General features: G+C 71.6%; 45 protein-coding genes and 6 pseudogenes (2 of these 51 cut by a window edge). 13 read left to right on the top strand and 38 right to left on the bottom strand.

Going from position 1 to position 56,613, the window contains the following annotated elements:
* The 19 genes and pseudogenes from ACQEV8_RS37590 to ACQEV8_RS37500 all read right to left on the bottom strand — a co-directional run.
* Positions 1-531 carry the 5' portion of a helix-turn-helix domain-containing protein gene (locus tag ACQEV8_RS37590; protein WP_432969844.1) on the bottom strand. It extends 75 nt beyond the left edge of the window, so the window shows 531 of its 606 coding nt (coding positions 1-531); its start codon is at positions 529-531; its stop codon lies off the left edge, out of view.
* Positions 532-619: 88 nt separating this feature from the next.
* Positions 620-2,035 carry an aspartate aminotransferase family protein gene (locus ACQEV8_RS37585; protein WP_432969841.1) on the bottom strand — a complete coding sequence of 472 codons (1,416 nt, stop codon included), beginning with the start codon at positions 2,033-2,035 and terminating at the stop codon, positions 620-622.
* On the bottom strand, positions 2,032-3,927 hold the full coding sequence (dxs, locus tag ACQEV8_RS37580) for a 1-deoxy-D-xylulose-5-phosphate synthase (RefSeq protein ID WP_432969838.1): 1,896 nt from the start codon (positions 3,925-3,927) through the stop codon (positions 2,032-2,034). Before dxs ends, ACQEV8_RS37585 begins: the two co-directional genes overlap by 4 nt.
* Positions 3,928-3,955: 28 nt before the next feature.
* Positions 3,956-5,113 carry a flavodoxin-dependent (E)-4-hydroxy-3-methylbut-2-enyl-diphosphate synthase gene (gene ispG / locus ACQEV8_RS37575; RefSeq protein ID WP_432969835.1) on the bottom strand — a complete coding sequence of 386 codons (1,158 nt, stop codon included), beginning with the start codon at positions 5,111-5,113 and terminating at the stop codon, positions 3,956-3,958.
* Positions 5,114-5,117: 4 nt separating this feature from the next.
* Positions 5,118-6,140, bottom strand: a complete 1,023-nt coding sequence (hpnH, locus tag ACQEV8_RS37570) for an adenosyl-hopene transferase HpnH (RefSeq protein ID WP_432969832.1) — start codon at positions 6,138-6,140, stop codon at positions 5,118-5,120.
* Between the two features lie 5 nt (positions 6,141-6,145).
* A complete protein-coding gene (locus ACQEV8_RS37565; protein ID WP_432969829.1) occupies positions 6,146-6,787 on the bottom strand; it encodes a 1-hydroxy-2-methyl-2-butenyl 4-diphosphate reductase in 642 nt (213 codons plus the stop codon).
* Positions 6,787-8,819 (bottom strand): annotated as a pseudogene (shc, locus tag ACQEV8_RS37560) (squalene--hopene cyclase). Before shc ends, ACQEV8_RS37565 begins: the two are co-directional and overlap by 1 nt.
* 122 nt (positions 8,820-8,941) lie before the next feature.
* Positions 8,942-10,006 carry a polyprenyl synthetase family protein gene (locus ACQEV8_RS37555; protein WP_432973282.1) on the bottom strand — a complete coding sequence of 355 codons (1,065 nt, stop codon included), beginning with the start codon at positions 10,004-10,006 and terminating at the stop codon, positions 8,942-8,944.
* Positions 10,007-10,080: 74 nt separating this feature from the next.
* Positions 10,081-11,535 (bottom strand): annotated as a pseudogene (hpnE, locus tag ACQEV8_RS37550) (hydroxysqualene dehydroxylase HpnE); the annotation flags it as partial.
* Positions 11,490-12,020 carry a DUF6380 family protein gene (locus ACQEV8_RS37545; protein WP_432969826.1) on the bottom strand — a complete coding sequence of 177 codons (531 nt, stop codon included), beginning with the start codon at positions 12,018-12,020 and terminating at the stop codon, positions 11,490-11,492. The gene ACQEV8_RS37545 and the pseudogene hpnE, both read right to left, overlap by 46 nt.
* Positions 12,017-12,967: a presqualene diphosphate synthase HpnD gene (hpnD, locus tag ACQEV8_RS37540; RefSeq protein ID WP_432969823.1), complete on the bottom strand. Its 951-nt coding sequence runs from the start codon at positions 12,965-12,967 to the stop codon at positions 12,017-12,019. The genes ACQEV8_RS37545 and hpnD overlap by 4 nt, the downstream gene beginning before the upstream one ends.
* Positions 12,964-13,866, bottom strand: a complete 903-nt coding sequence (gene hpnC / locus ACQEV8_RS37535; protein ID WP_432969820.1) for a squalene synthase HpnC — start codon at positions 13,864-13,866, stop codon at positions 12,964-12,966. Before hpnC ends, hpnD begins: the two co-directional genes overlap by 4 nt.
* A gap of 359 nt (positions 13,867-14,225) precedes the next feature.
* Positions 14,226-15,005, bottom strand: a complete 780-nt coding sequence (locus ACQEV8_RS37530) for an ABC transporter ATP-binding protein (RefSeq protein WP_432969817.1) — start codon at positions 15,003-15,005, stop codon at positions 14,226-14,228.
* Positions 14,998-15,927 (bottom strand): ABC transporter permease, encoded by a 930-nt coding sequence (locus tag ACQEV8_RS37525; RefSeq protein WP_432969814.1) that lies wholly within the window; start codon positions 15,925-15,927, stop codon positions 14,998-15,000. The genes ACQEV8_RS37530 and ACQEV8_RS37525 overlap by 8 nt, the downstream gene beginning before the upstream one ends.
* A gap of 103 nt (positions 15,928-16,030) precedes the next feature.
* Entirely contained in the window at positions 16,031-16,903 is an 873-nt protein-coding gene (locus ACQEV8_RS37520) for a glycosyltransferase family 2 protein (protein ID WP_432969810.1), read from the bottom strand.
* A gap of 5 nt (positions 16,904-16,908) precedes the next feature.
* On the bottom strand, positions 16,909-17,688 hold the full coding sequence (locus ACQEV8_RS37515; protein WP_432969807.1) for a CDP-alcohol phosphatidyltransferase family protein: 780 nt from the start codon (positions 17,686-17,688) through the stop codon (positions 16,909-16,911).
* Positions 17,666-18,727, bottom strand: coding sequence for an iron-containing alcohol dehydrogenase family protein (locus ACQEV8_RS37510; RefSeq protein ID WP_432969803.1), 1,062 nt, complete (start codon positions 18,725-18,727; stop codon positions 17,666-17,668). Before ACQEV8_RS37510 ends, ACQEV8_RS37515 begins: the two co-directional genes overlap by 23 nt.
* Positions 18,715-19,467, bottom strand: coding sequence for a sugar phosphate nucleotidyltransferase (locus ACQEV8_RS37505; RefSeq protein ID WP_432969800.1), 753 nt, complete (start codon positions 19,465-19,467; stop codon positions 18,715-18,717). The genes ACQEV8_RS37510 and ACQEV8_RS37505 overlap by 13 nt, the downstream gene beginning before the upstream one ends.
* Positions 19,464-21,268, bottom strand: a pseudogene (locus tag ACQEV8_RS37500) (DUF5941 domain-containing protein). The gene ACQEV8_RS37505 and the pseudogene ACQEV8_RS37500 overlap by 4 nt, the downstream one beginning before the upstream one ends.
* A 278-nt stretch (positions 21,269-21,546) precedes the next feature.
* On the opposite strand from ACQEV8_RS37500, the gene galE reads away from it, so the two are divergent.
* The 3 genes from galE (at position 21,547) to idi (ending at position 24,542) form a co-directional block, all read left to right on the top strand.
* Positions 21,547-22,518, top strand: coding sequence for a UDP-glucose 4-epimerase GalE (galE, locus tag ACQEV8_RS37495; RefSeq protein WP_432969797.1), 972 nt, complete (start codon positions 21,547-21,549; stop codon positions 22,516-22,518).
* A 156-nt stretch (positions 22,519-22,674) separates the two neighbouring features.
* Complete coding sequence (locus tag ACQEV8_RS37490; RefSeq protein ID WP_432969794.1) at positions 22,675-23,613, top strand: cation diffusion facilitator family transporter; 939 nt, start codon at positions 22,675-22,677, stop codon at positions 23,611-23,613.
* Between the two features lie 335 nt (positions 23,614-23,948).
* Positions 23,949-24,542: an isopentenyl-diphosphate Delta-isomerase gene (gene idi, locus ACQEV8_RS37485; RefSeq protein WP_215117303.1), complete on the top strand. Its 594-nt coding sequence runs from the start codon at positions 23,949-23,951 to the stop codon at positions 24,540-24,542.
* A 45-nt stretch (positions 24,543-24,587) separates the two neighbouring features.
* Here the strand turns inward: idi and ACQEV8_RS37480 are convergent.
* Positions 24,588-25,087 (bottom strand): annotated as a pseudogene (locus ACQEV8_RS37480) (ATP-binding protein).
* A 218-nt stretch (positions 25,088-25,305) separates the two neighbouring features.
* Here ACQEV8_RS37480 and ACQEV8_RS37475 point away from each other — a divergent pair.
* On the top strand, positions 25,306-26,061 hold the full coding sequence (locus tag ACQEV8_RS37475; protein WP_432969791.1) for an enoyl-CoA hydratase/isomerase family protein: 756 nt from the start codon (positions 25,306-25,308) through the stop codon (positions 26,059-26,061).
* On the opposite strand, the gene ACQEV8_RS37470 is transcribed toward ACQEV8_RS37475, so the two are convergent.
* The gene (locus ACQEV8_RS37470; protein ID WP_432969788.1) at positions 26,048-26,683 is read right to left on the bottom strand and encodes a DJ-1/PfpI family protein; all 636 of its coding nucleotides are present in this window, start codon (positions 26,681-26,683) and stop codon (positions 26,048-26,050) included. The two genes, ACQEV8_RS37475 and ACQEV8_RS37470, sit on opposite strands and share 14 nt — an antisense overlap.
* A gap of 30 nt (positions 26,684-26,713) precedes the next feature.
* The gene (locus tag ACQEV8_RS37465; protein ID WP_432969785.1) at positions 26,714-27,676 is read right to left on the bottom strand and encodes a GlxA family transcriptional regulator; all 963 of its coding nucleotides are present in this window, start codon (positions 27,674-27,676) and stop codon (positions 26,714-26,716) included.
* 114 nt (positions 27,677-27,790) lie between these two features.
* Here ACQEV8_RS37465 and ACQEV8_RS37460 point away from each other — a divergent pair, with 114 nt between their 5' ends.
* The 3 genes from ACQEV8_RS37460 to ACQEV8_RS37450 all read left to right on the top strand — a co-directional run bounded on the left by ACQEV8_RS37460 (position 27,791) and on the right by ACQEV8_RS37450 (position 31,437).
* Positions 27,791-28,660: an SCO6745 family protein gene (locus tag ACQEV8_RS37460; protein ID WP_432969782.1), complete on the top strand. Its 870-nt coding sequence runs from the start codon at positions 27,791-27,793 to the stop codon at positions 28,658-28,660.
* A gap of 127 nt (positions 28,661-28,787) precedes the next feature.
* A complete protein-coding gene (locus ACQEV8_RS37455; RefSeq protein WP_252100478.1) occupies positions 28,788-28,919 on the top strand; it encodes an LPFR motif small protein in 132 nt (43 codons plus the stop codon).
* Positions 28,920-29,025: 106 nt separating this feature from the next.
* Complete coding sequence (locus ACQEV8_RS37450) at positions 29,026-31,437, top strand: Tex family protein (RefSeq protein ID WP_432969779.1); 2,412 nt, start codon at positions 29,026-29,028, stop codon at positions 31,435-31,437.
* Between the two features lie 177 nt (positions 31,438-31,614).
* On the opposite strand, the gene ACQEV8_RS37445 is transcribed toward ACQEV8_RS37450, so the two are convergent.
* Positions 31,615-33,255: an ABC-F family ATP-binding cassette domain-containing protein gene (locus ACQEV8_RS37445; RefSeq protein WP_432969776.1), complete on the bottom strand. Its 1,641-nt coding sequence runs from the start codon at positions 33,253-33,255 to the stop codon at positions 31,615-31,617.
* Positions 33,256-33,280: 25 nt separating this feature from the next.
* The gene (locus ACQEV8_RS37440) at positions 33,281-34,303 is read right to left on the bottom strand and encodes an oxidoreductase (RefSeq protein WP_432969773.1); all 1,023 of its coding nucleotides are present in this window, start codon (positions 34,301-34,303) and stop codon (positions 33,281-33,283) included.
* Between the two features lie 66 nt (positions 34,304-34,369).
* Between ACQEV8_RS37440 and ACQEV8_RS37435 the strand changes: the two genes are divergently transcribed.
* The gene (locus ACQEV8_RS37435; protein ID WP_432969770.1) at positions 34,370-35,344 is read left to right on the top strand and encodes an FAD-dependent oxidoreductase; all 975 of its coding nucleotides are present in this window, start codon (positions 34,370-34,372) and stop codon (positions 35,342-35,344) included.
* 268 nt (positions 35,345-35,612) lie between these two features.
* Here the strand turns inward: ACQEV8_RS37435 and ACQEV8_RS37430 are convergent, their stop codons facing one another.
* The 3 genes from ACQEV8_RS37430 to ACQEV8_RS37420 all read right to left on the bottom strand — a co-directional run bounded on the left by ACQEV8_RS37430 (position 35,613) and on the right by ACQEV8_RS37420 (position 40,648).
* Positions 35,613-37,337, bottom strand: coding sequence for a BCCT family transporter (locus tag ACQEV8_RS37430; protein WP_432969767.1), 1,725 nt, complete (start codon positions 37,335-37,337; stop codon positions 35,613-35,615).
* 81 nt (positions 37,338-37,418) lie between these two features.
* Positions 37,419-38,696, bottom strand: a complete 1,278-nt coding sequence (locus ACQEV8_RS37425) for a M14 family metallopeptidase (RefSeq protein WP_432969764.1) — start codon at positions 38,694-38,696, stop codon at positions 37,419-37,421.
* Positions 38,693-40,648: a Xaa-Pro dipeptidyl-peptidase gene (locus ACQEV8_RS37420; RefSeq protein WP_432969761.1), complete on the bottom strand. Its 1,956-nt coding sequence runs from the start codon at positions 40,646-40,648 to the stop codon at positions 38,693-38,695. The genes ACQEV8_RS37425 and ACQEV8_RS37420 overlap by 4 nt, the downstream gene beginning before the upstream one ends.
* Before the next feature lie 200 nt (positions 40,649-40,848).
* On the opposite strand from ACQEV8_RS37420, the gene ACQEV8_RS37415 reads away from it, so the two are divergent.
* Together ACQEV8_RS37415 and ACQEV8_RS37410 are read left to right on the top strand one after the other, a co-directional pair.
* Entirely contained in the window at positions 40,849-42,372 is a 1,524-nt protein-coding gene (locus tag ACQEV8_RS37415) for a M1 family metallopeptidase (protein WP_432969758.1), read from the top strand.
* 96 nt (positions 42,373-42,468) lie between these two features.
* Entirely contained in the window at positions 42,469-43,353 is an 885-nt protein-coding gene (locus tag ACQEV8_RS37410; RefSeq protein WP_432969755.1) for an arginase family protein, read from the top strand.
* 63 nt (positions 43,354-43,416) lie between these two features.
* Here the strand turns inward: ACQEV8_RS37410 and ACQEV8_RS37405 are convergent.
* Positions 43,417-43,628: pseudogene (locus tag ACQEV8_RS37405) on the bottom strand (Appr-1-p processing protein); the annotation flags it as partial.
* A gap of 42 nt (positions 43,629-43,670) precedes the next feature.
* Positions 43,671-45,137, bottom strand: coding sequence for an amino acid permease (locus tag ACQEV8_RS37400; protein ID WP_432969751.1), 1,467 nt, complete (start codon positions 45,135-45,137; stop codon positions 43,671-43,673).
* 220 nt (positions 45,138-45,357) lie between these two features.
* On the opposite strand from ACQEV8_RS37400, the gene ACQEV8_RS37395 reads away from it, so the two are divergent.
* Positions 45,358-46,086 carry a MerR family transcriptional regulator gene (locus tag ACQEV8_RS37395; RefSeq protein WP_432969748.1) on the top strand — a complete coding sequence of 243 codons (729 nt, stop codon included), beginning with the start codon at positions 45,358-45,360 and terminating at the stop codon, positions 46,084-46,086.
* Here ACQEV8_RS37395 and ACQEV8_RS37390 read toward each other — a convergent pair.
* The 4 genes from ACQEV8_RS37390 to ACQEV8_RS37375 form a co-directional block, all read right to left on the bottom strand.
* Positions 46,072-48,258 carry a 3-hydroxyacyl-CoA dehydrogenase NAD-binding domain-containing protein gene (locus ACQEV8_RS37390; RefSeq protein WP_432969745.1) on the bottom strand — a complete coding sequence of 729 codons (2,187 nt, stop codon included), beginning with the start codon at positions 48,256-48,258 and terminating at the stop codon, positions 46,072-46,074. The two genes, ACQEV8_RS37395 and ACQEV8_RS37390, sit on opposite strands and share 15 nt — an antisense overlap.
* 34 nt (positions 48,259-48,292) lie before the next feature.
* Positions 48,293-49,507, bottom strand: a complete 1,215-nt coding sequence (locus ACQEV8_RS37385; protein ID WP_432969742.1) for an acetyl-CoA C-acetyltransferase — start codon at positions 49,505-49,507, stop codon at positions 48,293-48,295.
* An 11-nt stretch (positions 49,508-49,518) separates the two neighbouring features.
* Positions 49,519-50,664, bottom strand: coding sequence for a CaiB/BaiF CoA transferase family protein (locus tag ACQEV8_RS37380; protein ID WP_432969739.1), 1,146 nt, complete (start codon positions 50,662-50,664; stop codon positions 49,519-49,521).
* A gap of 114 nt (positions 50,665-50,778) precedes the next feature.
* Positions 50,779-51,156 carry an MmcQ/YjbR family DNA-binding protein gene (locus ACQEV8_RS37375; protein WP_432969736.1) on the bottom strand — a complete coding sequence of 126 codons (378 nt, stop codon included), beginning with the start codon at positions 51,154-51,156 and terminating at the stop codon, positions 50,779-50,781.
* Positions 51,157-51,248: 92 nt separating this feature from the next.
* Between ACQEV8_RS37375 and ACQEV8_RS37370 the strand changes: the two genes are divergently transcribed.
* The gene (locus ACQEV8_RS37370) at positions 51,249-52,427 is read left to right on the top strand and encodes a saccharopine dehydrogenase family protein (protein ID WP_432969733.1); all 1,179 of its coding nucleotides are present in this window, start codon (positions 51,249-51,251) and stop codon (positions 52,425-52,427) included.
* Positions 52,428-52,449: 22 nt separating this feature from the next.
* On the opposite strand, the gene mmpA is transcribed toward ACQEV8_RS37370, so the two are convergent.
* The 4 genes from mmpA to ACQEV8_RS37350 all read right to left on the bottom strand — a co-directional run bounded on the left by mmpA (position 52,450) and on the right by ACQEV8_RS37350 (position 54,962).
* The gene (gene mmpA / locus ACQEV8_RS37365) at positions 52,450-52,596 is read right to left on the bottom strand and encodes a morphogenic membrane protein MmpA (RefSeq protein ID WP_382588851.1); all 147 of its coding nucleotides are present in this window, start codon (positions 52,594-52,596) and stop codon (positions 52,450-52,452) included.
* A gap of 102 nt (positions 52,597-52,698) precedes the next feature.
* Positions 52,699-53,391, bottom strand: coding sequence for an endonuclease V (locus tag ACQEV8_RS37360; protein WP_432969730.1), 693 nt, complete (start codon positions 53,389-53,391; stop codon positions 52,699-52,701).
* A gap of 73 nt (positions 53,392-53,464) precedes the next feature.
* Complete coding sequence (locus tag ACQEV8_RS37355) at positions 53,465-53,788, bottom strand: plasmid stabilization protein (protein ID WP_432969727.1); 324 nt, start codon at positions 53,786-53,788, stop codon at positions 53,465-53,467.
* A 70-nt stretch (positions 53,789-53,858) separates the two neighbouring features.
* The gene (locus tag ACQEV8_RS37350) at positions 53,859-54,962 is read right to left on the bottom strand and encodes a WD40/YVTN/BNR-like repeat-containing protein (protein WP_432969724.1); all 1,104 of its coding nucleotides are present in this window, start codon (positions 54,960-54,962) and stop codon (positions 53,859-53,861) included.
* Between the two features lie 246 nt (positions 54,963-55,208).
* Between ACQEV8_RS37350 and ACQEV8_RS37345 the strand changes: the two genes are divergently transcribed.
* Positions 55,209-55,625 carry an SsgA family sporulation/cell division regulator gene (locus tag ACQEV8_RS37345; RefSeq protein WP_184588159.1) on the top strand — a complete coding sequence of 139 codons (417 nt, stop codon included), beginning with the start codon at positions 55,209-55,211 and terminating at the stop codon, positions 55,623-55,625.
* 377 nt (positions 55,626-56,002) lie between these two features.
* Here ACQEV8_RS37345 and ACQEV8_RS37340 read toward each other — a convergent pair.
* Positions 56,003-56,613 (bottom strand): annotated as a pseudogene (locus ACQEV8_RS37340) (GOLPH3/VPS74 family protein); it runs 42 nt beyond the window's last position.

The raw sequence follows: 56,613 nt of genomic DNA, 5'->3' as shown, positions 1-56,613 counted from the left end.
CAGTTCGACACCGTCGTGGTCCTCGGCGGCGATCCGGTGCGGGGTCAGCGAGTCGAAGTGGGCGCTGTCGCCGGGCGCCAGCCGGTGGGTGGCGTCCCCGAGGCGCAGCCGCAGCCGGCCCCGCAGCACATGGAGCCATTCCTCGCCCGGGTGGACGCGCACGATGTCGCCCTGGGAGCCGTGCGGGACATGGACGCGCAGGGCCTGCATCCCGCGCCCGGAGGCGCCGGCCGGCCAGTACGTCCAGCCGCCCGCCGTGGTCGGCTCCATGTCGGCCGCGCGGACGACGGCGTCCCGGTCGACGGCCGTCTCACCGAGCAGTTCGGAAACGGTCGTACCGTAGACGCGGGCGAGCGCCAGCAGCATCGGCAGTGAGGGCTGACGCTGCCCGGTCTCCAGACGGGAGAGGTGGGCGGGCGACAGCCCGGCGGCACGGGCCGCGGCCTCCAGCGTCAGGGCGGCCTGGCGCCGCAGCGCGCGCAGCTGCGGGGCCACGGCGGGCAGCGCACCGGGCTGTTCGGAGGAGCTCATGCCTCCATTCAGCCGGAGCCTTGCCCCTGCGGCAACTTTCTTGCCTCAGAGGCAAAGACCCAGACAAAGACCCGACCCCGGCCGGCTTCTACCGGTTGGCCACCGCCTGCTTGACCAGGGTCTTCCCGAAGTCCCACACCAGACCGCCGTGGTGCGCGTCGTCCATCACGGCGGTGAAGGCGTCGACGAACCGGTCCACCTCCCGCTCGCCGATGATCAGCGGCGGGATCAGCTTGATCACCTCCATGTGGTCGCCGGAGACCTGGGTGAGGATCCGGTGCCGCTGGAGCAGCGGTACGACCACCATCTGCGCGAACAGCCCCTTGCGCGCGGCCTGGAGCATGGCCCAGCGGCTGCGCAGCTTCAGCGACGTCGGCCGGCCGAACTCGATGCCGATCATCAGCCCCCGGCCGCGGACGTCGGCGAGCATCTCGTACCGGTCCGTCAGTGCCGCCAGTCGGGACCTCAGCCGCTCGCCCGTGGCCCGGACGTTGGCCACGACCTGCTCGTTCTCCATCACCGACAACACCGCCAGGCCCGCCGCCATGGCCTGGGCGTTGGAGCCGAAACTCGCCGAGTGGACCAGGACGCGGTCCATGGACGAGTAGACCTTCTTGAAGATCCAGTCCTTGCCGAGCGTGGCGCCGACCGGCACATAGCCGCCGGAGAGCGCCTTGGCCACGCACACCAGGTCGGGTTCCACACCGTCCTCGTGCTGGTAGCCGTAGAAGTCGCCGGTGCGGCCGAGGCCGGTCTGCACCTCGTCGGCGATGAGCAGCGCCTTGTTCCGGTGCAGCAGTTCCTGGGCGGCGAGCAGATAGCCGGGTGGGGGCGTCAGCACGCCCTTGCCCTGGATCGGCTCGACGATCAGGGCGGCGACGTCGCCCTTCTTCAGCTCCCGGGCCAGCGCGTCGAGGTCGCCGAGCGGTACGGCCGTGTCGGGCAGCAGCGGTGCGAAGCCGTCGCGGAAGCCGGACTCGCCGTTCACGGAGAGGGAGCCGGTGGTCAGGCCGTGGAAGGCGTGCGCGCAGTACAGGATCCTGGGCCTGCCGGTGACGAACCGGGCGAACTTCAGCGCTCCCTCGACCGCCTCCGTGCCGCTGTTGCCGAAGAACACCCGGTCCAGATGCGGGCTGTGCGCGAGCAGCTTCTCCGCCAGCAGACCGGGCAGCGGCTGGCAGTCGAACCGGGTGAGGTCGGCGAGCTGCGCGTCCAGGACGTCGTGCAGGGCCTTGCGTACGACGGGGTGGTGGCGGCCGATGCCCATCACTCCGAACCCGGCGAGCATGTCGAGGTAGTCGTTGCCGTCCGCGTCGTAGAAGTAGGCGCCCTCGGCGCGCTCGTAGACCTTGTCGAAGCCGATGGTGTGCAGCATGCGCGGGAGCTGGTGGTTGAGGTACCGCGTGTGCAGCGCGTAGCGCTCGGCCGCGCGCTCGGCCAGCAGCTTGCCGAGGTCGAAATCCCCGGCCTGCGACGACTCCGACGCGGACTCGGCGGTTGTCATTCCAGTGGCTCCTTGGACAGCTCTTGCTTGACGGCCAGGCTTCCGCTGATCCGTCCGGCGATCTCGACGGGGGTCAGGCCGATGTCGGCGAGCACCTCGCCCCGCTTGGCGTGCGCGAGGAACTGCTCCGGGATGCCGAAACGCCTTACCGGTACGTCGACGTCGGCGTCACCCAGGGCCAGCGCCACGGCCGAGCCCACCCCGGCCGCGCGGCTGTTGTCCTCGACGACGGCGACCAGGCGGTGTCCGGCGACGAGGCCCGGGAGCGCCGGGTCGACGGGCTTGACCCAGCGGGGGTCGACGACGGTGCAGCCGATGCCGCGGGCTTCGAGCAGCTCGGCTGCCTGGAGGCAGACCGGCGCCATGACGCCGACGGCGACGAGAAGCACCTCCGGCCGGTCGGCCCGGTGCAGCACGTCCAGTCCGCCCACCCGGTCGAGGGCCGGGACCGACGGCCCGACGGCCTCCTTCGGGAAGCGCAGCAGGGTCGGGGCGTCGTCGACGGCGACGGCCTCGCGCAACTGGAGCCGTAGCTGGTCGGCGTCTCGGGGCGCGGCGATCCGCAGGCCGGGCACGACCTGGAGGACGGACATGTCCCACATGCCGTTGTGGGAGGCCCCGTCGACGCCGGTGACCCCGGCCCGGTCCAGGACGAAGGTGACCCCGCAGCGGTGCAGGGCCACGTCCATCAGGAGCTGGTCGAAGGCACGGTTGAGGAAGGTGGCGTAGACGGCGACGACCGGGTGCAGTCCGCCCGTCGCCATGCCCGCCGCGGACACGGCCGCGTGCTGCTCGGCGATGCCGACGTCCCACACCCGGTCCGGGAACCGCTCGGCGAAGGCGCCGAGGCCGACCGGATGCAGCATGGCGGCGGTGATCGCCACCACGTCGTCCCGCTCCTCGCCGATCCTGACGATCTCGTCGCCGAACACGGAGGTCCAGGAGGGGCCGCCCGCCGGTGAGAGCGGCGCGCAGGTCAGCGGGTCCATGACGCCGACCGTGTGGAAGTGGTCCTCCTCGTGGGCGAGGGCGGGCTCGTAGCCGCGGCCCTTCTCGGTGAGGCAGTGGACGAGGACCGGCCCGTGGAAGCGTTTCGCGCGCCGCAGCGCTGACTCCACGGCCCCGATGTCGTGCCCGTCGATCGGGCCGACGTACTTCAGGCCCAGGTCCTCGAAGAGGCCCTGCGGGGCGAAGGCGTCCTTGAAGCCCTTCTTCGCGCCGTGCAGGGCCTCGTAGAGGGTGTGGCCGACCAGAGGCGTGCCCTGGAGCACGTCCTTACCCCAGGCCAGGACCCGTTCGTAGCCGTCGGTCGTGCGCAGGGTGGCGAGGTGGTTGGCGAGGCCGCCGATGGTGGGGGCGTAGGAACGTTCGTTGTCGTTGACGACGATGATCAGCGGCCGGTTCTTGGCGGCCGCGATGTTGTTCAGGGCCTCCCAGGCCATGCCGCCGGTCAGGGCGCCGTCGCCGATGACCGCGACGACATGGCCGTTCTCCCCCTGCACCTGGCGGGCCTTGGCGAGCCCGTCGGCCCAGCCGAGGGCCGTGGAGGCGTGGCTGTTCTCGATGACGTCGTGCTCGGACTCCTCGCGCGAGGGGTAGCCGGACAGGCCTCCCTTGCCGCGCAGTTTGGAGAAGTCCTGGCGTCCCGTCAGAAGCTTGTGGACATAGCTCTGATGGCCGGTGTCCCACAGGATGCGGTCGACCGGTGACTCGAAGACCCGGTGCAGGGCCACGGTGAGCTCCACCACGCCCAGGTTGGGTCCCAGATGGCCGCCGGTCCTGGCGACCGCGTGCACCAGGAACTCCCTGATCTCCTCGGACAGTTCACCGAGTTCCGCCTCGGACAGCGCCTTCAGATCGCGCGGTCCCCGGATGCTCTCCAGAATCGTCACGTCGGGCCCCCTTCGAATTCCGTGGTGCTCAGCTCACGGTGACGGCCGGCTCCCCCGGCCCTGTGCCGTCCTGCTCCATCTGCTCGGCGATCTTCATCGCCTCTTCGATCAGTGTCTCGACGATCTTCGACTCGGGGACGGTCTTGATGACCTCGCCCTTCACGAAGATCTGCCCCTTGCCGTTGCCGGAGGCCACCCCCAGATCGGCCTCCCGCGCCTCGCCGGGTCCGTTGACCACGCAGCCCATGACGGCGACGCGCAACGGCACCTCCATGCCCTCGAGTCCGGCCGTGACCTCGTCGGCGAGCTTGTAGACGTCGACCTGGGCGCGTCCGCAGGAGGGACAGGAGACGATCTCCAGCCTGCGCTCCCTGAGGCCCAGGGACTGCAGGATCTGGATGCCGACCTTGACCTCCTCGGCCGGCGGGGCCGACAGCGACACCCGGATCGTGTCGCCGATGCCGCGCGACAGCAGCGCGCCGAACGCCACCGCCGACTTGATCGTGCCCTGGAACGCCGGTCCCGCCTCCGTCACTCCCAGGTGCAGCGGGTAGTCGCACTGCTCGGCGAGCTGCCGGTACGCCTCGATCATCACGACCGGGTCGTTGTGCTTGACGGAGATCTTGATGTCCCGGAAGCCGTGCTCCTCGAACAGCGACGCCTCCCACAGCGCGCTCTCCACCAGCGCCTCGGGCGTCGCCCTGCCGTACTTCTGGAGCAGCCGCCGGTCCAGCGACCCGGCGTTGACGCCGATCCGGATCGGGGTGCCGTGGTCCTTCGCGGCCTGCGCGATCTCCTTGATCCGGTCGTCGAACTGCTTGATGTTGCCCGGGTTGACGCGGACGGCCGCACAACCGGCCTCGATGGCCGCGAACACGTACTTCGGCTGGAAGTGGATGTCCGCGATCACCGGGATCTGCGACTTGCGCGCGATGGTCGCGAGCGCGTCCGCGTCGTCCTGGGTCGGGCAGGCGACCCGGACGATCTGACAGCCGGACGCGGTGAGTTCGGCGATCTGCTGCAGGGTGGCGCCGATGTCCGACGTACGGGTCGTCGTCATCGACTGCACCGACACCGGGGCCCCGCCCCCGACCGCCACCGGACCGACCTCGATCCGGCGCGAGGCGCGCCGCTCGGCGATCGGCCGGGCCGGCACCTCGGGGACACCCAGCGAAATGGCGGTCATGACATCACTCCCGGTTTCCGGAGACCGTCTCACGCATGGCGCGCAGGGACTCCTTCAGCGATCCCATGGTGGCGAGCACGGCGGTGGGCTCGTAGCCGCAGTGCGCCATGCAGTTGGCGCATCGCGGGTCCTTGCCGCGTCCGTACTTGTCCCAGTCGGTGTCCTCGACCAGCTCCCGGTACGTCGGCACATACCCGTCGCTCATCAGGTAGCAGGGCCGCTGCCAGCCGAAGAGCGAGTAGTTCGGGATCGCCCACGCGGTGCACGGGAAGTCGACCTTGCCCTCCAGGAAGTCCAGGAAGAGCGGGGAGTGGTTGAGCCGCCAGCGCCGCCGGTTGCCGCCCGCGAAGGCCTTCTTGAACAGCTCGCGGGTCTGCTCCACGCCGAGGAAGTGCTCCTGGTCGGGGGCCTTCTCGTAGGCGTACGCGGGCGAGATCATCATCTCGTCGACCTGGAGGTCGTCGTTGAGGAAGTTCAGCACCTCGATGATGGTCTGCGGGGTGTCGGTGTTGAAGAAGGTCGAGTTGGTGGTGACCCGGAAGCCGCGCCGCTTGGCCTCCTTGATGGCCTCCACGGCCTCGTCGAAGACGCCCTCCTTCGCCACCGACTCGTCGTGCCGCTCGCGCAGCCCGTCGATGTGCACCGCGAAGGCGAAATAGGGGGAGGGCTTGAACTTCTCCATCTTCTTGCGCATGAGCAGCGCGTTGGTGCAGAGGAAAACGTACTTCCGCCTGGCCACCAGCTGACGCACGATCTCGTCGATCTGCGGGTGCATCAGCGGCTCGCCACCGGCGATGGACACCATGGGGGCCCCGGACTCCAGCACCGCTCCGACCGCCTGCGCGACCGGCATCCGCTGCTTGAGCACCCCGGCCGGGTGCTGGATCTTGCCGCACCCCTCGCACTTGAGGTTGCAGGCGAACAGCGGCTCCAGCTCGACGATCAGCGGGAACTTGTCCCGCCGGCGGAGCTTTTGTTCAGCCAAATATGTAGCGACCTTGATGGACTGTCGAAGCGGCATGGCCATCTGGCTCACCTCCTGGGGAGCAGCAAGGAACGGTGCCATTCGAAGAAAGCGGGAAGGACGGAACGAAGGACACGGAAAGCCGATATTCCACCGCGCACCGTGCCGATCCGGACGAGTTCATGTTCTGGAGCGTCCACGACCACCCGGACGGCCGCAACCGGGCGCTCGCCCACGCGCACGGCGCTCAGGAGCGTGACGGCGGACTCCATGTCGACCGCGATCGCGCCGGTGGCGAGGAGATCGGACCGTTCGGGACCGCGTACGACGTGGTCGGAGCCGGTGAGCGGCCCGGTGTGCACGGTCCGCCCGGGTACGGCCCGGGTCAGCTCCTTGACCAGCAGCTCGGTCCCGACGCAGGCGGTCGTACCCCGCAGGTCGCGGGTCTCCTCGGCGACGACCAGGTCACCGGGGTGCATGCCAGGTGCGAGGCCCGCGCAGAAGCCGGTGGCGAGCACGGCGGCGTCGCGCAGGGCCGGGTCGGCGAGCATCCGGGTGACGGACCGCTCGGCCGCCGCCGGCCCCATGCCCGTGCGCAGCACGGTGACCGGCCCGCCGGCGCCGCCCCGGTCGCCCGCGCGCAGGGCCAGCTGCTCGATGCCGAGCGCGCAGGCGATCAGCAGCGGGACCCGGGCCGGCTGGGCGCTCATCAGCTCCCCTCGGCCTCGGTGAACGGCCTCCCGGCCGCACCGCTCCCCGGGTGCCGGTCGGCGAAGGGCTCCCCGTGGACGTACCGGCCGAGCGCGGTGAGGGGGAACACCTGTCGGTAGAGGTGGTAGTTGATCGAGAAGTCCCACGGGAAGCCCGTCCCCGTGAAGTACGGCTCGTCCCAGGACCCGTCCTCCCGCTGCGTGGCGGCGAGCCACTCGACACCGCGTTCGACGGCCTTGGAGTCCCGCTCCCCCGCCGCGAGCAGGGCCATCAGAGCCCACGCCGTCTGGGAGGCGGTCGAGGCGCCCTTGCCGCTCCACTCCTTGACGTCGTGGTAGGAGCGCAGGTCCTCGCCCCAGCCGCCGTCGTCGTTCTGCACCGACTCCAGCCAGGTCACGGCCCGCCGGATCGCCGGATGCGCGGCGGGGATGCCCGCCGCCGTCAGGGCGGGTACGACGGATCCGGTGCCGTAGACGTAGTTGACGCCCCAGCGCCCGAACCACGAGCCGTCCGGCTCCTGTTCGGCCAGCAGCCACTCGATACCGCGCCGGGTGCGCGGGTGGTGGGCGAGGCCTTCCACCGCGAGCATCTCGACGACGTGGGCGGTGACGTCGGCGGAGGGCGGGTCGATGACCTCGCCGAAGTCGCAGAACGGCAGCCGGTTCGGGAAGGGGCTGGTGTTGTCGACATCGAAGGCGGCCCACGCGCCGTTCCTCGACTGCATGCCGAGGGTCCAGCGCATACCGCGCCCGATGGCCTTCTCCAGCCGCTCCGGGTCGTGGTGGGTGATCCGGCGCAGCGCGAGAATCACCTCGGCGGTGTCGTCGATGTCGGGGTAGTTGTCGTTGTGGAACTCGAACGCCCAGCCACCGGGCGGAAGCCCGGGCCGCTTGACGGACCAGTCGCCGGGTCTGCCGATCTCCTCGCCCAGCATCCAGTCCGCGGCCTTCACCAACTGGGGGTGGTCGGGGGGAGTCCGGCGTCGACGAGCGCGATCGCGGCGAGGCAGGTGTCCCAGACCGGGGACTGGCAGGCCTCGATCATCCGGGCCCCGTCCTCGCGCCACACGGCGAAGCGGTCCAGGGACGCCAGGCCCTCCCGCATCACGGGGTGCTGCAGGTCGTAGCCGAGCAGGTGCAGGGCGATGATCGAGTACACGGCGGGCGGCTGGATTCCGCCCCAGCAGCCGTCGTTCTCCTGCCGTTCGACGATCCAGCGGGCGGCGCTGTTCATGGCGGCTCTGCGCAGCCGGCGCGGGGCGACCTTCCGCAGGGTATGCAGGCCCTTGTCGATCCGCTGGAAGGCCCCGTCCCAACTGGCCATCGGAGCCAAGGGCTTGGCGGGGTTCGGGGCGGCCGGGTCGGTGTGCAGTTCGTCGAGCGGGAAGGGCGCGGGGCGTACCGGCCGCTTCGCGGAGACGATCGTCAGCGGCACGATGGTCTGCCGGGCCCAGCAGCCGAAGTCGTAGATGTTGAGCGGCAACCACTTCGGGAACCAGATGAGTTCCGGGGGGAGTTCGGGCAGGTCCTCCCACTTCCACCAGCCGAACAGCGCGAGCCAGATCCGGGTGAAGACCCGGGCGGCGGCGATGCCGCCGCGCTCGCGGATCCAGGCGGAGGCCCTGGCCATGTGGGGCGCGTCGGGCGCGTCGCCCGCCAGGCGGAGGGCGACGTAGGCCTCGATGCTGGCGGAGAGCTCGCCGGGGCCGCCGTAGAAGGTGGCCCAGGCGCCGTCGTCGCGCTGCTCGCCGCGGATGAAGAGGGCGGCGGCCTGAGTGGTCTTCTCGTCGCGGATGCCGAGGAACTGGCGGAGCAGCAGGTCCTCGGCATCCATCGTGACGTTGGTCTCGAGGTCGCCCTTCCACCAGCCCTCGGTGTCCTGGCGGGAGAGCAGGTAGTCGGTGGCGCGCCGGGCGGCGCGTGCGGCGGCTTCTGGTACCCCGGCCGCCGCGGGGATGTCGGTGTCGTGGTCGCTGGCCGCGGCGGCGCGGGGTGGCAGGGCCCCGGTGCTTCCGTCGGTCGTCGCTGTCATGGCTTCCCCTTCGTGCAGTGGTGCAAGGTGTGCAGCTGCTGTGGGTCCGCCGTCGGCCGGTGCGCCGTGCTGTCTCGCGGCACCGGCCGGCGACTACGCGAGGGCTATTCGACCGATAGTGATCATCTCTTTCGTACGACGACGAAGTCGGCGAGCGCCGCGAACTGGTCCCGCACCCGGTCGGGCATGTCGACGGCGTCGAGGGCTTCGATCGCGATGGTGTGCTGACGGCGTGCCTCGTCGGCGGTCCACTGGCGGCCGCCCGCCTCCTCGATGAGGGCTGCGCGGGCGGCGAACTCCTCCTCGGAGAAGTTCTCGAAGTCGCTGCTCTTGGCGTCGGCGGCGAGGATCTCGCCGAGCCGCTCGGAGGCGGAGCCGCCCGCCGCGAGGGCGGCCACGACCGGCAGCGACTTCTTGCGCTGGCGCAGGTCGCTCCAGGTCTGCTTGCCGGTGGAGACCGGGTCGCCCCAGATGCCGAGGAGGTCGTCGACAGCCTGGAAGGCGAGGCCCAGGTGGTAGCCGTACTTCTCCAGCGTGTCGGCGGTGCGGTCGTCGGCGCCGCCGAGCACCGCGCCGATGGAGCTGGCGCAGGCGAGCAGGGCACCGGTCTTGTTGCCCTCCATCTCCAGGCACTCCTCGACGGTGACGCGGTCGCGGTGCTCGTAGGAGATGTCCTGGGCCTGACCGTCGATCAGGGCGCGGGTGGCGGTGGTCAGTCGGCGGGTGGCGCGACCGGCCTCGACGGTGCCGAGTTCGAGGAGCACCTCGTTGGCGAGGGCGAACAGGGCGTCGCCGACCAGGATGGCCTGGGCGGGGCCGTGCACCTTCCAGACCGTGTCTCGGTGACGGCGCTGTTCGTCGCCGTCCATCAGGTCGTCGTGGAGGAGGGAGAAGTTGTGGACGAGTTCCACGGCGACGGCGCCGGGGATGCCGGTCTCGGGGGCGGCGGACATGACCTCGGCGGACAGCACAGCGAGGGCGGGGCGCACGGCCTTGCCGCCGTCCCCCGCCGTGGGCCTGCCCTGGGCGTCGATCCATCCGAAGTGGTAGGCGGCAACAGTGTCCATGGGAGGTGCCAGGCGGTCGATGGCCGCCCGCAGTACCGGCGTGGCCAGGGTCCGGCCGCGCTCCAGGAGCGCGGTCACGTCCACCGCGGTCTCTCGAGCGGCCTTCGAGGCCGGGGGCACAGTGGGCACAGTCTCTCCTCTTGTTGCGGTACCGGAGGTGCGGGGGCCGCCTGCCGTGTGGTGCTGATCGAGCATCACGCCGCCTCCTCGAACTCGAAGAGGTGGCGTGGGCGGGGCCGGCCCAGGGCGCCCAGCACGGCGTCCGCCGCGCTGACTCCACTGCGGACCGCACTCTCCATGGTCGCGGGCCACCCGGTGGCGGTCCACGCTCCGGCCAGGTAGAGGCCGGATGCCTTGGTGCGGGCGCCGGGCCTGAGGCGCCCGACGCCGGGGGTGGGAGCGAAGGTCGCGGTGCGCTCCCGGGTGACGAAGAAGTCCCTCACCTCGGCGCCGCGGGTCCGGGGCAGCAGCCGCTCCAGCTCGGGCAGGTACCGCTCGCGCAGCACGGCCACGGGCTCGTCGATCTCGTCCTGGGCCGCGGACTGGGACAGGGCGAGGTACTGCCCCGCGCGCAGCCCGGACGCCTCGGTGCGGTCGAAGACCCACTGCACCGGGGAGCCGAGGGCGGTGAAGAACGGCCGGGCGAGCACTTTGCGGTCGTACACCACATGGACGTTGAGGATCGGCGCGGTGCCGATCTCCAGCAGCCTCTCGGGGGCGTCCAGGGCGCCCTCGGGCAGCAGGTCGTGGGCCTCGCGCTGCGGTACGGCGAACACCACCGCGTCGGCCTGAAGCGTCTCGCCGGGGACCTGGACGCTCCATCCGCCGTGCGCGCTCCCGGAGACGGAGGTGACGCGGGTGCGGAGTTCGGTGCGTACGCCCGCGGAGTCGAGGGCCTTGCGGGCCAGCCGGTCGTGCAGCTCGCCGAGCGGGACGTGCGCCCAGCCGATGTCGGCCGCGCCCGGGTCGGACAGCAGACCGGTCTTGAACACCATCGCGGCGAGTCCCAGGGAGGCGTCGCCCGCGACCGCGTTGAGGGTGGCGACCCCGACCAGGTCCCACAGTGCCTCGACGGCGCGTGCCGACTGTCCGTGAGCGGCCAGCCAGCTGCCGAAGTCCTGCGCGTCCAGCGCCGGGTCGGCGAGGTCGAGTCCCTTGAGCGCGAGCGCGGCCCGGCCCACCTTGGCGCGGTCGGAGAGAGACAGGTGCGGGTAGGTGGCGAGGCTGCGCCCCAGATGCAGGGGCACCGGCAGCGCGTCGCGCCGGAGCCTGCCGAGCCGGCGTCCCTCGGGCCGCGCGACGTCCAGGACGGGTACGTCGAGCCGGTCCTGCAGCGGAGCCAGCGCCGCGCCCTCGATGCGGTCGAGGAACCAGCGGTAGGCGGTGCAGCAGCGCAGGTACACGTGCTGTCCGTTGTCGATGGTCAGATCGCCGCGCTGGAAGGAGAAGGCCAGTCCGCCGAGTCTCGGCCTGCCCTCCAGCAGCGTGACACGCACTCCGGCGTCGGCGAGCGCGAGCGCGGTGGTGACACCGGCGAGCCCGCCGCCCACCACGACGGTGTGCCGCCCGTCCGCGACCGGCCCCTGGGACCGCGTGCCATGGGTCATCGCGCGCCCTCCCCTGCGCTGCGGCCGTGCGCCGGGAACGGTGCGGGACCGGCCGTCTCCGTCTGGGACGCCGCGACGCGACGGAGGGTTGCGCGCCGCTTGTCTCCGACGGCGGGGCGGACAAGGGCGTCGTAGTCGCACCCTGCTGCCGCGGCCCCACCGGCGTGCGCGCCCTGCCCGGCGCCGACGACCGCGGCACAGCCCCTGCGGCGGCGCGGAGAAGCCCCCGGCCGGACCTCCCGGCAGACACGCGGGCCGCGCGCCGTGACGCCGAAGTCCGACCCGTCGTGGGTCTCCCGGCAGGCGCGCGTGGCACACGCCGTGACGCCGATGCTGTCCGGCCCGCAGCGGGCCTCCCGGCAGGCATCCGGGGCACACGCCGTGACAACGCAGAGGGTGTCCGGCCCGTAACGAGCCTCCCGGCAGGTGCGCCGAGCGCGCGCGGGGGCCCCCGCCGACGCCGCAGGGCAGGCGTGCGCCTCGCCGTTGGTGGTCTCCCTCCCCTCTTGGCCCTGTTCGCCCGTCACGCACGCCTCCTGACGGCTCGTCGCGTCGCGTGCCGGGCGTCCAGGCCGGACAAACCGCGTACGGCGACGTATGCCTTCTCCCGGCCGGGGAGGGAGACGCGGCCGCGGAGCACGGCCTCCGGGTCGCGTTCGATGCGGTCGAGGAGGCGGCGGTAGATGCCGGCCATGGCGGCGACGCAGGCGCCGCTGCGGCGGTCGAGCATGGGGAGCAGCCGGTAGCCCTCGGCGAAGAGAGCGCGGGCCCGTCGCACTTCGAAGTGCACGAGGCCCGCGAAGTCGGAGCCCTCCGGGGGCCGCAGCCCGCTGAAGCCGGCCGAGCAGCCGAACTTGGCGAGGTCGTCGGCGGGCAGGTAAGTGCGGCCTCCCACGGCGTCCTCACGGACGTCCCGCAGGATGTTGGTGAGCTGTAGCGCGAGACCGAGCGTGTCCGCATACTCAGGCGCGCGGTCGACGCCACGCGCCCCCGGCTCGGTGCCGAACACACCGAGCGAGAGACGCCCGATGGCGCCCGCGACACAGCGGCAGTAGACCTTCAGGTCGTCCCAGGTCTCATAGGTTTCGCCGCGGACGTCCATGAGGACACCGTCGATGAGCTCGTCCAGGCCGCCCAGCGGGATCGGGAAGGCCCCGGCGGCGTGCGTGAGCGCGACGGCGACGGGGTCGATGTCGTCCTCGTCGATCTCGCCCTCCCGGATCCGGGTGAGCAGCGCCCGGGTCTCCTCCATCCGCGCGACCTTGACGTCGTGGGCGAGCGCGCCGTCGCCGATGTCGTCGACCCGCCGCGAGAACGCGTACAGGGCCGACATCGCACGGCGCTGAGGCGTCGGCAGCAGCCGGATGCCGTAGGCGAAGTTACGGGCCTGCCGCCCGGTGACGGCCTCGCAGTAGCTGTAGGCGGCGAGTACCGGTGGGGACGCGTGTGGTTCCGGCTCCACGGTCCGGATCACCCCTCTCCTCGCAGAGTCACGCCCACCTCACGCAGCAGCCGGACCTTGCCGGGCTTGGGCGGGCCGGGAAGTACGTCGTACTCGGCGGCGGCGATCGCGTGGACGGCCGCCCTTCCCCCCGCCACGAACCCCGCGAGCAGCAGCTTCAACCTGCCGTGGACGCTACCCACCAGGGGGGCGCCTTCATTCAGGAGATCCCGGGCCCTTCGCGCTTCGTACGCAATCAGCGCACGGACCGACGCTCCGGCGGATTTCGTGGCGAGGTCCGCCTCCTGGACGTGAAAACGCTTCAGGTCGGCGGCGGGCAGGTAGATACGGTCACGGCCGAGGTCCTCGGCCACGTCCTGGAGGTGTTCGACGAGCTGCAGGGCCGTGCAGATCATGTCGGAGCGGCGGATCCGCTCGGGCGTCGAGGTGCCGGTGACGGAGAGGACGAGACGGCCGACGGGGTTGGCCGAGAGCTCGCAGTAGGCGAGGAGATCGTCGTAGGTCTCGTACCGGCTGACCAGCTGGTCCTGGCGGTTGGCGGCGATCAGGCCGAGGAACGGCTCCGGCGTCAGCGAGCAGCGGCGCACGGTCGGCTGGAGGCGGCGCAGCAGGGGATGACGCGGGGTCGAGTCGAAGACCCTGCGCAGGTCGGCCTCGAAGGCGTCCAGCAGGACCAGCCGGTCCTCGGCCTCCCGGGGAGACACGCCGAGCAGCCGGGCGTCGGCACCGCCGGGGGCCAGGTCGCCGTCGCCGATGTCGTCGACCAGGCGGGCGAAGCCGTAGACGGCCATGAGGTCGGTGCGCCAGGCCCGGGGCAGGAAGAAGGGAGCCACGGGGAAGTTCTCGCCCGCGGCCTTGTCGAGGGTGCCGCGCTCCGGGTCGAGGGGGCGCGCCGTGCCGGTTCCCGTCACCGCCGGCTGCCCGGTGCGGGGACGGCACGTGCTGCGTGGAGCTGGGGAGTATCCGTAGCCATCGCCGTCACATCTCCCGTTCTACACTGCCGACCCAATACACACTATTTCGGACACGCCGCCCAGCCGTCCGCACGACTGCCCGACGGGCGGTGTCGCGCATTATCACCCTGATTGCCGTGTTTCGGGACCTGTACAGCTTACGTTGTACAACGTGTCACGGTCCGCCAGGGTGTCCCGCGCATCACGACAACACACGGATTGGCCCCAAGCTTCCTGAGAGGGACCGGAGTTGACGTTTCTTTTGCAGACGCGGGGCCCCACCGGAACAGTTGCGGCGGGGCCCTGGCCGATCCGGGCTACTTGCCCGTGAACTTCTCGTACTCCTTGAGGACCTCGTCGGTCGGGCCGTCCATCCGCAGCTCACCGCGCTCCAGCCACAGGACGCGGTCGCAGGTGTCGCGGATCGACTTGTTGTTGTGGCTGACCAGAAACACCGTGCCGGCTTCCTTGCGCAGCTCCCGGATGCGGTCCTCGGAGCGCTTCTGGAACTTGCGGTCGCCGGTGGCCAGGGCCTCGTCGATCATCAGGACGTCGTGGTCCTTGGCCGCTGCGATGGAGAAGCGGAGCCGGGCCGCCATGCCGGAGGAGTAGGTGCGCATCGGCAGGGTGATGAAGTCGCCCTTCTCGTTGATGCCGGAGAAGTCGACGATCTGCTGGTAGCGGTCCTTGATCTCCTCGCGGGACATGCCCATGGCCAGCCCGCCCAATATGACGTTCCGCTCGCCGGTGAGGTCGTTCATCAGGGCCGCGTTGACGCCGAGCAGCGAGGGCTGGCCGTCGGTGTAGACCTTGCCCTGCTCGGCGGGCAGCAGGCCGGCGATGGCACGCAGCAGGGTCGACTTGCCGGAGCCGTTGGAGCCGATCAGGCCGATGGCCTCGCCGCGGTAGGCGACGAAGGAGACACCGCGCACGGCGTGCACCTTGCGCACGCCCCGCTCCTCGCCGCGCTTGAGGATGCGGCTGAGCGCCGCGGTGGCGCTGCCCTTTCCGGACTTGGCGCCGTTGACGCGGTAGACGATGTGCAGGTCGTCCGCGACAACGGTGGGGATCCGCGCTTCCTGCTTCCGCTCAGCCACGGCCGTACCTCTCCTCCGCCTTCCAGAAGTACACGAAGCCGCCGACGGCGATCAGGACGGCCCAGCCGCCCGCGGCCGCCCACACATGGTCGGGCAGGTACTTGGAGCTGTAGTCGTCGATGAGCGAGAAGCGCATCAGGTCCATGTAGATCGCGGCCGGGTTCCACTGCAGCACGTTCGAGATCCAGGCCGGCTTGGACTCGAGGAAGATCGGGATGGAGAACATCACCCCGGACGCGTACATCCACGTCCGCATCACGAACGGCATCAGCTGCGCGAGGTCCGGGGTCTTGGCGCCCGCCCGGGCCATGATCAGCGCGAGGCCGGTGTTGAAGCAGAACTGCAGGACGAGCACCGGCACGATCAGCAGCCAGGACAGGTCGGGGTAGTGGCCGAAGCCGATCGTGATGGCGAACAGCACGATCATCGAGAACAGCAGCTGCTGGAGCTGCTGCAGCGCGAAGGAGATCGGCAGGGAGGCCCGTGGGAAGTGCAGGGCGCGGACCAGGCCGAGATTGCCGGAGATCGCGCGCACGCCCGCCATCACCGAGCTCTGCGTGAAGGTGAACACGAACACGCCCGTGACCAGGAACGGGATGTACACCTCGCGGGTCATGCCCCGGTCGGCTTCCAGGAGCATGCCGAAGATGAAGAAGTACACGGCCGCGTTCAGCAGCGGTGTGGCCACCTGCCACAGCTGGCCGAGCTTGGCCTGGCTGTACTGGGCGGTCAGCTTCGCGCGGGAGAAGGCGAGGATGAAGTGCCGCCGGTCCCAGAGCTGACGGACGTACTCGATGAGGGACGGCCGGGCGCCGCTGACGCTCAGCCCGTGCCTGGCGGCGAGCTCCCTCGCCGTGAGTCCCTCGTCGGGCGCCTCGGACGCGCTCACCGCGACCGGGGCATCGTGCGTTGTCTCACTCACTAGTGGAAACTTTCGTCTTCGAGATGCGTGGCCTGTGCGGGCCTGCATGAGCCGGGGGCCAGGGTACGGCCCGGGTGCTCCCGGATACCCGGATACGAGCTTGTCAGATGACGGGGGGCCGGCCCAGTCGGGTCAGCCGCCACACCGTACGCCACTTCATGGGCCGGCGGGGTCCGCACGGGGTCGACCAGCCTTCGCGGAATCCGCCGAACCAGGCCCGCAGGGCGGGGCGGGACGGGCGGCGCAGCAGGGTGAGCAGCAGCCACACGCCGAGGTAGACCGGGACGAGCGGTGCGGGGAGGTTCCTGCGGGCCAGCCAGACGCGGTTGCGGGCGACCATGCGGTGGTAGATCGCGTGCCGCGACGGAGCGGTCGTCGGGTGGTAGAGCACCATGTCGGACCGGTAGTCGATCATCCAGCCCGCGTCGAGGGCCCGCCATGCCAGGTCGGTTTCCTCGTGGGCGTAGAAGAACTCGTCCGGGAGTCCGCCGACGTCGGCGAAGACCCGGGTGCGGACGGCGTTGGCGCCGCCGAGGAACGTGGTGACGCGCGAGGAGCGCATCGGGTCGGCGGCGCGCAGCCGGGGCACGTGGCGGCGCTGGGTGACGCCGGTCTCCGGGTCGGCTATGCGGAAACTCACGATGCCGAGCTTCGGATCGGCCTCGAAGGCCTTCCGGCACAGCTCGGCGGTGTCGTGGCCCGCGAGGAGACCGTCGTCGTCGAGGAACAGCAGGATGTCGACGTCCCGGCCGGCGGGGCCGAAGGCCTCGACGCCCACGTTGCGGCCGCCGGGGATGCCGAGGTTCTCGGGCAGTTCGATCGTGCGGACGCCCTCGGGGACGTCGGGGACGGGCGAGCCGTTGCCGACGACGACCACCTCGACCGGGTCGCCGTCCTGCTTGGCGACGGAGTCGAGGAGGGCACGCAGCTCCTCGGGGCGGTTGCCCATGGTGATGATGACGGCGCCGACCCTCATGCCGCTCACTTCAGCCTGCTCGAGGCGAGGATCGACACGAGGTGCAGCAGGGTCTGCACCAGCGCGATGCCGGCCATGACCGCCACGCCGAGTCGCGAGAAGAAGAGGTCGCCGCGGGCCTGGTCGACGAACGCCAGCACCAGGATCACCAGGGACGCCTCGATGCCGAGGATCAGCCGGTGGAACTGGAGCGCGGCGGCGGCCTTGCGGGCCAGCGCCATGCCGGAGGAGCGCATCTCGGAGGCGGCTTCCTTGACCGGCGGCTTGCCGGACTGGTGCCGGGCGACGGCGACGAGGTCGGTCTCGGACTTGATGAGGATGGCGCCGAGCGCGGCCAGGGTGCCGAGGAAGGCCCACAGCCAGTCGATCCGGCCGCTGCCCCACAGGTCGGCGGCGCGCATGCCGAAGCCGACGAGCACCGCGGCGTCGGTGAGGTAGGCGCCCACCCGGTCGAGGTAGACGCCGTTGAGCGAGTACTGCTTCTTCCAGCGCGCGATCTCGCCGTCGACGCAGTCCAGCAGGAGATACATCTGGACCATGACGACACCGAGCACCGCGCCCGCGATCCCCGGCACCAGCAGGGCCGGGGCCGCGAGCACACCGAACACGGTCATCAGGTAGGTGAGCTGGTTGGGCGTGACCCTGGTGTTGACCAGGTAACGGTCGACCCGCAGGGACACCTCACGCATGTAGAGGCGTCCCATCCAGTGCTCACCGCTGCGCCGGTCCTTCACCCCCGCGGGGTGAACGACGGGGCGGAGTTCAGCTACCGATGGCCTTGACATAGTCGGCGTAGATGTCCTTGATCTGTTCGGTGTTCAGGTCGAGGTGTTCGAGGATGGTGTAGCGGCCGGGCCGGGTCTCCGGGGCGAATTCGACGGCCCTGACGAACTCGTCCGTCGTGAAGCCGATCTCGTCCGGCAGCACGGGCAGCCCGTGCCGGCGCAGCACCTCGGCCATGTAGGCCGACTCTTCGTGGGCTCCGCGCAGCCACATGGCGAAGGCCGCGCCCAGTCCGCACTGCTCGCCGTGGGCGGCGGCCCGCTTCGGGTAGAGCAGGTCGAAGGCGTGGTTGATCTCGTGGCACGCCCCGGAGGACGGCCGCGAGTCGCCCGACACCGACATGGCGATGCCGCTGAGGACCAGCGCCTCGGCGAGCACCTGGAGGAAGTCGTTGTCGCCGATGCCGCCCGGGTGCCGGAGCACGGCCTCGCCGGCCTGGCGGGCCATGGCCGCGGCGAGACCGTCGATCCGCTCGCCCTTGACGCGGTTGGCCAGCTCCCAGTCGGCGATCGCCGAGATGTTGGAGACGGCGTCACCGATGCCGGCGCGGACGAAACGGACCGGGGCCTCACGGATGACGTCCAGGTCGATGACGACCGCGATCGGGTTCGGCACGCCGTACGAGCCGCGGCCCGCGTCGTTGTCGAGGGTGGCGACCGGCGAGCACAGGCCGTCGTGCGCGAGGTTCGTCGGCACGGCGACCAGCGGCAGGCCGACGCGCGCCGCGGCGAACTTGGCGCAGTCGATGATCTTGCCACCGCCGAGCCCCACGACCGCGTCGTAGTGGCCGGCCTTTATGTCGCTCGCCAGCCGGACCGCGTCGTCGAGGGTGCCGCCGCCGACCTCGTACCAGGTGGCGCCGGGCATGCCGGGCGAGATCCGCTCGCGCAGCTTGGCGCCGGAGCCGCCGCTGACCGCGACGGCGAGGCGGCCGGAGTGCGAGATGCGCTCGTCGGCAAGGACGCACGCCAGGTCGTCGAGGGCACCCGGGCGGATGTCCACGACGAGCGGGGAGGGAATGAGCCGGGTCAGTACTGGCACGCGATCTCCCGTCCACGGGCGAGATCGTCGTGATTGTCGATCTCCACCCACTTGACGTCGCCGATCGGCGCCACGTCGATACGGAAGCCGCGGTTCACGAGCTCCTGGTAGCCGTGCTCGTAGAACTGCTGCGGGTCGGTCTCCCACACGGTCTTGAGCGCGTCGGCCAGCTCGGAGGCCGCTTCGCCCTCGATGAGGGTGACACCGATGTACTCGCCGGTCGCCTCGGCGGGGTCCATCAGCTTGGTGATCTTCGTCATGCCCTTCGCGGGGTCGACGACGACCTTCATCTCCTCGTCGGCCAGGTCCTTGACCGTGTCCAGGGCGAGGATGATCTTCTTGCCGTCGCCGCGGGCGGCGAGCAGCGTCTTCTCGACGGAGACCGGGTGGACGGTGTCGCCGTTGGCGAGGATCACCCCGTCCTTGAGGGCGTCACGCCCGCACCACAGGGAGTAGGCGTTGTTCCACTCCTCGGCCTTGTCGTTGTCGATGAGGGTGAGCTTGACGCCGTACTTCTGCTCCAGCGCCTCCTTGCGCGCGTACACGGCCTCCTTGCGGTAGCCGACGATGATGCCGACCTCGGTGAGGCCGACCTCGGCGAAGTTGGCGAGGGTCAGGTCGAGAACCGTGGGTTCGCCCTCTATGCCCGCAGGACCCACCGGCACCAGAGCCTTGGGAAGGCTGTCGGTGTAGGGGCGCAGACGCCGTCCGGCGCCGGCCGCCAGCACGAGGCCGATCATGCGGGTTCTCCTTCATCGTGTACGGCGGGCGCCCCTGCGGACACCCAGAAGCGGATGCTCTCCAGGAGCACCACCAGGGCCACGGCCACGGCAAGAGCCGTGAGCGCGACCGTGAACTGCGAGGCGGTGAGCAGCGCGGCGAGGACGGTGACGAGCAGCGTCCGTCCCTCGTGCCCCCGATGGAACGCACCAGCCAGGCCGGGGACGCTCCGGCGTTGCCGCGGATGCGGTACACCGTGTCGTAGTGATGGTAGGCGACCGCGGCCACCAGCCCGAAAGCCGCGGGAAGGGCTCCGTTCACGTCCGCCCTGGCCGCGAGGACGAGGACCGTGCCGTATTCCGCGGCGCGGAAGAGCGGCGGGACGAGCCAGTCGAGGGCGCCCTTGAGGGGGCGGGCGACGGCGAGGCCCGAGGTCAGGGCGTAGGCGACGGCGGCGACGATCGGCCAGGGTCCGCCGAAGCCGGTCAGGGCGGCCGTGAGGACGACGGCGAGGCCGCCGAGGAAGGCGATCACGGGGGCCGTGAAGCCCGGCAGCCCGCGGGCCGGCTTCTTGAGCGCCTTGGTGAGGCCCTGGGCGAGCGGCCCGCTGTCCGCGAGGTCGGCCAGCGCCTGCGCGGCCCGGTCGGTCCGGCGGGCCTTGCGGGTCAGGGAGCGCAGCACCCGCCCCGCCGTGGTGTAGGTCGCCGCGAAGGCGCAGCCGATGAGCAGCGCGTAGAAGGTGATGCGAGGAGTCGTGGCCGCCGTGAGGACCGCGATCATCGCCCAGCGCTCGCCGATGGGCAGGACGATCATCCGCCGCACCCAGACCGTCCAGCCGACACTGTCGAGCTTGCCCGAGAGGGCGGCGGTGGGGCTGGTGTTGGCGGTGGCGTCGTGGTTGGCCTCGTTGAAGGAGAAGTCCACGACGTGCCGGCAGGTCTGCAGGACCATGGCGCCCAGCGCGAGGGCCCAGACGTCGTCTCCGCCGCGGGCGGCTCCGAGGGCGAGACCGGCGTAGTAGGCGTACTCCTTGGCCCGGTCGAAGGTGGCGTCGAGCCACGCGCCGAGCGTGGAGTACTGGAGGGAGTAGCGGGCGATCTGGCCGTCGACGCAGTCCAGGACGAAGGACGCGATCAGCAGGACGCCGGCCGCCACGAAGCCGCCGCGGGTGCCGGTGGCCGCGCAGGCCGCCGCTATGAGTGCGGTGACGAGCGAGGCGGTGGTGACCTGGTTCGGGGTCAGGCCACGGCGGGCGCACCAGCGGGCGATGTAGCGGGAGTACGGGCTGACGCAGTAGGTGGTGAAGAAGCCGTCGCGGGACTTCACGGCCGACTTCAGGCGTACGGCCTCGCCGTCGACGGCAGTCAGGGCCTGTCGTGCCTCGTTGCGGGCCTGCGGGTCGGCGGGGACGGTGGCGACGAGGCTGCCCATCTCGGGGCGGTGCACCTCGGCGCCGTCGCTGTCCAGGGCGGTGAGGATGCGGTCGGCGAGGCTGTCGACCAGGGTGGTGCCGCCGCCCCCCGAGTTCTCGCGGGCCATCGCCCGGGTGAGGGCCTGGCGGCCGGCGGGCTGGGCGGTGACGGCGCCGGGGATCGCGGCGAGCGGGAAGCGGGGGTCGGTGAGGCCGAGCCGCAGCGCGTGCACATGCCCCACGAACCGGGCGTCGACCAGGGCGACCCGCTCCTCGCCCGGTACCGCGGCGAGCAGGGTCTCCGCCTCGGCGGTGTCGGCCGCGCTCCGCACGTCGAAACCGAGGGACCGCAGATCGGCCTCGATCGACGATCCGGGGACCGGCTGACCGGTGAGGATGGCGGTCGACAACCGAATTCACTCCCTGGTACCGACGCGTCCGCGCCAGTGCTGTGCTGGGTGGGGGCGCCCGCTCCGGTGGCTCCCGGGCGGCATGTCGGCAGAGGCTATCGGATACCGGGAAGGCCACGTTCACCGCCCGTTGGGCGGATCGATCAACGTGGTTCGCACAAGCCTTTGCCGCGATCATCATCGTGGATCCGGGGCCCGCCCCACAAACCGTGCCCCCCAGACCGGACATCGGGGACATTGCGCGGGGCCCGGTCGGGAGCGACATAGGGTGGGCGACCATGACTTGGCTGATCACAGGCGGTGCCGGCTACATCGGAGCACATGTGGCGCGGGCCATGACCGAGGCCGGGGAGGGCGTCCTCGCGCTGGACGACCTCTCGGCCGGGGTGCCCGCGCGGCTCCCCGACGACGTCCCGCTCGTGGAGGGGTCGTCGCTCGACGGTGAGCTGCTGAAACGGGTGTTCGCCGAGCACGGTGTGACGGGTGTGGTGCATCTCGCGGCGCGCAAGCAGGTCGCCGAGTCCGTCGCGCAGCCGACGCGGTACTACCGGGAGAACGTCGGGGGCCTGGCGACTCTGCTGGACGCGGCCGCCGGGGCCGGTGTCGAGCGCTTCGTGTTCTCCTCGTCGGCGGCCGTGTACGGCGACCCGGGTGTGGACCTCATCACGGAGGACACGCCCTGCGCGCCGGTGAACCCCTACGGCGAGACCAAACTCGCGGGTGAGTGGATGGTGCGGGCGGCGGGCCGGGCGCACGGGATCTCCACCGTATGTCTGCGCTATTTCAACGTGGCGGGCGCCGCCACGCCGGAGCTGGCCGACACGGGGGTCTTCAACATCATCCCGATGGTCTTCGACCGGCTGACGCGCGACGAGGCGCCGAGGATCTTCGGCGACGACTACCCGACCCCGGACGGCACCTGTGTCCGTGACTACATTCACGTCGCCGACCTGGCCGAGGCGCATCTCGCGGCGGCCCGGCGGCTCGCCGGCGGGGACGTCACGGGCGATCTGACGGTCAACATCGGCCGCGGCGAGGGTGTCTCGGTGCGCGAACTCATCACGGTCATCGGCGAGGTCACCGGCGACCGGCGGCCGCCGCTCGTCGAGGAGCGCCGCCCCGGGGACGCCCCGCGGGCGGTGGCCTCGGCCGCCCGGGCGGCCGGGGAACTCGGCTGGACCGCGCGGCGCGGGGTACGCGAGATGGCCGAGTCGGCGTGGCGCGGCTGGCTGCTCCACCACGGCTCCTGACCCGTTGAGAACGCCCTGACCTGCGCATCGTTTCCGCAGGTCAGGGCACATGACAACGGTGTTCAGTGCCGCGTTGCACATACCCCCTACCCGTAGTTCACTGGGGTGCCCGGGCACGAGCGGACAGACATCGGGCAGACACAGGAGGCGGCTTTCATGGGGGCTGGGCACGATCACGGGCACACGCACGGGGCACCGGCCGGAGGTACGGCGACCTCGGCGTACCGCGGCAGACTGCGGATCGCGCTGGCGATCACGCTCGGCATCGTGGTGGTCCAGATCGTCGGCGGGCTTCTCGCGGACTCGCTCGCGCTCGTCGCGGACTCGGCGCACATGGCGACGGACGCGCTGGGCCTGGGCATGGCGCTGCTCGCGATCCACTTCGCGAGCCGCCCGCCCAGCGACCGGGCCACGTTCGGCTACGCGCGCGCCGAGATCCTCGCCGCCCTGGCCAACTGCCTGCTGCTGCTCGGGGTCGGCGGGTACGTCGTGTACGAGTCGGTCCAGCGCTTCATCACACCGGCGGACACCGAGGGCGGGCTCACCGTCGTGTTCGGTGTGATCGGCCTGGTCGCGAACATGGTGTCGCTGGCTCTGCTGATGCGCGGCCAGAAGGAGAGCCTGAACGTGCGGGGCGCGTTCCTGGAGGTGGCGGCGGACGCGCTGGGCTCCGTCACGGTGATCGTCTCGGCCACGGTGATCATGCTCACCGGCTGGCAGGCCGCCGACCCGATCGCCTCGCTCGTCATCGCCCTGATGATCGCGCCACGTACCTGGAAGCTGCTGCGCGAGACGCTCGACGTCCTGCTGGAGGCGGCGCCCAAGGGTGTCGACATGGCGGAGGTACGGGCCCACATCCTGGCGACCGACGGAGTGGAGGACGTCCACGACCTGCATGCCTGGACGATCACCTCGGGCATGCCGGTGCTCTCGGCGCATGTGGTCGTCAGCTCGGAGGCGCTGAGCTCGATAGGCCACGAGAAGATGCTCCACGAGCTGCAGGGCTGCCTCGGTGACCACTTCGACGTGGAGCACTGCACCTTCCAGTTGGAGCCGACCGGGCACGCGGAGCACGAGCCGCACCTCTGCCACTGACACGGTGGCCGCTGAGCCGTGGCCGCTGAGCCAGGGCTGACGAGCGGTGGCTGATGAGGCGTCCGGGGCTGGTGGGGCGCATTCCGCTGTGAGTGCGCCGGGGGACGCAGCGCTACGGCGCACGCCCCACGCCCTGCCCCTCCCCGCACCGGCAAGGACGATTTTCGGCCCATCGCGCCGGGCACGATCTGCTCCTGGGTCCCTCTTCCGGCGTCGAGCGGCGCCGTCCGCGCTCCGCGCTGTCGCGCGGGGACATGCGGGCACGCCGCGAAGTGCCGGGAGTGCCGGATTCGTACGGCAGACTTGGGGCGCGAAGACCGATGTGAAGGATGGGTATGCCGATCACACCTGCCACCGCGACGCACAACCCGTCGAACGGCACCGCAGACGCGATTTTGCTGGAACTGGTCGACGAGGACGGCGTGACGATCGGCACCGCGGAGAAGCTCGCCGCCCACCAGCCACCCGGACAGCTGCACCGCGCGTTCTCCGTGTTCCTCTTCGACGAGTACGGCCGGCTGCTGCTCCAGCAGCGCGCTCTGGGCAAGTACCACTCCCCCGGTGTGTGGTCCAACACCTGCTGCGGCCACCCCTACCCCGGCGAGGCGCCCTTCGCGGCGGCGGCGCGCCGGACCTTCGAGGAACTCGGCGCCTCCCCGTCCCTGCTTGCCGAGGCGGGCACGGTCCGCTACAACCACCCGGACCCGGAGTCCGGTCTTGTGGAGCAGGAGTACAACCACCTCTTCGTCGGCATGGTGCAGGCCGTACTGCGGCCGGATCCGGAGGAGGTGGCGTCGACTGCGTTCGTGACCCCGCCCGAGCTGGCGGAGCGGCATGCCAAGGACACGTTCTCGTCCTGGTTCATGACCGTCCTGGACGCGGCCCGGCCGGCGGTCAGGGAGCTGACGGGAGAGTCGGCCGGCTGGTGACGAGGACGCTGTGACGAGGCCCCTGACGGCAGGACCGGACAGGCCTCAGGGGAAGCGTGCGGGCTTGAGCGGCAGGGCGGCCCAGATCACCTTGCCGCCGCTCGCGGTGTATTCGACGTCACACATGCCGCCCGCCTCCCGGGTGACCTCGCGCACCAGGAGCAGTCCGCGGCCGCCGGTCCGGCCGTGGTCGGCCTCCAGCGCGGTGGGCCGGTACGGGTGGTTGTCCTCCACGGCCACGCGCAGCCACTCCGCCCCGACGGCCAGTTCGACGGCGACAGTCGGCGACAGCACCGCCGCGTGCTTCACGGCGTTCGTCACCAGCTCCGAGACGATCAGCAGCAGCCCCTGGGCCAGGTCGTCCGAGACCGGCACACCCTGACGCAGCAGCAGGTCCCGTACGGCGTGCCGCGCCTGCGGGACCGAGGCGTCGACCGCCGGCGCGGTGAACCGCCAGACCCCCTCGTACGGCAGCGGATCCGCGGGCCCCGGGGCACCGCGCCGCCCTGTGGACGTGGGCCGGACCCACGCCCCTCGTCGTCCATCGTCCGGTCGCCACCCTCGCGCTCGATTGTCGCCACGTCTCGAGTGTTGGCAACGATGCGCTCCGCACCCCGGGGCTGAACAGAAGTCAGCAAGTATCGAGCACTTCTGACCGTTGGCGTATGACACGGTCAGTTGTGGGACTGGTCCTGTCCCTGTTGTGCCGTCTCGGCGAACTATTCGGGTTGTACGGGTTTGCCTTGGGGATAGCATCCGGCGCATGGAGCCGCAGCTGCTGAACAGCGTGACCGACTCGGTCGCCACCGTCGTCATCCGTCATCCTCGGAAGCGCAACGCCATGACGGCCGCGATGTGGCGCTCGCTGCCGCCGCTGTTGGAGGGGCTGGCCGGCGATCCGGCCGTCCGGGCGCTGGTGCTCACCGGCGAGGGCGGGACGTTCTGCGCCGGGGCCGACATCTCGACGCTCCAGGCCTCGCCGGAGGAGGCACCGGGTCTCGCCGTGCGGGCCGAGGAGGCGCTCGCCGCGTTTCCGAAGCCGACGCTGGCCGCGGTGCGCGGGCACTGTGTGGGCGGCGGGGCACAGCTGGCGGCGGCCTGTGACCTGCGGTTCGCCGAGGAGGGGGCACTGTTCGGCGTGACCCCCGCGAAGCTCGGCATCGTGTACCCGGCGTCCTCGACCCGGCGGCTGGTGTCCCTGGTGGGTCCGGCCACCGCCAAGTACCTGCTGTTCTCCGGTGAGCTGATCGACACGGAGCGGGCACTGCGCGCCGGTCTGGCCGACGAGGTACTGCCCGAGGGTGAACTCGGCAAGCGGGTCGCCGAGTTCACCCGGATCCTGGTGTCCCGTTCGCAGCTGACGCAGGCGGCGGCGAAGGAGTTCGCGAACGGCGGCACGGACCGCGACGCGCACTGGGCCGGGCAGGCACGCTCGAGCGGCGACACCGCGGAGGGCGTCGCCGCGTTCCTTGAGCGCAGGCAGCCGCGATTCGGCTGGAGTGTGTCTACGTCAGGATGACGTCGGCGTGCGACCGGAGCAGTTCGACGAGGTGCGCGGGGGCCTTCTCGGGCGATCCGGCGTCGTAGGGAGGCTGCGGATCGTACTCGGTGACGAGCTGGACCAGCTGGGCGTGTTCGTCGCCCGCGATCCGGCCGAGCAGGGTCAGTCCCATGTCGATGCCGGAGGAGACGCCGGCCGCGGTGACGTACTTGCCGTCGGTGACGACCCGCTCCCCCGTGGGCTCGGCGCCGAAGCGCTTCAGCTCCTCAAGGGTCAGCCAGTGGGAGGTCGCGCGGCGGCCCCGGAGGAGTCCGGCGGCGGCCAGCAGCAGCGAGCCGGTGCACACGGACGTCGTCCAGGTGCTGCCGGTGTCGGCCGCGCGCAGCCAGTCCAGGAGCGGCTCGTGCGCCATCAGCGCCTCCTGACCCGGGCCACCGGGCACGACGACGATGTCCGGGTTCGGCACGTCGGCCAGGGCCCGGTCGGCGACCACGGCGAGGTTCCCCGTGTCGTTCCGTACGGGGCCGGTCCGCTCGGCGACGAAGACCGTCTCGGCGTCCGGGAGGCGGCCGAGGGTTTCGTAGGGGCCGACGGCGTCGAGGGCGGTGAAGCGGTCGTAGAGCACGATGGCGATCTGCATGGGGTGGTCCCTTCTGGTCGGGTGAGGAGCTCAGGGCGTGGTCGCCGCGGGGCGGAAGCGGCGGCGGTACTCGGCCGGGGGCGTCCCGAGGGCTTTGACGAAGGCCCGGCGCATGGCCTCGGGGGTGCCGTAGCCGCTGGTGCGGGAGATCTCCTCGATGCCGTCGGTGGTGTCCTCCAGGAGACGGCGGGCGTGTTCGAGCCGGACGCGGTCCACGTACCGCCCGGGCGTCATACCGGTCTCGGCCCGGAAGGCGCGGGCGAAGTGGCGGGGTGACAGTCGGGCGCGGGCGGCGAGCGCCTCCACGCAGAGGTCGGCATCCGGGCTTTCGGTGATGAACCGCTGGACGTCCCGGAGGGGCTCGCGGTGCGCGGTCTGCGCTTCCAGCTGGGCGCTGAACTGGGCCTGGTTCCCGGGACGGCGCAGGAAGACCACCAGGTGGCGGGCGATGGCCAGGGCGATGTCCCGGCCCAGGTCCTCCTCGACCAGGGCCAGGGCGAGGTCGATACCGGCGGTGACACCGGCCGAGGTGGCGATGTGCCCGTCGCGTACGTAGACGGGGTCGGGGTCGATCTCGACGGCCGGGTGGTCGCGGGCCAGCCGGTCGCAGTACGCCCAGTGCGTCGTGGCGCGGCGGCCGTCCAGGAGCCCGGCCGCGGCGAGCACCGCAGCGCCGGTGCACACGGAGACCAGGCGCACGGCACGCGGCCCGTGCTCGCGCACCCACCCGACCAGGCGCGGGTCGGGGTCCAGGGAACCCGGACCGCCGGGGACGAGCAGGGTGTGCGGGTCGGCCGCGTCGTCCAGGGACCCGTCGGGCACGACGGTCAGGCCGCTGGTGGTCCGCACGGGCGCGCCGTCCGGGGAGGCCGTGCGGATCCGGTATGTCCCCGGGGAGAGCAGCTCCGCGCCCGCGAAGACCTCCACGGGCCCCGTGACGTCGAGACTCTGCACGCCGTCGAAGAGGACGGCGAGAACGGTGCGCTGGGCCATGCCCTTGATTCTTCGCGGGCCCGGAGTGCGGCCGCAATGACGAATTTCCCACCTTTTCTGCCATGGGATGTGCGGCTCCGGAGGGCATACCAAGCGGTTGGTAACCTGCCGGGCATGACTACTGCCGCCTTTGAGCCGCTCGCCGGCCGACGCTGCCAGAACGTGCTCAACTCCCTGCACGCGACGCACTACTTCTCGCCGGATCTGGGACGGGAAGTGGGTGCTGCCGGGATCACCCATCCCCACGCCGTGAACTTCGCCGTGCGGGCCGCCGCGTTCGGACCGGTGGGGCCCGGTGCGGTGGCGGCGGCCTTCTACAACTACAAGTACGAGCTGGTGGCCCGGCATGTGCCGGCGGTGTGGGAGAGCGCCACGCCCGGCCAGGTGCTGGCGGCACGCGCGCGTGCGGTCGACGCGACCCTGCGGCGCCTGCTGGGCGAAGAGGCCCTGGCGTCGGCGGAGATGGCCGAGGCCGCGCGGCTCGCGCTGCGCGCCACCGAGGCCTGTTCGCGCGGCGCGAGGCCGCTGTACGCAGCCCACGCCGATCTGCCCGTCCCCGAGGAGCCGCATCTCGCGTACTGGCACGCGGCGACCCTGCTGCGCGAGCACCGGGGCGACGGGCACCTGGCCGCCCTGATGTCCGCCGGGCTGGACGGCCTCGAGGCGATGGTGACCCACACGGCGACGGGCAAGGGCATGGCGCCGAAGTGGGTGTTCACCACCCGGGGCTGGAGCCAGGAGGACTGGGACGCGGCGACGGACCGGCTGCGTGAGCGCGGGCTGCTGGACACGACCGGCGAGCTCTCCGAGCGGGGGGTCGCCCTGCGCGAGGAGATCGAGCGGGAGACGGACCGGCTCGACCGGGCGCCGTACGAGCACCTGGGCCCGGAGGGCGTGGCCCGGCTGACCGAGCTGGGCGCCGGTTTCGCGCAGGCCGCGTTCGTGGCCGGGGCCTTTCCGGCGGATCTGATCGGCAAGGGCTGAGGGCTCGGTCGCACCGGCTGTGGACCACTCCCGAGCACGCGTGTTCGGTCGTGACGCATGGTGAAGCGTGAGTGAGGTACCCGCTCCTAACCGGCCAGTGCGGTCGGGAGAGGAAAGGGGAATGAACGTGTTCCGTGCTATCGCAGACGTGCTGCGCCAGATCGGCGGCGCCATCGCCACCGTCGTAACGCTGCCCTTCCGGGCCCTGGCCCGGCTCTTCGGCGGGGCCTCGTCCTCCACCCGCAGCCGCAGGGCCTGACCGGGGGCCGCCGGCGACCTGCCGGGGGTCACGCCCTGGACCCCGAGTGTCGGTGTCACCTGCCACAATTGCCGCGCAACCTCAGTGGAGAAGGCGGTACGGGATCGTGACGACACCCGGGTCCAACGGGTCCATCAACGCAGGGACCATCGAAGGCAGGATCGCCGAGGAGCTCGGCGTACGGGAGCGGCAGGTCAGGGCCGCCGTGGAACTGCTCGACGGCGGTTCCACGGTGCCCTTCATCGCTCGCTACCGCAAGGAAGCGACCGAGATGCTCGACGACGCGCAGCTGCGCACGCTCGAGGAGCGGCTGCGCTATCTGCGGGAGCTGGAGGAGCGGCGGGCGGCGATCCTGGAGTCGGTGCGCGAGCAGGGCAAGCTCACCGAGGAGCTGGAGGCACGGATCCGGGGCGCCGAGACGAAGGCGCGCCTGGAGGACATCTACCTCCCGTACAAGCCCAAGCGGCGCACCAAGGCGCAGATCGCCCGCGAGGCGGGGCTCGAGCCGCTGGCGGAGGGGCTGCTCGGCGATCCGGGCGTCGAGCCCCTCGCCGCGGCCGCCGCGTTCGTCGACGCCGACAAGGGCGTGGCCGATCCGCAGGCCGCCCTCGACGGCGCCCGGGCGATCCTCACCGAGCGGTTCTCGGAGGACGCCGACCTGATCGGCGAGCTGCGCGAGCGCATGTGGGTACGCGGACGGCTGGCCGCCAAGGTGCGGGACGGCAAGGAGGAGGCGGGGGCGAAGTTCGCCGACTACTTCGACTTCGCCGAGCCGTTCACCGAGCTGCCCTCGCACCGCGTGCTGGCCATGCTGCGCGGCGAGAAGGAGGACATCCTCGAACTGGCCCTGGAGCCCGAGGAGGCCACGGACGGCCCGTCGTCCTACGAGGGGATCGTCGCGAACCGGTTCGGGATCGCCGACCGGGGCCGGCCCGGGGACAAGTGGCTCAAGGACACCGTCCGTTGGGCATGGCGCACGCGCATCCTCGTGCACCTCGGCATCGACCTGCGGCTGCGGCTGCGCACGGCCGCCGAGGACGAGGCGGTGCGGGTCTTCGCGGCGAACCTGCGCGACCTGCTGCTCGCGGCCCCGGCGGGTACGCGCGCGACGCTCGGCCTGGACCCCGGCTTCCGTACGGGTGTGAAGGTCGCCGTGGTGGACGCCACCGGCAAGGTCGTCGCCACGGACGTCATCCACCCGCACGTCCCGGCCAACCGCTGGGACGAGGCCGTCGCCAAGCTGGCCCGGCTCGCCAAGGAGCACGCGGTCGAGCTGGTCGCCATCGGCAACGGCACGGCGTCCCGCGAGACCGACAAGCTCGCCGGGGAGCTGATCACCAAGCACCCGGAGCTGAAGCTCACGAAGGTGATGGTGTCCGAGGCCGGCGCGTCCGTGTACTCGGCGTCCGCGTTCGCCTCGCAGGAGCTGCCCGACATGGACGTGTCGCTGCGCGGTGCCGTGTCGATCGCGCGCCGGCTGCAGGACCCGCTGGCCGAGCTGGTGAAGATCGACCCGAAGTCGATCGGCGTCGGCCAGTACCAGCACGACCTGTCCGAGCTGAAACTGTCGCGTTCGCTGGACGCGGTGGTGGAGGACTGTGTGAACGGCGTGGGCGTGGACGTCAACACGGCGTCGGCCCCGCTGCTCGCCCGGGTCTCCGGCATCACCTCCGGGCTCGCGGAGAACATCGTGGCGCACCGGGACACCAACGGGCCGTTCACGTCCCGGGGCGGGCTGAAGAAGGTGGCGCGGCTCGGTCCCAAGGCGTACGAGCAGTGTGCGGGCTTCCTTCGGATCCGCGGCGGTGACGACCCGCTGGACGCCTCCAGCGTGCACCCGGAGGCTTACCCGGTCGTGCGGCGCATGGTGAAGACCAGTGGCCAGGAGGTCGGCGCGCTCATCGGCAACACCGGTGCGCTGCGCTCGCTGAAGCCGCAGGACTTCGTGGACGAGACGTTCGGTCTGCCGACCGTCACCGACATCCTGAAGGAGCTGGAGAAGCCGGGCCGCGACCCGCGGCCGGGCTTCAAGACGGCCTCCTTCCAGGAGGGCGTGGAGAAGATCTCCGACCTGGCGGCCGGGATGGTCCTGGAGGGCGTCGTGACGAACGTCGCCGCGTTCGGGGCGTTCGTCGACGTCGGTGTGCACCAGGACGGTCTGGTGCACGTCTCCGCGATGTCGAAGACGTTCGTCAAGGATCCGCGGGACGTGGTGAAGCCCGGGGACATCGTCAAGGTGAAGGTCCTCGACGTCGACATCCCGCGCAAGCGGATCTCGCTGACGCTGCGTCTGGACGACGAGGCGGCGGCCTCGCAGGGCCAGGGCGGCGGTTCCGGTGAGCGCGGTGAGCGCCGGCAGCGGGGTGGGCGTCCGCCGCAGCAGCGGCAGGGCGGCCGTGGCGGCGGCGGTGGTGGCCGTGGCGGCGGTTCGCGTCAGGCACCCCCGCCCGCCAACAGCGCGATGGCCGACGCGTTGCGCCGCGCGGGGCTGACTGATCCCAAGGGCGGCAAGCGCTGACCGCTCCGTCGGAGAGGCCGTGGGGAGCTGCGGGCCCGTTGTGGCTGGCCGCGCAGTTCCCCGCGCCTCTGGAAAGGGCGCTGCGCGCCGCTTTCCGCGGCTCCATCGGGCGTCCGGCGAGCGGGAGTTCCTGCTGGCCGGCGACCTGGAGTTCGACGTCACTCGCCTGACGACCCGTCAGCGTTCGGTCACCTTGCCGTCCGCCACCTCCAGGCGGCGCGTCACATGGACGGCGTCCAGCATGCGGCGGTCGTGTGTGACCAGCAGGAGGGTGCCCTCGTAGGCGTCGAGGGCCGACTCCAGCTGCTCGATGGCGGGCAGGTCGAGATGGTTGGTCGGCTCGTCGAGGACCAGGAGGTTGACGCCCCGGCCCTGGAGCAGGGCCAGGGCGGCTCTCGTGCGCTCGCCCGGGGAGAGGGTCGCCGCGGGGCGCAGCACGTGTTCCGACTTGAGGCCGAACTTGGCCAGGAGGGTGCGGACCTCGACCGGTTCGGTGTCCGGGACGGCTGCGCGGAAGGCTTCGAGCAGGGCCTCCTGGCCGTGGAACAGCTTGCGGGCCTGGTCGACCTCGCCCAGCAGGACACCGGAGCCGAGCGCGGCGTGCCCGGCGTCGAGCGGGAGACGGCCGAGCAGGGCGGCGAGCAGCGTTGACTTGCCTGCGCCGTTCGCGCCGGTCACCGCCACCCGGTCCGCCCAGTCGATCTGGAGGGACACCGGGCCGAGGACGAAGCCGCCCCGGCGCACCTCGGCGTCCCGCAGGGTCGCGACGACGGCGCCCGAGCGCGGGGCCGACGCGATCTCCATGCGCAGTTCCCACTCCTTGCGCGGCTCCTCGACGACGTCAAGACGCTCGATCATGCGCTGGGTCTGCCGGGCCTTCGCGGCCTGCTTCTCGCTGGCCTCGCTGCGGAACTTGCGGCCGATCTTGTCGTTGTCGTTGCCCGCCTTGCGGCGCGCGTTCTTCACGCCCTTGTCCATCCAGGACCGCTGCGTCTGGGCCCGGTCCTGGAGGGCCGCCTTCTTGTCGGCGTACTCCTCGTACTCGTCGCGGGCGTGCCGGCGGGCGACGTCCCGTTCCTCCAGGTAGGCCTCGTAGCCACCGCCGAAGAGGTTGATCTGCCGCTGTGCCAGGTCGAGTTCGAGGACCTTGGTGACGGTGCGGGTGAGGAACTCGCGGTCGTGGCTGACGACCACCGTGCCGGCGCGCAGGCCGCTCACGAAGCGCTCCAGGCGCTCCAGGCCGTCCAGGTCGAGGTCGTTGGTCGGCTCGTCGAGGAGGAAGACGTCGTAGCGGGAGAGCAGCAGGGAGGCGAGGCCGGCGCGGGCGGCCTGGCCGCCGGACAGGGACGTCATCGGCTGGTCCAGGTCGACCGCGAGGCCGAGGGTGTCGGCGACCTCCTCGGCGCGTTCGTCGAGGTCGGCGCCGCCGAGGCCGAGCCAGCGCTCCAGGCTGGTGGCGTAGGCGTCGTCGGCGCCCGGGGCGCCGTCAACCAGGGCCTGGGTCGCCTCGTCCATGGTTCGCTGGGCCTCGGCGACGCCGGTGCGGCGGGCCAGGAACGCCCGGACGGTCTCGCCGGGCCGGCGCTCCGGTTCCTGCGGGAGGTGTCCGACGGTGGCGGTCGGCGGGGACAGGCGCAGTTCACCCTGCTCGGGTGCGATGAGTCCGGCGAGCATCCTGAGCAGGGTGGACTTGCCGGCGCCGTTGGCTCCGACCAGGCCGATCACATCGCCGGGCGCGACGACGAGGTCGAGCCCGGTGAACAGGGAGCGGTCGCCGTGGCCGGCGGCGAGGTTCTTGGCGACGAGGGTGGCAGTCATCAGGTCGCCGATTTTAATGGGCCGCTCAGCGGGTCACCGCCGTCGCCAGGACACTTCCGGAGGTGCGCGCCACGACGTAGGACCGCCCCTTCACCGCCCCGGCGTCGAGAGCGATGCGGTGGCGGCCGGGTTCGAGGACGCCGTCGAAGATCTCGTGGGTGTGGGTGCGGGAGAGCCGGTCGAGGCGGTACGCGGTGAGGGCGACCCGGCAGGCGGAGGTGACCTCGATGTCCGCCGCGTTGCCGGCTGCGGTCAGGCCGGTGAGGCGGCGCTGTACCACCGTGCCCCGGTCCAGGGCGTGTTCGATCTGGGCCACGAGGAGGGGGACGATCGGGGCCAGACCGTCGACGTAGGCGACGGGGACCTCGGCCTCCTCGAAGGCGCGGCGGACGGCGGCACGGTCCCGCTCGCCGGTCGCGCGGCCGAAGGCGACGGCGCCGTAGGCGCGCAGTTCGTCGGCGGGCACCCCGTCGGCGTCGTGGGCGATGTCGGCGCCGACGCCGATGGTGCGTAACGCCGCGGCGAGCTTGGCCAGGACGGCGACGCGGGCGCCGATCAGCAGGACGCGGCGCCGGGTGTCCGGGGCGGAGCCGTTCAGCAGGGCGCTCAGGGCCGCCCGGTACTCGGCGCCGTGGAAGCGGAACGGGCCGATGCCGTGGTAGCCGTTGAGGTCGAGGTCGGCTTGTTCGTCGGTCTGCCAGGCGAAGTCCCGCCAGATGAAGTCCTCGCCGTCCCGCCGGATGACCGCGGTGACGGCTCCGCAGGCCAGATCCTCGCACTCGGGGCAGCCGTAGACGACGTAGCGGCCGCCGGGCAGGGGTGCCGGGCTTTCCAGGAGCAGGCTGCGGACCTGTGCGGTGAAGATGGCGGGTGGGACGTCGGAGGCGAGCGGGGAGACCGCGTCGAGGTCGGAGAGCCGGAACAGCAGCGGGCGTCCGTCGACGATGAAGTCCACGAAGTCCCGGTGGACCTGGTAACCACCGTCGTGGAGAACTCCGCCGGCCCGCATCGCGGGAGCCAGGCCGAAGGTCGCGTATTCGGCACACATGCTGTGAGTATCCCCATACTGCGCGTGATGTGAGCACGGCATGACATATTCCGCTACGGTCCCGGGATGGCGGGCGAGCGAAGTGACGAGATCGTGGTGGTCGGTGGCGGGGTCGTCGGGCTGACGACCGCGGTGGTGCTGGCCGAACGCGGGCTGCGGGTGCGGGTGTGGACACGGGATGCCGTCGAGGCGACCACCTCAGCGGTGGCGGGGGCGCTGTGGTGGCCGTACCGGATCGAGCCGGTCGGGCTCGCGCGTGAGTGGGCGCTGCGGTCGCTGGACGTGTACGAGGAGCTTGCGGCGCGGTCCGGACAGACCGGCGTACGCATGGTCGAAGGGGTACTGGGCGAGACCCGCCTCGACGAGGTCGGCGGGTGGCTGGCGGGGCGGGTGCCGGGGCTGCGGCCGGCCACGGCCGGTGAGTACACGGGGACGGGCGTCCGGGCACGGTTGCCGCTGATCGACATGCCGGCTCATCTGCCGTGGCTGCGGGAGCGGTTCGTGGCGGCCGGCGGGGTGGTCGAGGCTCGTACGGTGTCCTCGTTCGCGGAGGCCGAAGCGCCGGTCGTGGTCAACTGCACGGGGCTGGGGGCGCGGGAGCTGGTGCCGGATCCGTCCGTGCGGCCCGTACGCGGGCAACTGGTGGTCGTGGAGAACCCCGGGATCGACACGTGGCTCGTCTCCGCCGACGCGGCCGGGGACTACGCCTACCTGTTTCCGCAGCCAGGCGGGCTCGTCCTCGGCGGTACGGCGGAGGAGGACGCGTGGTCGCCGGAGCCCGACCCCGCGACGGCCGAGGCCATCGTCCGCCGCTGCGCGGCGCTGCGGCCGGAGATCACCGGCGCACCCGTCCTGGAACACCGGGTCGGACTCCGCCCGACCCGCCCCGCGGTCCGCCTGGAACGCGACGCCCTGCCGGACGGCCGGCTCCTGGTGCACAACTACGGCCACGGCGGCGCGGGCGTCACGGTGGCATGGGGGTGCGCGGAGGAGGCGGCGCGGCTGGTGTGCGACGGAGGCGAGGGGGCACCGCGCGGCTGACCGCCCCGGCCGGTGCAAGGGGCGGACGCCGCCGGGCGAAGGCAGCCGGGCCGCTCGGCCCGGATCGCCCCGCACCAGCCGCACCAGCCGCACCAGCCGCACCAGCCGCCAGAGTCACGCGCCGGCGGCTGGCCCCGGCGCCGTGGAGCCCGAAGCACCCCGGCCGAACACGCCCTGGCCGCGAAAAGCCGGATGCCCCCGGCCCGAGGCATCGGAGCTGTCAGGCTCCGACGCCCCTGGCGGGGGCATCCGGCAGGGGTCGCCCGGGTCAGTGCTTGCCGATGGGGTCGCCCTCGACGTCCGGGCCGCGGCCCGGGCCGACACGGAACTCGAAGTCGCCGTCGTACTTCTTGTGGCCTTCCATGACGGCCATCTCGACGGCCTCGGAACCCATCTGCTCACGCACCATCACCGGGTCACGGCGCAGGTCCCGCATGAGGGCGATACACATCAAGGTCATCACGACGACGAACGGCGCCGCCGCGAGGATGGTGAGGTTCTGCAGACCTGTCAGCGCGTCGCCCGAGCCGCTGCCGACGAGCAGCATGATCGCGGCCACCGCACCGGTGACGACGCCCCAGAACACCACCACCAGGCGGCCGGGTTCGAGCGCGCCCTTCTGCGAGAGCGTGCCCATGACGATCGACGCGGCGTCGGCACCGGAGACGAAGAAGATACCGACGAGGACCATCACCAGCAGGCTCGTGGCGGTGGCGACGGGGAACTGCTGCAGCACGTCGAAGAGCTGGCCCTCGGGAGTCGCCTCCTTGCCGAGCTTGCTCTCCTCCTGCAACTTCATCGCCGAGCCGCCGAAGATCGCGAACCAGATCAGGCTGACCGTGCTGGGCACGAGGATGACACCGCCGATGAACTGCCGGATGGTCCGGCCCCGGCTGATGCGGGCGATGAACATGCCGACGAACGGCGTCCAGGAGATCCACCACGCCCAGTAGAAGACGGTCCAGCTGCCCAGCCAGTCCGCGACGCCCTCCCCGCCGCTGGCCTCCGTGCGGCCGGCCAGCTGGGGCAGATCGCCGAGGTAGGCGAAGACCGACGTCGGCAGCAGGTCGAGGACGATGATGGTCGGGCCCGCCACGAACACGAACAGGGCGAGGACCAGCGCCAGCACCATGTTGGTGTTGGACAGCCACTGGATGCCCTTCTCCACACCGGAGATCGCGGACGCGACGAAGGCCAGGGTCAGCACCGCGATGATCGCGACGAGCAGTCCGGTGCTGACCTTGTCCATCCAGCCCAGCTCCTGCACTCCGGAGCCGATCTGCAGCGCGCCGAGCCCCAGGGAGGCGGCGGAGCCGAAGATGGTCGCGACGATCGCGAGGATGTCGATGACGCGGCCGGCGGTCCCGTTGGCGTGCTTCTTGCCGATGAGCGGGGTGAAGACGGCGCTGATGGTCTGGCGGCGCCGCCTGCGGAAGGTGCTGTAGGCGATGGCGAGGCCCACCACGGCGTAGATCGCCCAGGGGTGGAGCGTCCAGTGGAACAGGGTGGTGGCCATGGCCGTCTCCATGCGTTCGCCGGAGTCAGCCGGATTCGTGCCGGGCGGGGCCGTCGAGTAGTGCGACAGCGGCTCGCTCACGCCGTAGAACATCAGGCCGATGCCCATGCCCGCGCTGAACATCATCGCGACCCAGGACACCGTGCGGAACTCGGGCTCCTCACCCTCCGCGCCGAGGTGGATACGGCCGTAACGGCTGGCCGCGATCCAGAGGGCGAACACGACGAAGCCGGAGGCGGCGAGCATGAACGCCCAGCCACCGTTGTGCATCAGCCCGCTGAGCATGCTGGTGGAGACGGATTCGAGCGAGTCGGTCGCCGTGGCGCCCCAGATCACGAAGGCGAGGGTGAGCGCCGCCGTGACACCGAAGACGATCCGGTCGGTCTGAGGCCTCTCCTGACCGGGGAGACCCGCTTCCGAACCCGGCAGCGCGCCTCCCCCATGGGGATCGCTCTCGATTGGTCGGTCGTGTGTCACAGGCGGCACCTTTCATTGAACATAGGAGGAAGGTAAATCCTCCGTAACGCCCCTACCACGTGTGGCGCAATTACACCCTTCTCAACATTGCGTTTCGGACTCGGAATCCGTCAGGTGGTACGTGGCTCGCTTGTCGAGCAGCAGCGGGACGAGCGCCCGCAGGGGCTGGCGCAGGGGTACCAGCACACCCTCGGCGTCCCGTCGTACGCGCACACCGTGCAGCGCGAGTTCGTCGCCGACCTCGGCGTACTGCGCGGCGGTGAGCCGGTAGCCGCAGGGCGGGTTCTGGATCACCTCGGCGGGTTCGGGCGCGTCGTTGTCGGCGCCGCCGACGTAGACCGGGCCGGTGGCCGCCCAGCCGGCGAGCCGGGCCTTGACCGTGGTGGCCTCGATGCGGCCCCGCCGCTGCTCTGTGTATCCGAACAGGCCCTTGAGCGCGTCCAGTTGGGAGGTGACCCGGCGCCGGTTGTTCAGCGCCTCGTCCGCCTTCTCCGCTTCGGTGAGCGGGTCGACCCGGCTCTCGATGAGCAGTCCGACCGCATGCTTCACACCGGACATATTGCGCAGAATGCGCTCCTGCCCGTCTCCGGCGACCTGTTTGACCGGCTCGCCGGTTTCGGGGTCGGTCCAGATGCCGTAGGTGCCGGTCGAGTGGCCGGCCCGCTGCGCCGCGGGGCGGACGTAGGCCTCGGAGAGGGTCTTCGCCTCGTCGTGGACCGCGTCGTGGGTGTTGAGGTTGCGCGGCCACAGGTCGAAGAGCGCTTTGTCGTAGTACTGGGGTGTTGCTCCGTATTCGTGCAAGTCGTAGATGATGTCGGGGCGCTGGTCACGGATGAGTGCGGCCAGGGCGCGGCCCTCGGCGGTCTTGAGGGCCAGGTGGTCGCGGTTGATGTCGACGCCGTCGCTGTTGCCGCGCGTGTTCGCGGCCCGGCCGTCGGGGTTGGCGGTGGGCACGACGAGGACGGTGGTGCGGTCCAGGAAGCGCCGGGTGCGGCTGTCGCGGGCGTGGGCGAGATCCCGGACGGTGGTCAGACAGGCTTCGCGGCCGGAGGGTTCGTCGCCGTGCTGGCTGCACACGAGGAGCACCTTGTTCGGGCTCGGCCGGGTGCCGATCTTGACGAGCTGGAGCGGGCGGTTCTGCTTCGTCGTACCGAAGCGGGTCATGGAGACCCGGCTGCTCGACCGGTCGACGGCCTTCAGGAAGTCCTGCTCCTCGGGCTGGGTGGTCCAGCGGGCGCCGTCGGTCCGCTCGAAGCCGGTGCGCGGCGGGGAGCCGGTCGCCGTGGCCGCCTGGGCGGGGACGGCGACCAGGGATGCGGCGAGGGCGGCGGTCAGGGTCAGGGCACGGACGCGGTTCACTGGGTTCCCTCCGGGACGCGGTGGGTGGTGCGCGGTTCCCGTACGCCGTCCAGGAGCGCGGCGACGGGCGTGGTGAGCGCGGCACCCGCGGTGGCGCGGGCGAAGGCGGCGGGTCCGCCGACGAACGGCACGTCGGCCGAGGTGCGGGACAGGTCGAGCGAGAGCTTCGGCGTGTCGGCGGGAGGGTCGATGAGGCCCTTGTCGGTGCCCGCGACGATCAGCGCCAGACGGTGCCCCTTCGGGACGACGTGGTCGGTCGCCGCCAGGTCGAGGGTGATCGTGTAGCGCTTGCCCGGGGTGAGCGGGGAGCCCTTGTCGTCCGAGGCGTGGTTGCCGAGGTCGGCCCAGCCGCGGCTGACGACCGTGTAGTCGACGTCGGCGGTCTTGGCCTTCGCCTCCTTGAAGCAGGAGCTGTCGCCGGCGGTGCTCGCGCCCCAGCAGGTGCGGTTCGTGAGGGTGGTGATGCCTTCGCCGGCGTCGGCGTAGTCGCGGATGGTGTCGGGGCCGATGTCCACGAGGACGGCGGAGAGGTGGGCCGTCGGGGTGGAGGGCCTCGCGGTGACGGTGACCTCGGAGGAGCCGGACAGACGCAGGTCGCGGGTGAGCGGGCCGGTGGCGAACCCGGCCTTCTCCGGCGTCGGCTTGTCGATCCGGGCGGCCCAGTCGGTCTCGCTCAGTGCCGGGTCGTCGGTGAGGGTCTCGGTGCCGTGGCCGCGGTGCAGGCCGAGGGTGCCGACGCCGGCCTGGGTGCCCCGGTCGGGACGCAGAGTCGTGGCGCGGGTGCCGGTCGGCGGCCAGATCTTGGAGGTGCTCCACTGGTCAGGACGGCGTTCGATGTCCGCCATGGGCTCGCGGTCGATGCCGTTGTCGTAGCCCATGAGTTCGTGGTCGAACCAGCGGTGCAGGGTGTCGACCCAGGTGGCGCGGCGGAAGTCGAAGGGGTCGACGTGGCCGGTCTGGGAGAGCCAGATCTTGCGCTCGACGCCGTGCTTCGCGAGGGCGTCCCACCACTGGCCGACGTGCTTCAGGCGCACGTTGAGGTCCTGCATGCCATGGATCAGGAAGACGCTGGCCCTGACCTTCCTCGCGTCCTTCACGTAGTCGCGCTCGGTCCACAGCGGGGTCCGGTCGCCGGTGCGCGGGGCCCCGTCGACGAGTTTCTGCTGCACGGCACCGCACTTCTCACGGGCGTCGGGGCTGTTGACGTAGTCGGACAGCCACTCGGGGCCGGAGTCGTAGAGCGGGGCGCCCTGCTGGAAGTAGTAGTCGTACCAGGAGGAGATGGCGCTGATCGGGACGATGGTCTTCAGGCCCTTGACGCCGGTGGCGGCGACGCCGTTGGCGATGGTGCCGTCCCAGCTCTTGCCGATCATGCCGGTGCGGCCGTTGGTCCAGGCGGCCTTGGCGCGGGTGGTGCCGGTGCGGGTCGTGTAGGCCTTGGCGCGGCCGTTCAGCCAGTCGACGACGGCCTTGGCCGACTGGATGTCGGAGCGGCCGCCGACGTCGTCGCAGCCGTCGGAGCGGTTGGTTCCGGCCAGGTCGACGCCGACGAAGGCGTAGCCGCGGGGCACGAAGTAGTTGTCGTAGTACAGCGGCATCTGGACGACGTCGCCGTTCGCGTCGTACGTCTTCTTCTGGCTCTCGTTGCCGCGCCCGCAGCAGGAGTAGTACGGGCTGGCGTCCATGATGACGGGGACCTTGCGGCCCTGCCGGGCGGGTTCGCGGGGGCGGACGATGTCGACGGCGACCCGGTCGGCCTTTCCGTCGCTGTCGCCGTCGAGTCCGGTGTCCACCCAGACGGCCTCGCGGATGGCCTTGTCGTACGAGTAGACGGGTTCGCTCCCGCGCGGGGCGGCCTGCGCCGCGGCCGGGGTGAGCAGGGTGGCCAAGAGGGCGGCCGTGGCCGCCGTCGCGAGCGGTCTCCAGGTCGTGAAGCGCGTGCGTTTCGGCATGCGCCGGACGCTACATCGGTGAACTCCTGTTCAGAAGAGGGCAGCTGACGGACCGGCGTGTCCGGGAGGGGCCCGAGGGGCGGGTGCCTCATGTCGGCCGAATGGCGATCGTGTGACAGCAGGGGCCATGGACATGACTAGTGACACAGGGAGTCAATAGGCTCCGTACAGACTTCGGGACCTACGACTTGGAGCCTTGCGTGCACCGCAGAATCATCGCGCCGGGAGCCCTGGCAGCGGCCGTTCTCCTGCTGGCGATCCCGGCGTCGGCCGCGCCCCACTCCCCCGGCGCGCCGGGCATCGGTGACCCCTATTACCCGGCCTACGGGAACGGCGGATACGACGTCTCCCACTACGACCTGAGGCTGAAGTACCAGCCGGCCACGGACGAACTGGAGGGCACGGCGACCCTCGTGGCCCGCACCACGCAGGAGCTGTCGAGCTTCAACCTGGACTTCCTGCTGGACGTCGGCGAGGTACGCGTCAACGGCGCGAAGGCCTCCTTCGCGACGTCGGGCGAGCACGAACTGGAGATCACGCCGAAGACGCCTCTGGCCAAGGGCGCGGCCGTCACGGTCGTCGTGCGCTACCGCGGGGTGCCGTCGACGAAGCAGGCCTACGGCTTCACCAGCTGGCACCGCACTGCGGACGGCGGAGTCGCCGCGAACGAGCCCGAGGCGGCGGCGTGGTGGTTCCCCGGCAACGACCATCCGCTCGACAAGGCCACCTACGACGTGTCCGTACTGGTTCCGGACGGTACGCAGGCCATCTCCAACGGCACGCTCCAGTCGACGAGTTCACGGCTCGGCTGGACCCGTTGGAACTGGCGCTCGAACAAGCCGCAGGCCACGTACCTCGCCACGCTCGCGGTCGGCAGGTTCGACATCACGACGGGCACGACCGAGAGCGGTATCCCGGTCCTCAACGCCTACAGCAAGGACCTGGGCGACCACGCCGGCGCGGCACGGGCGAGCATCGAACGGACCGGGGAGATCGCGGACTGGCTGTCCGGGTACTTCGGGCCGTACCCCTACAACGCGCTCGGCGGCTACGTACCGAACACCACCACGGGGTACGCGCTGGAGACGCAGACCCGGCCGTACTACAGCCCGCGGCAGTTCGCGAACGGGTCGAACGTGTCCCTCGTCGTCCATGAGATCGCCCACCAGTGGTACGGGGACGACGTGTCCCTCAAGGGCTGGAAGGACATCTGGATCAACGAGGGGTTCGCGCGATACGCGCAGTGGCTGTGGTCCGAGCACGAGGGCGAGGGGACTGCGCAGGAACTCGCCGATTACGTGTACGCCTCGCATCCGGCGGACGACTCGTTCTGGACGGTGAAGCCCGGGGACCCGGGGCCGGAGAACCAGTTCGACGCGGCGGTCTACGACCGGGGCGCGCTGGCCGTCCAGGCGCTGCGCGACGAGATCGGCGACGAGGCGTTCTTCGCGATCCTCAAGGGCTGGCCGCAGAAGTACGCCCATGGCAACGCGTCGGTCGCCGACTTCCGGCGCTACGCCGAGGAGGTGTCCGGGAAGCCCCTGACCGCGCTCTTCGACACGTGGCTGTTCCAGGCGTCCAAGCCGACGGCACCGGCGGCGCGGGCCGCGTCCGTCGCCAAGGCGGCCGGGGCGGTTACGCAGCCGAGGTCGTGGAAGAAGATCGCCGCGACCGACGGGGTGCACGAACACGGGGAGCACGGGAACAGCGGGCACGTGCGCTGACGCGCCTCCTCCCGCACGGCGGTCTACGGTGGGCCCATGCGCGTCCGGCGTATGGGCCCGGGCGGCACGTCGGCCGGCGGGTGAAGGGAGCCGGGCGTGCGGGATGTGGCGATCATCGAGGCACCGTCCGTGCTGGGGCTGCGGCCCACCGGGGTCGAGGGGCTGCCGGAGGCTCTGCTCGGGGCCGGGCTGGCCGAGGGGCTGGGCGCGGTGCGGGCGGGCCGGGTGGAACCGCCCGCGTACGACCCGGTGCGGGATGCGGACACGGGGGTGCTCAACCCGGACGGCATCGCCGGGTACTCCATCGCGTTGGCCGACGCCGTCGGCGGTGTCCTCGTCGTCGGCCGGTTCCCGGTGGTGCTGGGCGGCGACTGCAGCGTGCTCCTCGGCAACCTGCTCGCGCTGCGCCGCCGGGACCGGCACGGGCTGCTCTTCCTCGACGGGCACACCGACTTCTACCAGCCGTCGGCGGAACCCGCCGGTGAGGCGGCCTCCATGGAACTCGCCCTGGCCACCGGGCGCGGCCCACGCGTCCTGACCGACCTGGAGGGCAGGGGTCCCCTGGTACGGGACGAGGACGTCGTCGCGCTGGGGTTCCGGGACACGGAGGAATCCACGGCGTACGGGATGCAGCCGCTGCCGCCCGCGCTGCACACGATGGACCTGGACGCCGTGCGCACCCTCGGGGCGGCCGAATCGGCCCGCCGGGCGGTCGGCCTGCTGACGGGCGACGGCACGGGTGCCGGCTACTGGATCCACCTCGACGTCGACGTACTGGACGACGCGCTCATGCCCGCCGTCGACTACCGACTGCCGGGCGGCCTGACCTGGCAGGAACTGGAGGCCGTCCTGCGCACGGTCCTGTCCGGTGGAGCCGTGGGCCTGGATGTCGCGATCTTCAACCCCCGACTGGATCCGGACGGGTCGATCGCGCGCCGTCTCACGGAGTGCCTGGTGCGGAGCTTCGACGGACAAGGCTGAGCCGGTCCGAGGCGTGCCGCCTCAGTCCCCGTGGTCGTACGCCGTCACCGGTATCCCCTGTGGCACGCACTGCACCGCGCCCAGCCCGAAGTCGTTCGCCGCGCGCCTCCGGTGCCAGGCCCGGTAGGCCCGCTCCGGCTCGGGCCGGCGGCGCGACATCGCCACCACCAAGCCCTTGCCCCAGCCCCCGATGTCGTTGCAGACATGGGCGATGACCGTGACGCCCTTCACCGACGGAACGGTGGCGTCACCCCGGAATGCCTGATCCCCGACATGACGCCACCGTAGACGGGGCCACTGACAGCGGCCCCGGCCCGCTACTTCGTGAACTGTGACAGCTCCTGGTCGGCCGTCGCGGACACCCTGCGGCGGACGCCGAACCAGCCCGCGACCAGCATGGCCGCGATCACGGGGACGAGGAGGAGGGTCTTGCGGCCGACTTCGGGGTCGTTCCACATCATGCCGAGGCAGGCCAGCAGGAAGACGATCGTGGTGATCTCCGCGAACGGGCTGCCGGGGAGGCGGAAGGAGGGGCGGTCGACCAGGCCCGCCTCGGCACGGCGGACGAAGACCAGGTGGCAGATCATGATGATCACCCAGGTGCTGATGATGCCGAGGGAGGCGACGTTCAGCACGATCTCGAAGGCCTGGGCCGGCACCAGGTAGTTCAGGCCGACGCCGAGCACACACACCGCGCAGGTCAGCAGGATGCCGCCGTAGGGGACCTGGCTGCGGTTCATACGGGCCGTGAACTTCGGGGCCGAGCCCGCCATCGCCATCGAGCGGAGGATGCGGCCCGTGGAGTACAGGCCGGAGTTGAGGGAGGACATCGCCGCCGTGAGGACCACCAGGTTCATCACGTCGCCCGCCGCGGGGACGCCGATCTTCGACAGGACCGTGACGAAGGGGCTCTGGTCGCCCGAGTAGGCCGAACCGGGCAGGAGCAGTGCCAGCAGGACGACCGAGCCGACGTAGAAGAGACCGACCCGCCACATGATCGAGTTCACCGCGCGCGGGACGACCTTCTCCGGCTCGGCGGTCTCACCCGCGGCGACACCGACCAGTTCCAGCGCGGCGTACGCGAAGATCACGCCCTGCATGACCAGGACGACGGGCATCATGCCGTTCGGGAAGACGCCGCCGTTCTCCGTGATCACGCTCATGCCCGGCGTCTGGCCGCCCACCTTGTGCTGCGTGGCGAGCAGGAAGATGCCGATGAACATGAAGCCGACGAGCGTGGCGACCTTGATGATCGAGAACCAGAACTCCATCTCGCCGAAGATCTTCACCGAGATCAGGTTCACGGCCAGCACGACCGCGAGGGCGGCCAGCGCGAGCACCCACTGCGGGATGTCGGTGAACAGGCTCCAGTAGTGCGTGTAGAGCGCGATCGCGGTGATGTCGGCGATGCCGGTGGTCGACCAGTTCAGGAAGTACATCCAGCCGGCGACGTAGGCGCCCTTCTCCCCGAGGAACTCGCGCGCGTACGACACGAAGGAGCCCGAGGAGGGGCGGTAGAGCACGAGCTCGCCGAGGGCCTTCACGACGAAGAAGGCGAAGATGCCGCACACCAGGTAGGCGATCGCCAGCGCCGGGCCCGCGCTGTTCAGCCGCCCGCCGGCGCCCAGGAAGAGTCCGGTGCCGATCGCGCCGCCGATGGCGATCATGTTGACGTGGCGGGCCTTGAGGTCCTTGCTGTAGCCGGCGTCCCCCGCGTCCGCGGGCACCTGGGCCGCGTCGCTGGGGGATGCGGCTGCTGCCGTGTTCACGGCGTCCTTGCTCACGGTGGATCCACTTCTCTGGTGCGCCCGAGCGGGTCACGCTCGGCTTTCCGGACGTACATAAGGTCTGCGCCCTCTGTAAGGGCACAGACCGAGGGGCCACCTTCCCCGACTGTGCGCGGCTCACGCGGTGGCATACGTCACAGAGCGCCACTTCTCACACCGCTGTCACATCCGCGGCGGGAGGTTTCACAGCACTGGTGAGACAGCGATACTGCTCCACATGACGACCGACACCGAGGAGCCGACCCTCACGATCGACGAGCTGGCCGCCCGGGCCGGTGTCACGGTGCGCACGGTCCGCTTCTACGGCACGAAGGGGCTGCTGCCGCCGCCGGTGCTCGGCCCCCGGCGGGTGGGTCACTACGGGCGGGAGCACCTGGCCCGGCTGGCGCTGATCGAGGAGTTGCAGCGGCAGGGCATGACGCTGTCGGGCATCGAGCGCTATCTGCGGCAGCTGCCCCCGGATCTGAGCCCGCACGACCTAGCCATCCACCGGGCGGTGGTGGCCTCCTGGGCGCCGGACACCGTCGAGACGGTCACGGGGAAGGAACTGGAGCGACGGGCCGGGCGGCCGCTCGGAGCCGCGGACATCGAGCGACTGGTAGCGATGGGCGTGGTCAGGCCCGGGGACGACGGGTACGAGGCCGACCTCGGTCTGCTCCGGCTGGGCGTCGGGCTGCTGGACGTGCCGCTCTCCCAGGAGGCGATCTTCGCGGCGCGCACGGTTCTCATCGAACACGCGCGCGCCGCGGCCCATGAACTCTCCCAGCTCTTCCGGGGCGAGGTGGCGGAGCGTGACGCCCGGGACGTGCGGTCCCTGTCGGCGCACATGCACCCCCTGGTGGTGCAGGCGCTCCTCACGGCCTTTCAGCGTTCACTGAAGGAAGAGCTGGGAGAGTGGCTCACGGAGCCTTCGGCAGAGCCCTCAGGGGAGTCAGCCCCGGGCTGAGTCGCTGAACCGCTCCCCCTTCTCCGCCTTGTCCACCAGCAGCGCGGGCGGTGCGAACCGGTCGCCGTAGCGCTCGGCGAGTTCACGCGCGCGTGCCACGAAGCCGGGCAGGCCGCCCTCGTAGCCGTTGATGTACTGGAGCACGCCGCCGGTCCAGCCCGGGAAGCCGATGCCGAAGATGGAGCCGATGTTGGCGTCGGCGACCGAGGTCAGCACGCCCTCCTCCAGCAGCCGGACGGTGTCCAGCGCTTCGGAGAAGAGCATGCGCTCCTTCATGTCCTCGAACGGGATCTGATGGCCGGGCTCCGTGTAGTGCTCGCGCAGCCCGGGCCACAGCCCGGCGCGCTTGCCGTCGTCGCCGTAGTCGTAGAACCCGGCGCCGCCGCTGCGGCCCGTGCGGCCGAACTCGTCGACCATGCGGTCGATGACGGCCTCGGCGGGGTGGGCCGTCCAGGTGCCGCCCGCCTCCTCCACGGCGCGCTTCGTCTCGCCCCGGATCTTGCGGGGCAGCGTCAGCGTCAGCTCGTCCATCAGGGACAGCACCTTGGCCGGGTAGCCGGCCTGGGCGGCGGCCTGCTCGACCGACGCGGGCTCGATGCCCTCGCCGACCATGGCGACGCCCTCGTTGATGAAGTGCCCGATGACCCGGGAGGTGAAGAAGCCGCGCGAGTCGTTGACGACGATCGGGGTCTTGTTGATCTGCCGGACCAGGTCGAAGGCGCGGGCCAGGGTCTCCTCGCCCGTGCGCCCGCCCTTGATGATCTCGACGAGCGGCATCTTGTCGACGGGCGAGAAGAAGTGCAGCCCGATGAAGTCGGTCTGGCGCTCGACGCCCTCGGCGAGTGCGGTGATGGGGAGGGTGGAGGTGTTGGAGCACAGCAGCGCGTCGGGCGCGACGACGTTCTCGATCTCCTGGAACACCTTGTGCTTGAGGGAGGTGTCCTCGAAGACGGCCTCGATGACGGCGTCACAGCCGGCCAGGTCCTGCGCCTCGGCGGTGGGCGTGATGCGGGCGAGCAGCGCGTCCGCCTTCTCCTGGGTCGTGCGGCCCTTGGCGACGGCCTTGGCGCACAGCTTCTCGGAGTAGTTCCTGCCCTTGAGGGCCGCCTCCAGGGAGACGTCCTTCAGGACGACGTCGATGCCGGCGCGGGCACAGGAGTAGGCGATGCCCGCGCCCATCATGCCGGCGCCGAGGACGGCGGCCTTGCGGACCTTGCGGGGCTCGACGCCCCCCGGGCGGTTGGCGCCGGAGTTGACGGCCTGGAGGTCGAAGAAGAAGGCCTGGATCATGTTCTTCGATGTCTGCCCGGCCGCGAGGTCCACGAAGTAGCGGGCCTCGATGACCTGGGCGGTCTCGAAGTCGACCTGGGAGCCCTCGACCGCGGCGGCGAGGATGTTGCGCGGCGCCGGGTAGGGGGCGCCGCCGGTCTGCTTGCGCAGGTTCGCCGGGAAGGCGGGCAGGTTCGCGGCGAACTTGGGGTTGGCGGGCGTGCCGCCCGGGATCCGGTAGCCCGGCTTGTCCCAGGGCTGCTGCGACTCCGGGTTGGCGTCGATGAAGGCGCGGGCCTTGGCGAGGAGTTCCTCCTGGGTCTCGGCGACCTCGTCGACGAGTCCGTTCTCCTGGGCGCGGCGGGGGCTGTACTGGGTGCCCTGGAGGAGGACCTTCAGCAGGGCGTCGGCGATGCCGAGCAGCCGGACGGTGCGGACGACGCCGCCGCCTCCGGGAAGCAGGCCGAGGGTGACCTCGGGGCAGCCGATCTTCGAGCCGGGCGCGTCGAGGGCGACGCGGTGGTGGCAGGCCAGGGCGATCTCGTAGCCGCCGCCGAGGGCCGCGCCGTTGAGCGCGGCGACGACCGGCTTGCCGAGGGTCTCGATGCGGCGCAGGTTCCGCTTGATCGCCATGCCGCCGTCGAACAGCTCCTGGGCCGTCTCGGGGGTGACGCGGATCAGGTCGCGCAGGTCGCCGCCGGCGAAGAAGGTCTTCTTGGCGGAGGTGATGATGACGCCCCGGATGGAGTCCTGCTCGGCCTCCAGGCGGTCGGTGACGGCGGCGAGCGAGTCGCGGAACGCCTGGTTCATGGTGTTCGCGGACTGGTTCGGGTCGTCGATGACGAGGGTGACGAGGCCGGTGCGGTCCTGTTCCCAGCGGATGGTGGTGGATTCAGTGCTCATGTGGAGGTGCTCCGTGTGATCCGTCGGGAGGGGGTCAGATGCGCTCGACGATGGTGGCGACGCCCATGCCGCCGCCGACGCACAGCGTGGCGAGGCCGTAGCGCTTGTCCTTGCGCTCCAGTTCGTCGACGAGCGTGCCGAGGATCATCGCGCCGGTCGCGCCGAGGGGGTGGCCGAGGGCGATCGCGCCGCCGTTGACGTTGACCTTGTCCAGGGACAGGCCCATGTCCCGCGCGTAGCGCAGGACGACCGCCGCGAACGCCTCGTTGATCTCGACGAGGTCGATGTCGTCGATGGTCAGCCCGGCTTTGGCGAGGGCCTTGCGGGTGGCCGGGGCGGGGCCGGTGAGCATGATGGTGGGCTCGGAGCCGGAGACGGCGGCGGAGACGATCCGGGCGCGGGGGGTGAGGCCGTAGCGCTCGCCGACCTCCTTGGAGCCGATCGCGACGAGTGATGCGCCGTCCACGATGCCGGAGGAGTTGCCCGCGTGGTGGACGTGGTCGATCTTCTCCACCCAGTGGTACTGCTGGAGGGCCACCGCGTCGAAGCCGCCGAGTTCGCCGATGTCCGCGAAGGACGGCTTCAGCTTGGCGAGGGAGTCGGCGGTGGTGCCGGGGCGCGGGAACTCGTCGTGGTCGAGGACGACGAGGCCGCTGCGGTCCTTCACCGGGACGACGGACCTCTCGAAGCGGCCGTCCTTCATGGCGGTGGCGGCCCGCTCCTGGGAGAGGGCCGCGTACTCGTCGACGTCCCGCCGGGAGAAGCCCTCGATGGTGGCGATGAGGTCGGCGCCGATGCCCTGCGGTACGAAGTTCACGTCGAGGTTGGTCATCGGGTCGTTGAACCAGGCGCCGCCGTCGGAGGCCATCGGCACCCGGGACATCGACTCCACACCGCCCGCGAGGACGAGGTCCTCCCAGCCCGAACGCACCTTGGCCGCGGCCAGGTTGACGGCCTCGAGGCCCGAGGCACAGAAGCGGTTCTCCTGCACACCGGCCACCGTGTCGGGCAGGCCCGCGGCGATGGCGGCGATCCGGGCGATGTCCGAGCCCTGGTCGCCGACCGGGCCGACGACGCCGAGCACGATGTCGTCGACGGCGGCCGGGTCGAGGTCCGGGAAGCGGGCCCGGATCTCGTGGATGAGTCCGACGACCAGGTCGATGGGCTTGGTGCCGTGCAGGGAGCCGTTGGCCTTGCCGCGCCCGCGCGGGGTGCGGATCGCGTCGTACACGTACGCTTCGGTGCTCACGAGGGGGCCTTTCACTGAGGGTTGCGGGACGAGACGAGCAGCCCGGGGAGGTCCCAGTCCCGGGCGACCTCCGCCGTGTCGGCGCCCGGCCGCGCCGGGCCGGTGCGGACGGAGGTCGGGGTCGCGGAGAAACGCGGGGCCGGGGCGGGCTGGGTGATGCCGCCGTGGTCGGTGAAGGTGCCGCGGGCGGCGAGATGCGGGTGGTGCGGGGCCTCGCGCAGGGACAGGACGGGCGCCACGCACGCGTCGGAGCCCTCGAAGACGGCCGTCCACTCGTCCCTCGTCCGGGTCTTGAAGCGGACCGCGATCTGTTCGCGCAGTTCGCCCCACCGGGTGACGTCCTTGCGGGCCGCGGCCTGGTCCTCGATGCCGAGGAGGGTCAGGAACTCCTCGTAGAACCGCGGCTCCAGCGCGCCGACAGCCATGTGCCGGCCGTCGGCCGTCTCGTACGTCCCGTAGTAGGGGCAGCCGCCGTCCAGGAGGTTGGCGCCACGGCGGTCCTGCCAGCCGCCGGCGGCGAGCATGCCGTGGATCATGGTGGCGAGGTGGGCGGTGCCGTCGACGATGGCGGCGTCGACGACCTGGCCGGTGCCGGTCGCGCGCGCGTGGTTCAGCGCGGCGAGGACGCCGACGACGAGGTACAGGGAGCCGCCCGCGTAGTCGCCGAGCAGGTTCGCCGGAACGGCCGGCGGCTCGTCCGGCCGGCCGATCATGCCGAGCGTGCCGGTGGGGGCGATGTACGCGATGTCGTGCCCGGCGCGCTCGGCGAGCGGGCCGTCCTGGCCCCAGCCGGTCATCCGGCCGTAGACGAGGCGCGGGTTGCGGGCGTGGCAGGCCTCGGGGCCGACGCCCAGGCGCTCGGCGACACCGGGGCGGTAGCCCTCGACCAGGATGTCGGCGCGTGCGGCGAGGTCGAGCACCCGGCCGGGGCCGTCCGGGGACTTCAGGTCGACGACCACCGAGCGCTTGTTGCGGTTGGTGACGTCGTACGCCGGGTCGATGGCGAGTCCGGGGCCGCCGGGGCGGTCCACGCGCACGACGTCGGCCCCGAGGTCGGCCAGGAGCATGGCGGCGAACGGGCCGGGCCCGATGCCCGCCAGCTCGACGACGCGCACGCCGGTCAGCGGGCCGTGTCCTGGCGTCCTTGCCGTGGTCATCCAGCCCCCAGTGCTGTGACACATCTGATGTAACACCAGTGATGCTAAGAACGCGTTCCGATCGGCACAAGACCTGAAGAGAGCAAGCGCTTAGTAATCTGCCCGACGGAGTCACTACCCGTCCAGTTCCGCTATCAGCCGTTTCGGCGCGATCACCCGATAGCTCTCCTCCACCCAGTCGCAGAGCACCGGCGCGGCCGGGGCGTGCGGCTGCTCCAGAGGGATGCTCACCCAGCCGGCCTTGCCCAGGCCGTAACCGGCGGGCTCTGCGCCGGGGCTGGACAGGGCATGGGCGTGGGCCGTCTCGTCCTTGAGCTTCACCGTCACCCCCAGGGGGTAACTGCCGTCCTGGACGCCGAGGAAGACGAACACCTTCTTGTTGACCTTCGCGACGGACTCGCCCCAGGGGAACTCCTCGACGGCACCCGGCAGCCCCAGCGCGAACTCGCGCACCTTCTCCCACTTCTTCAGGGCATTCCTGGGCACGGCCATCGTCGTTCCTCCGGGCTCGTCGTCGGGCTCCGCACCCCTCACGCTAGCCTCGGCCACCGACAGCGGCACGGGCTGCGCGACCGAGGGGTGTCATGAGCAGGCTGAACAGGACGGACCGTCCCTACGACATCGTGCTCTTCGGAGCCACCAGTTTCGCCGGAGCGCTCACCGCGGAGTATCTTGCCGCGCACGCACCGGACGGGCTGCGCTGGGCGATCGCGGGCCGCAGCGCGCAGAAGCTGGAGCGGCTGCGCGAGCGGCTGCCGGACGACGTGGAGGTGGGGGTGCTGCGGGCGGACGTCTCCGACCCGGCGTCGCTGCGCTCCCTGGCCGAGCAGGCGCGCGTGGTGGCCACGACGGTCGGCCCGTACGTGACGTACGGCGAGGAGCTGGTCGCCGCCTGCGCGGACACCGGGACGGACTACCTCGACCTGTGTGGCGAGCCGGAGTTCGTGGACCTGATGTACGTCCGGCACGACGCACGCGCGCGGGAGACCGGGGCACGGCTGGTGCACGCCGCCGGCTTCGACTCGATCCCGCACGATCTGGGCGTGTACTTCACCGTGCGGCAGCTGCCCGAGGACGTGCCGCTGACCGTGGACGGTTTCGTGACCGCCGACGCGGCCTTCTCGGGCGGGACCTTCAACTCGGCCCTGAACCAGTTCGCCCGGCAGCGGGAGATGGCGGCGGCCGTGCGGGACCGGCGGCGGCACGAGCCGCGGCTGGTGGGACGACGGGTCTCCGCGCCGACGGGTACGCCGCGGTTCGCCAAGGAGGTCGGCGCCTGGGCGCTGCCGATGCCGACCATCGACCCGCAGATCGTGCGGCGGTCGGCGGCGGCCCTCGACCGGTACGGCCCCGACTTCCGCTACCGGCAGTACGCGGCCGTCCGGCACCTGCCCGTCGCGGTGGGCGGGGTCGCGGCCGTCGGCGCGCTGGTCGCAGCGGCCCAGGTGTCGCCCGCGCGGCGCTGGTTGTCGGAACGGCTCAAGCCCGGGGACGGGCCGAGCCCCGAGAAGCGGGCGAAGAGCTGGTTCTCCCTGCGCTTCGTGGGCGAGGGCGGCGGCCGGCGGGTGTACACGGAGGTCTCGGGCGGCGACCCGGGGTACGACGAGACGGCGAAGATGCTCGCCGAGTCGGCGCTGTGCCTGGCCTTCGACGACCTGCCGAAGACGGCGGGTCAGGTCACCACGGCGGCGGCGATGGGTGACGCGCTGATCGACCGGCTGCGCGCGGCGGGCATCCGCTTCCGCGTCGCGTCGGCCCGCTGAGGGGACACCGGGGGGCTCCGCCTCACATCGGCCACTCGGCGATGGTGTAGATCATCCCGGCGATCCAGGCGAGCCCCGCCAGCACGGCCAGCACGAGCCCGATGGTGACGGCACGCTCGACCGTCTGGGTCGGTGCGGCAACAGGCTTGGGAGCGCGGTGCGTTGTCATGCGCCCCAGCCTGCCGCCCGGCGCCGCGGCCGGGCATCCGTGCAGGTACTCAGAGCCGGTACTCAGATCACACCGGTCGGCTCCTGGGTCGGCGGTGTCCGGTCAGGTCGGGCAGGTCTCCCGCAGGGCCTCGCGGCAGAGGGCGTCCGCTCTGCGGGTGGTTTCCGGGAGGCGGTACCCGGGGGTCAGCGCGAGGGTGTGGGCGCAGGCACCGTCGAGCGTCACGCGGTGGCCGACCGAGACGAAGACCGGCTTGACGGCGTCCCGGGTGCGCAGGGCGCGGCCGACCTCCTCGGACCCGGCGAGCAGCGCGGAGCTGCTGCCGCGCGGGGTGTCCGGGTCGGCGTAGGCGAAGGTGAACGGGTTCTTGGCGACGCCGATGGTGGGGAGGCCGGTCAGGACGCCGAGGTGGCTGGCGAGACCGAAGCGGCGGGGGTGGGCGAGGCCGTAGCCGTCGCAGACCACCAGGCCCGGCGGGAGCGGCAGGGCGTCGAGGGCGGCCAGGACCGTGGGGATCTCTCGGAAGGCGAGCAGTCCGGGCACGTAGGGGAAGGAGACGCGGCCCACCGCCGTGGCCTGGGCGACGACCTCGAGACTCGACGCGTCCAGGACGACCGCCGCCGCCGCGACGACGTCGCGTTCGTCGTCGTAGGCCACGTCGACCCCTGTGACATGGCCCGTGCCGGGCGGCGGTCCGGGTTCGTCGAGGATCACGCGCTCGCGCAGTTCGTCCTGGACGGCGCGGGCCTGTTCCTCGGTCGCGGGCCAGTCTTCGGGGATGCGTGCGGTCGTCATGGTGGGCCCGAGCCTACGGGCAGTGCGAAGGCCGGCGGGACCAGGGAGTCCTGCCGGCCTCGGGGCGCGCGCCTCACTTGCCCAGGGCGCGCTGCAACTGGCTCTTGTTCATGTTCGAGCGGCCCTCGACACCCTTGCGCTTGGCCTCCTGGTACAGCTGGTCGTAGGTGGGGCCCTGGGAGCCCTGCCCCGACCGCCGGCCGCCGCGCTTGCCGGAGGACATGTCCTTCGTGGAGGTGCGGCTGGCGGTCTTCGCCTCGCCGGAGCGGGCGCGTTCCTTGTTCACCGTCCGCGCGGCGATCTCCTTGGCGCGGCCGGTGCTCTCGCCCCGGTCCTGCGCACTGTCCTTGATGTGCTCGTACTGACGCTCCCGTTTGGAGCTCGAACCGCGTGGCATCACCGCTCACTTCCTTCCACGACCAGTGAACGAGTACCCACGTTGCCAACGATCAGGGCCATGCGCCTGCTCAGTGCTCCAGACGGGCAACCCGGCCCTTCTCACCGGCGGCCCAGCACCCTCGGTCGGGGGTGCAGTCGACGGTGTCGTAGGAACCGGTGTCGACCGTCCGCCAGGTGCGGCCGCCGTCCGCGGTGAGGTCGGTGCCGGTGGGGCCGACGGCGAGGGCGGCGGTGCGGCTGTGCGGGAGCCAGGCGACGCCGGAGCGGTAGGCGGGCGGTGGTGTGGTGGCGGGGCGCCAGGTGCGGCCGCCGTCGGGGGTGCGCTCGGCGGCCTGCGGAGAGGGCTGGTCGGGGCGGAAGTCACCGCCGACGGCGAGGCCGTGGCGGCGGTCGCGGAAGGCCAGCGCGAAGACCCCGCGGGCCGGGTCGCCCGCCGGGAGGGCCGTGTCCGTGGCCGTCCAGGTGTGACCTCGGTCGGCGGAGTGCAGCACCCGCGCGCGTGCGGCCCCGCCGGTGGCGAGCCAGACGTCCTTCGGCCCGAAGGTGACCAGACACTGGCCGCTCGCCGCGAATCCGGCCTCGCCCTCCTGCGCGGCCGGCATGCCCGCGTCCGGCAGCACCTTCCAGGTACGGCCGCCGTCACCGGTCGACAGGATGCGGAACCTCCCGTCCACCGGGTCGCTCATCGCGAGGCCGTGGCGGGGGTCGAAGAAGGCGAGGCAGTCGTAGAAGGCCTTCGGGTCGGTGTTGCGGAAGGACTCCGTCCAGGTCGCGCCGCCGTCGTCGGTGCGGTACACCCGGGACGCCTCGCCCTCGCCGATGGCCAGGACCACGGCCCGGCGCGCGTCGAACGCCTCGACGTCCCGGAACTGCAAGTCCGCCGCGCCCGGGGGCGAGACGTTCCGCCAGGTCGCCCCGCCGTCGGTGGTGCGCAGGACGGTGCCGCCGGTCCCGGCGGCCCAGGCGGTGTTCCGGCTGACGGCGGCGAGACCGCGGAACCGCACGTCAGGGGTGCCGGTGTCCTTCAGCTCCCAGTGCGGCACCCGGGGTTCCGGCCCGTGCGCCTGCGCCGGTACGGCGGTCAGGGCCGCCAGTGCCGCCGCGCATGCCGCCGCGGCGGTGGCCCTGCGCGGTGTTCGTCCCGTCCGTCGCGTGCTCCCCAAGCGCCTCATGGCCGGGGAAGCTAGCCCACCGCCCGGGCGCCGTCCAGACGGCCTCGCAGGCGCGGCGGGTGTTCCGGCGGGCGCCACAAGTGCCCGCCCTGGCACATGAGGAGAGTCACGTCACTCTGGTGCATGAACGCGGTGACGGAGGTCACTCGCACTTCGTGTGCACGGATTGGCTGAATCCGGCGTCTCTTCCAATGCCCGGCCTCATCCGGCCGGAAGTCCGTCCAGCCGTCGCAAGGGAGCAAGGCGTTGTCCATCGTCATCGAGCAGCCCGTGGAGGCCCGTCTCGTCGCCGCCGCGCCGCGAATGCCGAGCATTCCCGCGACGCTCCACTACGACCGGCGTGATCCGTTCGCCGTCCGCATGACCTTCCCCGCCCCGGCCACGCTGGAGGGCGTCGAGGTCTGCTGGACCTTCTCCCGCGAGCTGCTCGCCGCGGGCCTGAAGGAGGCCGAGGGACACGGCGACGTGCGGGTGCGGCCGTACGGGTACGACCGCACCGTGCTGGAGTTCCACGCTCCGGAGGGCACCGCCGTCGTGCATGTCCGCTCCAGTGAGGTGCGCCGGTTCCTGGAGGCCACGAGCGAGCTCGTGCCCGTCGGTCTCGAGCACCTCCAGCTGGATCTGGACCACGGTCTGGCGGAGCTGATGCGGGACGCGTGCTGAGCTGACGTCCCCGCGGCAGCGGGTCGTCGACCTCGCCGCAGTCCAGAGCGTCCGCGAGTGGCCCGCATGTCCCCGTATCCAGCAGCTCCCGCGCGGCCCGGCGGACCAGGGCGTGGGCGGCCTGGGCCAGGCCCGAGCCCACACTGACACGAGCCACTCCCAGCGCGGCCATTTCGGCGACCGGCGGGGCGCCCGGGCCTGCCGTGACGGACGAACAGCGCCCCCCCGGGCGGCCAGAACCGCTCGGACGGTGTCGGTCCCAGCCTCCTCGACCAGCCGGGCGCTCACGGCGTCCCAAGCGTTGGGCAGGACCAGCGGGGTCCCGGGGATGTACGGGGCGGGGGCCGTGGCCGGCAGGAATCCGGCATGAACGTGGGTCAGGTCCGGGCGGGCGCCATCGACTCCTCCGGCACCGCCCCACGCACTTCGCGCATGATCTTCCCCAGCCCGGGCGCCACCGCCCCGGCGCGTTCGGTCAGCTCCTCGGCCCGCTGCCCATGGGCACGGACGTCCTTCCCGGGCAGCAGGTCCGCCGCGGCGGCGAGGGCGACGAGCGCCGCGTCCCGCTCGGACGTCTCGGCGACGGGCAGGGGCCCTGGAGGACCCGCCGTGTCTCGTCCCGCAGCGCGTCCACGGCGGCGGCGCGCTCCAGCACGTACTCGACGGACGGGAACACGCCGAGGACCCGCTTCTTCTCCGCCCGCAGATACCCCCCGGCCACGAGCTGCTCCCGTACGGCGTCGAGGGTCACCCGGGCCCGCAGTGTCACCCACGTCCGCCAGGAGTGCGGGCACGACTCGTGGACCAGTTCCAGCAGCCCGTCGAGGACCGCGTCACCGGCGCGCGCGTCGAGGTCGACCGGCGTGGCGATGCCGTCCTCGTCGGTGAGCAGGCCGCGCTGGGCCAGTTCGGTGAGGGCACCGGCCCGCACCAGACCGGCCAGGCGGCCGGCGCCGGCGGCCGGCGGACGCGCGGAGTCCCAGGCCAG

The sequence above is a fragment of the Streptomyces sp. CA-179760 genome (assembly GCF_050937045.1).
Lineage (GTDB): Bacteria > Actinomycetota > Actinomycetes > Streptomycetales > Streptomycetaceae > Streptomyces.
This window is presented reverse-complemented; position numbering and strand designations above follow the sequence as displayed.

What these genes read in the sequence shown, in the direction of transcription:
- ACQEV8_RS37465 (WP_432969785.1), bottom strand. Translation starts at nt 27,676, where the DNA reads ATGGCCCAGCGCACCGTTCTCGCCGTCCTCTTCGACGGCGTGCAGAGT.
- ACQEV8_RS37585 (WP_432969841.1), bottom strand. Translation starts at nt 2,035, where the DNA reads ATGACAACCGCCGAGTCCGCGTCGGAGTCGTCGCAGGCCGGGGATTTC.
- hpnH (WP_432969832.1), bottom strand. Translation starts at nt 6,140, where the DNA reads ATGGCCATGCCGCTTCGACAGTCCATCAAGGTCGCTACATATTTGGCT.
- ACQEV8_RS37490 (WP_432969794.1), top strand. Translation starts at nt 22,675, where the DNA reads ATGGGGGCTGGGCACGATCACGGGCACACGCACGGGGCACCGGCCGGA.
- ACQEV8_RS37380 (WP_432969739.1), bottom strand. Translation starts at nt 50,664, where the DNA reads ATGACCACGGCAAGGACGCCAGGACACGGCCCGCTGACCGGCGTGCGC.
- idi (WP_215117303.1), top strand. Translation starts at nt 23,949, where the DNA reads ATGCCGATCACACCTGCCACCGCGACGCACAACCCGTCGAACGGCACC.
- ACQEV8_RS37420 (WP_432969761.1), bottom strand. Translation starts at nt 40,648, where the DNA reads ATGCCGAAACGCACGCGCTTCACGACCTGGAGACCGCTCGCGACGGCG.
- ACQEV8_RS37375 (WP_432969736.1), bottom strand. Translation starts at nt 51,156, where the DNA reads ATGGCCGTGCCCAGGAATGCCCTGAAGAAGTGGGAGAAGGTGCGCGAG.
- ACQEV8_RS37520 (WP_432969810.1), bottom strand. Translation starts at nt 16,903, where the DNA reads ATGAGGGTCGGCGCCGTCATCATCACCATGGGCAACCGCCCCGAGGAG.
- ACQEV8_RS37565 (WP_432969829.1), bottom strand. Translation starts at nt 6,787, where the DNA reads ATGAGCGCCCAGCCGGCCCGGGTCCCGCTGCTGATCGCCTGCGCGCTC.
- ACQEV8_RS37390 (WP_432969745.1), bottom strand. Translation starts at nt 48,258, where the DNA reads ATGAGCACTGAATCCACCACCATCCGCTGGGAACAGGACCGCACCGGC.
- ACQEV8_RS37445 (WP_432969776.1), bottom strand. Translation starts at nt 33,255, where the DNA reads ATGACTGCCACCCTCGTCGCCAAGAACCTCGCCGCCGGCCACGGCGAC.
- ACQEV8_RS37395 (WP_432969748.1), top strand. Translation starts at nt 45,358, where the DNA reads ATGACGACCGACACCGAGGAGCCGACCCTCACGATCGACGAGCTGGCC.
- ACQEV8_RS37515 (WP_432969807.1), bottom strand. Translation starts at nt 17,688, where the DNA reads ATGTCAAGGCCATCGGTAGCTGAACTCCGCCCCGTCGTTCACCCCGCG.
- galE (WP_432969797.1), top strand. Translation starts at nt 21,547, where the DNA reads ATGACTTGGCTGATCACAGGCGGTGCCGGCTACATCGGAGCACATGTG.
- ACQEV8_RS37370 (WP_432969733.1), top strand. Translation starts at nt 51,249, where the DNA reads ATGAGCAGGCTGAACAGGACGGACCGTCCCTACGACATCGTGCTCTTC.
- ACQEV8_RS37435 (WP_432969770.1), top strand. Translation starts at nt 34,370, where the DNA reads ATGGCGGGCGAGCGAAGTGACGAGATCGTGGTGGTCGGTGGCGGGGTC.
- ACQEV8_RS37360 (WP_432969730.1), bottom strand. Translation starts at nt 53,391, where the DNA reads ATGACGACCGCACGCATCCCCGAAGACTGGCCCGCGACCGAGGAACAG.
- ACQEV8_RS37350 (WP_432969724.1), bottom strand. Translation starts at nt 54,962, where the DNA reads ATGAGGCGCTTGGGGAGCACGCGACGGACGGGACGAACACCGCGCAGG.
- ACQEV8_RS37505 (WP_432969800.1), bottom strand. Translation starts at nt 19,467, where the DNA reads ATGATCGGCCTCGTGCTGGCGGCCGGCGCCGGACGGCGTCTGCGCCCC.
- ispG (WP_432969835.1), bottom strand. Translation starts at nt 5,113, where the DNA reads ATGACCGCCATTTCGCTGGGTGTCCCCGAGGTGCCGGCCCGGCCGATC.
- ACQEV8_RS37470 (WP_432969788.1), bottom strand. Translation starts at nt 26,683, where the DNA reads ATGCAGATCGCCATCGTGCTCTACGACCGCTTCACCGCCCTCGACGCC.
- ACQEV8_RS37440 (WP_432969773.1), bottom strand. Translation starts at nt 34,303, where the DNA reads ATGTGTGCCGAATACGCGACCTTCGGCCTGGCTCCCGCGATGCGGGCC.
- mmpA (WP_382588851.1), bottom strand. Translation starts at nt 52,596, where the DNA reads ATGACAACGCACCGCGCTCCCAAGCCTGTTGCCGCACCGACCCAGACG.
- ACQEV8_RS37355 (WP_432969727.1), bottom strand. Translation starts at nt 53,788, where the DNA reads ATGCCACGCGGTTCGAGCTCCAAACGGGAGCGTCAGTACGAGCACATC.
- ACQEV8_RS37460 (WP_432969782.1), top strand. Translation starts at nt 27,791, where the DNA reads ATGACTACTGCCGCCTTTGAGCCGCTCGCCGGCCGACGCTGCCAGAAC.
- ACQEV8_RS37475 (WP_432969791.1), top strand. Translation starts at nt 25,306, where the DNA reads ATGGAGCCGCAGCTGCTGAACAGCGTGACCGACTCGGTCGCCACCGTC.